Annotated in this window: 53 protein-coding genes (2 of these 53 only partly in view); 41 read left to right on the top strand and 12 right to left on the bottom strand. The window is 72.1% G+C overall.

The window, feature by feature from the left end:
- The 14 genes from QFZ64_RS09650 to QFZ64_RS09585 form a co-directional block, all read left to right on the top strand.
- A protein-coding gene (locus QFZ64_RS09650) for a penicillin-binding protein 2 (protein WP_307064396.1) crosses the window boundary here: on the top strand, positions 1–1,468 show its 3' portion. It extends 518 nt beyond the left edge of the window; the window shows 1,468 of its 1,986 coding nt (coding positions 519–1,986); its start codon lies off the left edge, out of view; its stop codon occupies positions 1,466–1,468.
- 287 nt (positions 1,469–1,755) lie between these two features.
- Positions 1,756–3,276: a UDP-N-acetylmuramoyl-L-alanyl-D-glutamate--2,6-diaminopimelate ligase gene (locus tag QFZ64_RS09645; RefSeq protein ID WP_307071632.1), complete on the top strand. Its 1,521-nt coding sequence runs from the start codon at positions 1,756–1,758 to the stop codon at positions 3,274–3,276.
- 4 nt (positions 3,277–3,280) lie between these two features.
- Positions 3,281–4,696, top strand: a complete 1,416-nt coding sequence (gene murF / locus QFZ64_RS09640) for a UDP-N-acetylmuramoyl-tripeptide--D-alanyl-D-alanine ligase (protein WP_307064394.1) — start codon at positions 3,281–3,283, stop codon at positions 4,694–4,696.
- Positions 4,696–5,787, top strand: a complete 1,092-nt coding sequence (gene mraY / locus QFZ64_RS09635; protein ID WP_307071631.1) for a phospho-N-acetylmuramoyl-pentapeptide-transferase — start codon at positions 4,696–4,698, stop codon at positions 5,785–5,787. Before murF ends, mraY begins: the two co-directional genes overlap by 1 nt.
- Positions 5,769–7,253 carry a UDP-N-acetylmuramoyl-L-alanine--D-glutamate ligase gene (gene murD / locus QFZ64_RS09630; RefSeq protein WP_373430574.1) on the top strand — a complete coding sequence of 495 codons (1,485 nt, stop codon included), beginning with the start codon at positions 5,769–5,771 and terminating at the stop codon, positions 7,251–7,253. The genes mraY and murD overlap by 19 nt, the downstream gene beginning before the upstream one ends.
- Positions 7,254–7,356: 103 nt before the next feature.
- A complete protein-coding gene (gene ftsW / locus QFZ64_RS09625) occupies positions 7,357–8,703 on the top strand; it encodes a putative lipid II flippase FtsW (RefSeq protein WP_307064390.1) in 1,347 nt (448 codons plus the stop codon).
- A 6-nt stretch (positions 8,704–8,709) separates the two neighbouring features.
- Positions 8,710–9,798, top strand: a complete 1,089-nt coding sequence (murG, locus tag QFZ64_RS09620; protein WP_307064389.1) for an undecaprenyldiphospho-muramoylpentapeptide beta-N-acetylglucosaminyltransferase — start codon at positions 8,710–8,712, stop codon at positions 9,796–9,798.
- A 25-nt stretch (positions 9,799–9,823) separates the two neighbouring features.
- Positions 9,824–10,687: a cell division protein FtsQ/DivIB gene (locus tag QFZ64_RS09615; protein WP_307064387.1), complete on the top strand. Its 864-nt coding sequence runs from the start codon at positions 9,824–9,826 to the stop codon at positions 10,685–10,687.
- Positions 10,688–10,974: 287 nt separating this feature from the next.
- Positions 10,975–12,168 (top strand): cell division protein FtsZ, encoded by a 1,194-nt coding sequence (gene ftsZ, locus QFZ64_RS09610; protein ID WP_307064384.1) that lies wholly within the window; start codon positions 10,975–10,977, stop codon positions 12,166–12,168.
- Positions 12,165–12,905 (top strand): peptidoglycan editing factor PgeF, encoded by a 741-nt coding sequence (pgeF, locus tag QFZ64_RS09605; RefSeq protein WP_307064382.1) that lies wholly within the window; start codon positions 12,165–12,167, stop codon positions 12,903–12,905. Before ftsZ ends, pgeF begins: the two co-directional genes overlap by 4 nt.
- 6 nt (positions 12,906–12,911) lie before the next feature.
- Positions 12,912–13,631, top strand: a complete 720-nt coding sequence (locus QFZ64_RS09600; protein ID WP_307064380.1) for a YggS family pyridoxal phosphate-dependent enzyme — start codon at positions 12,912–12,914, stop codon at positions 13,629–13,631.
- A gap of 130 nt (positions 13,632–13,761) precedes the next feature.
- Positions 13,762–14,394: a cell division protein SepF gene (locus QFZ64_RS09595; protein WP_307064378.1), complete on the top strand. Its 633-nt coding sequence runs from the start codon at positions 13,762–13,764 to the stop codon at positions 14,392–14,394.
- 60 nt (positions 14,395–14,454) lie between these two features.
- Entirely contained in the window at positions 14,455–14,745 is a 291-nt protein-coding gene (locus QFZ64_RS09590; protein ID WP_307064376.1) for a YggT family protein, read from the top strand.
- Between the two features lie 52 nt (positions 14,746–14,797).
- Entirely contained in the window at positions 14,798–16,063 is a 1,266-nt protein-coding gene (locus tag QFZ64_RS09585) for a DivIVA domain-containing protein (protein ID WP_307064373.1), read from the top strand.
- A 354-nt stretch (positions 16,064–16,417) separates the two neighbouring features.
- Here the strand turns inward: QFZ64_RS09585 and ileS are convergent, their stop codons facing one another.
- Entirely contained in the window at positions 16,418–19,561 is a 3,144-nt protein-coding gene (ileS, locus tag QFZ64_RS09580; RefSeq protein ID WP_307064371.1) for an isoleucine--tRNA ligase, read from the bottom strand.
- 679 nt (positions 19,562–20,240) lie between these two features.
- Between ileS and QFZ64_RS09575 the strand changes: the two genes are divergently transcribed.
- The 5 genes from QFZ64_RS09575 (at position 20,241) to QFZ64_RS09555 (ending at position 24,763) form a co-directional block, all read left to right on the top strand.
- Positions 20,241–20,723 (top strand): TraR/DksA family transcriptional regulator, encoded by a 483-nt coding sequence (locus tag QFZ64_RS09575; protein WP_307064368.1) that lies wholly within the window; start codon positions 20,241–20,243, stop codon positions 20,721–20,723.
- A 78-nt stretch (positions 20,724–20,801) separates the two neighbouring features.
- Positions 20,802–21,548, top strand: a complete 747-nt coding sequence (lspA, locus tag QFZ64_RS09570) for a signal peptidase II (RefSeq protein WP_307064366.1) — start codon at positions 20,802–20,804, stop codon at positions 21,546–21,548.
- A 70-nt stretch (positions 21,549–21,618) separates the two neighbouring features.
- Positions 21,619–22,563, top strand: a complete 945-nt coding sequence (locus QFZ64_RS09565; protein WP_307064362.1) for an RluA family pseudouridine synthase — start codon at positions 21,619–21,621, stop codon at positions 22,561–22,563.
- Positions 22,560–23,048 (top strand): GNAT family N-acetyltransferase, encoded by a 489-nt coding sequence (locus tag QFZ64_RS09560; protein ID WP_307064361.1) that lies wholly within the window; start codon positions 22,560–22,562, stop codon positions 23,046–23,048. Before QFZ64_RS09565 ends, QFZ64_RS09560 begins: the two co-directional genes overlap by 4 nt.
- A 128-nt stretch (positions 23,049–23,176) precedes the next feature.
- Entirely contained in the window at positions 23,177–24,763 is a 1,587-nt protein-coding gene (locus tag QFZ64_RS09555) for a Na+/H+ antiporter (RefSeq protein WP_307064359.1), read from the top strand.
- 191 nt (positions 24,764–24,954) lie between these two features.
- On the opposite strand, the gene QFZ64_RS09550 is transcribed toward QFZ64_RS09555, so the two are convergent.
- A complete protein-coding gene (locus QFZ64_RS09550) occupies positions 24,955–26,136 on the bottom strand; it encodes a mechanosensitive ion channel family protein (RefSeq protein ID WP_307064357.1) in 1,182 nt (393 codons plus the stop codon).
- Positions 26,137–26,318: 182 nt separating this feature from the next.
- On the opposite strand from QFZ64_RS09550, the gene QFZ64_RS09545 reads away from it, so the two are divergent.
- Positions 26,319–26,897 carry a dienelactone hydrolase family protein gene (locus QFZ64_RS09545; RefSeq protein ID WP_307064355.1) on the top strand — a complete coding sequence of 193 codons (579 nt, stop codon included), beginning with the start codon at positions 26,319–26,321 and terminating at the stop codon, positions 26,895–26,897.
- A 25-nt stretch (positions 26,898–26,922) separates the two neighbouring features.
- Here the strand turns inward: QFZ64_RS09545 and QFZ64_RS09540 are convergent, their stop codons facing one another.
- From QFZ64_RS09540 to QFZ64_RS09525, 4 genes are all read right to left on the bottom strand, one after another.
- A complete protein-coding gene (locus tag QFZ64_RS09540) occupies positions 26,923–28,596 on the bottom strand; it encodes an alkaline phosphatase (protein WP_373430730.1) in 1,674 nt (557 codons plus the stop codon).
- Between the two features lie 302 nt (positions 28,597–28,898).
- Positions 28,899–29,723, bottom strand: a complete 825-nt coding sequence (locus QFZ64_RS09535; RefSeq protein ID WP_307064353.1) for a thioredoxin domain-containing protein — start codon at positions 29,721–29,723, stop codon at positions 28,899–28,901.
- A 104-nt stretch (positions 29,724–29,827) separates the two neighbouring features.
- Positions 29,828–30,547: a hypothetical protein gene (locus QFZ64_RS09530; RefSeq protein ID WP_307064351.1), complete on the bottom strand. Its 720-nt coding sequence runs from the start codon at positions 30,545–30,547 to the stop codon at positions 29,828–29,830.
- Between the two features lie 115 nt (positions 30,548–30,662).
- Entirely contained in the window at positions 30,663–32,006 is a 1,344-nt protein-coding gene (locus QFZ64_RS09525) for a DUF2252 domain-containing protein (RefSeq protein ID WP_307064349.1), read from the bottom strand.
- A gap of 318 nt (positions 32,007–32,324) precedes the next feature.
- Here QFZ64_RS09525 and dnaE point away from each other — a divergent pair, with 318 nt between their 5' ends.
- Positions 32,325–35,861 carry a DNA polymerase III subunit alpha gene (dnaE, locus tag QFZ64_RS09520; RefSeq protein WP_307064347.1) on the top strand — a complete coding sequence of 1,179 codons (3,537 nt, stop codon included), beginning with the start codon at positions 32,325–32,327 and terminating at the stop codon, positions 35,859–35,861.
- Between the two features lie 171 nt (positions 35,862–36,032).
- On the opposite strand, the gene QFZ64_RS09515 is transcribed toward dnaE, so the two are convergent.
- A complete protein-coding gene (locus QFZ64_RS09515; RefSeq protein ID WP_307064345.1) occupies positions 36,033–36,227 on the bottom strand; it encodes a hypothetical protein in 195 nt (64 codons plus the stop codon).
- 222 nt (positions 36,228–36,449) lie between these two features.
- Between QFZ64_RS09515 and QFZ64_RS09510 the strand changes: the two genes are divergently transcribed.
- The 4 genes from QFZ64_RS09510 to QFZ64_RS09495 all read left to right on the top strand — a co-directional run bounded on the left by QFZ64_RS09510 (position 36,450) and on the right by QFZ64_RS09495 (position 40,679).
- The gene (locus tag QFZ64_RS09510; protein WP_307064344.1) at positions 36,450–37,661 is read left to right on the top strand and encodes an NYN domain-containing protein; all 1,212 of its coding nucleotides are present in this window, start codon (positions 36,450–36,452) and stop codon (positions 37,659–37,661) included.
- A gap of 233 nt (positions 37,662–37,894) precedes the next feature.
- Positions 37,895–38,908: an ABC transporter ATP-binding protein gene (locus QFZ64_RS09505; protein ID WP_307064342.1), complete on the top strand. Its 1,014-nt coding sequence runs from the start codon at positions 37,895–37,897 to the stop codon at positions 38,906–38,908.
- A 125-nt stretch (positions 38,909–39,033) separates the two neighbouring features.
- Complete coding sequence (locus QFZ64_RS09500) at positions 39,034–39,879, top strand: ABC transporter permease (RefSeq protein WP_307064339.1); 846 nt, start codon at positions 39,034–39,036, stop codon at positions 39,877–39,879.
- 59 nt (positions 39,880–39,938) lie between these two features.
- On the top strand, positions 39,939–40,679 hold the full coding sequence (locus QFZ64_RS09495) for an AAA family ATPase (protein WP_307064337.1): 741 nt from the start codon (positions 39,939–39,941) through the stop codon (positions 40,677–40,679).
- Positions 40,680–40,793: 114 nt separating this feature from the next.
- Here QFZ64_RS09495 and ybaK read toward each other — a convergent pair whose 3' ends face one another.
- From ybaK to QFZ64_RS09475, 4 genes are all read right to left on the bottom strand, one after another.
- A complete protein-coding gene (ybaK, locus tag QFZ64_RS09490) occupies positions 40,794–41,297 on the bottom strand; it encodes a Cys-tRNA(Pro) deacylase (protein ID WP_307064335.1) in 504 nt (167 codons plus the stop codon).
- A 43-nt stretch (positions 41,298–41,340) separates the two neighbouring features.
- Positions 41,341–42,081, bottom strand: a complete 741-nt coding sequence (locus QFZ64_RS09485) for an LON peptidase substrate-binding domain-containing protein (protein ID WP_307064334.1) — start codon at positions 42,079–42,081, stop codon at positions 41,341–41,343.
- Positions 42,082–42,092: 11 nt separating this feature from the next.
- On the bottom strand, positions 42,093–43,280 hold the full coding sequence (locus QFZ64_RS09480) for a hypothetical protein (RefSeq protein ID WP_373430573.1): 1,188 nt from the start codon (positions 43,278–43,280) through the stop codon (positions 42,093–42,095).
- Positions 43,281–43,787: 507 nt separating this feature from the next.
- Complete coding sequence (locus QFZ64_RS09475) at positions 43,788–45,371, bottom strand: oxidoreductase (RefSeq protein ID WP_307064329.1); 1,584 nt, start codon at positions 45,369–45,371, stop codon at positions 43,788–43,790.
- A gap of 206 nt (positions 45,372–45,577) precedes the next feature.
- On the opposite strand from QFZ64_RS09475, the gene hisD reads away from it, so the two are divergent.
- The 8 genes from hisD to hisF are packed head-to-tail and all read left to right on the top strand — an operon-like array spanning position 45,578 to position 51,366.
- Positions 45,578–46,903 (top strand): histidinol dehydrogenase, encoded by a 1,326-nt coding sequence (gene hisD, locus QFZ64_RS09470; RefSeq protein ID WP_307064326.1) that lies wholly within the window; start codon positions 45,578–45,580, stop codon positions 46,901–46,903.
- Positions 46,900–48,060, top strand: coding sequence for a histidinol-phosphate transaminase (locus QFZ64_RS09465; protein WP_307064325.1), 1,161 nt, complete (start codon positions 46,900–46,902; stop codon positions 48,058–48,060). The genes hisD and QFZ64_RS09465 overlap by 4 nt, the downstream gene beginning before the upstream one ends.
- Positions 48,057–48,650, top strand: coding sequence for an imidazoleglycerol-phosphate dehydratase HisB (hisB, locus tag QFZ64_RS09460; RefSeq protein WP_307064322.1), 594 nt, complete (start codon positions 48,057–48,059; stop codon positions 48,648–48,650). Before QFZ64_RS09465 ends, hisB begins: the two co-directional genes overlap by 4 nt.
- A complete protein-coding gene (locus QFZ64_RS09455; RefSeq protein ID WP_307064320.1) occupies positions 48,647–48,811 on the top strand; it encodes a hypothetical protein in 165 nt (54 codons plus the stop codon). The genes hisB and QFZ64_RS09455 overlap by 4 nt, the downstream gene beginning before the upstream one ends.
- A complete protein-coding gene (gene hisH / locus QFZ64_RS09450; RefSeq protein ID WP_307064318.1) occupies positions 48,808–49,482 on the top strand; it encodes an imidazole glycerol phosphate synthase subunit HisH in 675 nt (224 codons plus the stop codon). The genes QFZ64_RS09455 and hisH overlap by 4 nt, the downstream gene beginning before the upstream one ends.
- A gap of 5 nt (positions 49,483–49,487) precedes the next feature.
- A complete protein-coding gene (priA, locus tag QFZ64_RS09445) occupies positions 49,488–50,213 on the top strand; it encodes a bifunctional 1-(5-phosphoribosyl)-5-((5-phosphoribosylamino)methylideneamino)imidazole-4-carboxamide isomerase/phosphoribosylanthranilate isomerase PriA (RefSeq protein WP_307064316.1) in 726 nt (241 codons plus the stop codon).
- Positions 50,210–50,614 carry a RidA family protein gene (locus tag QFZ64_RS09440; RefSeq protein WP_307064315.1) on the top strand — a complete coding sequence of 135 codons (405 nt, stop codon included), beginning with the start codon at positions 50,210–50,212 and terminating at the stop codon, positions 50,612–50,614. Before priA ends, QFZ64_RS09440 begins: the two co-directional genes overlap by 4 nt.
- Positions 50,611–51,366: an imidazole glycerol phosphate synthase subunit HisF gene (gene hisF, locus QFZ64_RS09435; RefSeq protein ID WP_307064313.1), complete on the top strand. Its 756-nt coding sequence runs from the start codon at positions 50,611–50,613 to the stop codon at positions 51,364–51,366. The genes QFZ64_RS09440 and hisF overlap by 4 nt, the downstream gene beginning before the upstream one ends.
- A gap of 27 nt (positions 51,367–51,393) precedes the next feature.
- On the opposite strand, the gene QFZ64_RS09430 is transcribed toward hisF, so the two are convergent.
- Positions 51,394–52,029: a TIGR03085 family metal-binding protein gene (locus QFZ64_RS09430; protein ID WP_307064311.1), complete on the bottom strand. Its 636-nt coding sequence runs from the start codon at positions 52,027–52,029 to the stop codon at positions 51,394–51,396.
- Between the two features lie 270 nt (positions 52,030–52,299).
- On the opposite strand from QFZ64_RS09430, the gene hisI reads away from it, so the two are divergent.
- From hisI to trpB, 8 genes are all read left to right on the top strand, one after another.
- Positions 52,300–52,779: a phosphoribosyl-AMP cyclohydrolase gene (gene hisI / locus QFZ64_RS09425; RefSeq protein ID WP_373430572.1), complete on the top strand. Its 480-nt coding sequence runs from the start codon at positions 52,300–52,302 to the stop codon at positions 52,777–52,779.
- Between the two features lie 11 nt (positions 52,780–52,790).
- Entirely contained in the window at positions 52,791–54,308 is a 1,518-nt protein-coding gene (locus QFZ64_RS09420) for an anthranilate synthase component I (protein WP_307064309.1), read from the top strand.
- A 60-nt stretch (positions 54,309–54,368) separates the two neighbouring features.
- Entirely contained in the window at positions 54,369–55,007 is a 639-nt protein-coding gene (locus tag QFZ64_RS09415) for a TIGR02234 family membrane protein (RefSeq protein WP_307064307.1), read from the top strand.
- A 108-nt stretch (positions 55,008–55,115) separates the two neighbouring features.
- Complete coding sequence (locus QFZ64_RS09410) at positions 55,116–55,340, top strand: HGxxPAAW family protein (protein WP_307064304.1); 225 nt, start codon at positions 55,116–55,118, stop codon at positions 55,338–55,340.
- A 149-nt stretch (positions 55,341–55,489) separates the two neighbouring features.
- The gene (locus QFZ64_RS09405; protein ID WP_307064302.1) at positions 55,490–55,900 is read left to right on the top strand and encodes a DUF2752 domain-containing protein; all 411 of its coding nucleotides are present in this window, start codon (positions 55,490–55,492) and stop codon (positions 55,898–55,900) included.
- A gap of 103 nt (positions 55,901–56,003) precedes the next feature.
- Positions 56,004–56,813, top strand: a complete 810-nt coding sequence (gene trpC / locus QFZ64_RS09400) for an indole-3-glycerol phosphate synthase TrpC (protein WP_307064300.1) — start codon at positions 56,004–56,006, stop codon at positions 56,811–56,813.
- 118 nt (positions 56,814–56,931) lie between these two features.
- Positions 56,932–57,159, top strand: a complete 228-nt coding sequence (trpM, locus tag QFZ64_RS35320) for a tryptophan biosynthesis modulator TrpM (RefSeq protein ID WP_373430571.1) — start codon at positions 56,932–56,934, stop codon at positions 57,157–57,159.
- Positions 57,160–57,418: 259 nt separating this feature from the next.
- Positions 57,419–57,671, top strand: partial view of a tryptophan synthase subunit beta gene (trpB, locus tag QFZ64_RS09395; RefSeq protein ID WP_307064298.1) — the 5' portion only. The gene runs 1,031 nt beyond the window's last position; only the first 253 of its 1,284 coding nucleotides appear in the window; the start codon lies at positions 57,419–57,421; the stop codon falls past the right edge of the window.

The raw sequence follows: 57,671 nt of genomic DNA, 5'->3' as shown, positions 1-57,671 counted from the left end.
GAAGCTGCGCAGGAACACCCGGTACGTGCTCCTCGCCCCCCGGCAGACCCCCGAGGTGTGGAAGCAGATCCAGGACCTGCGGGCCACGCTCGCGCAGAAGGCGCAGTCCGACAGCGGTGTCGTCGACGTCCTGGCCGGCGTCCTGCACGACCCCAGCAGCAAGCGGGTCTACCCGGGCGGCGACCTCGCCGCCGGGATACTGGGCTGGGTCAATGCCGCGGGCGAGGGCGGCGGCGGCATCGAACAGATGCTGGACAAGCGGCTCTCCGGCAAGGACGGCAAGATCCGCTACACCCAGTCCGGCGGCCGTCTGGTGCCCACCGCGAGCTCCACCGAGACGCCCGCCGTGCCCGGCAGCGACGTCGAGCTCACCATCGACCGCGACATCCAGTTCGCGGCCCAGAACGCCATCAGCGAGCAGGTGAAGAAGTCCAAGGCCGACCGCGGCTACGTGATCGTCCAGGACACCCGCAGCGGACAGATCCTCGCCATGGCCGACGCCCCCGGCTTCGACCCCGGCGACCTCTCCCACGCCGACCCGGCGGCCCTGGGCAACGCGGCCGTCCAGGACGTCTACGAACCCGGCTCCACCGCCAAGGTGATGTCGATGGCGGCGGTCCTGGAGGAGAACGCGGCCACCCCGACCACCCATGTCGTCGTGCCCAACCGGCTGCACCGCGGCGACCGGCTGTTCTCGGACGACGTCGACCACGACACCTGGTACCTGACGCTCAACGGCGTGCTCGCCAAGTCCAGCAACATCGGCACCATCCTGGCCACCGGCCAGCTCGGCAAGACCCAGCCGCAGGCCAACCAGGTCCTCTACTCGTACCTGCGCAAGTTCGGCATCGGCAGGGCCACCGGGCTCGACCTGCCCGGCGAGACCAGGGGCATCCTCGCGCCCGCCGACAAGTGGTCCACCTCGCAGCAGTACACGATCCCTTTCGGCCAGGGTTTCTCCCTCAACGCCGTCCAGGCGGCGTCCATCTACTCCACCATCGCCAACGGCGGCGTCCGCGTCGAACCCACCCTCGTCCGCGGCACGAAGGGCGCCGACGGGCAGTTCACGCCCGCCGACCGGCCGGAACGCAGCCGGGTGGTGAGCACGAAGACCGCGAAGGCCCTCGCCCGGATGCTGGAGTCGGTGGTCGACGACGAGCAGGGCACCGGACTCAAGGCGCGCATTCCGGGGTACCGGGTGGCGGGGAAGACGGGTACGGCCAACCGCGTGGATCCGGCCACCGGCAGGTACCACGGCTACACCTCGTCCTTCGCCGGTTTCGCCCCCGCGGACAAGCCCCGGATCACCGTCTACTGCGCGATCCAGAACGCCACCGAGGGCAGCTACTTCGGCGGCCAGATCTGCGGGCCGATCTACAAGCAGGTGATGGAGTTCGCCCTGAAGACCCTCCAGGTCCCGCCCACCGGCGCGGCCCCCGCCAACCTGCCCGTCGACTTCAAGCCGTGATCCCCGCCATGAGTCCCACAGTGATCCCCACCGTGGTCCCCACCCGGTGAAGGGCCCGGCCGCGACCGCCCGACGGCCGCGCCGGGACCCTCGCAGACCGCCGTACGCGGACCCCCGCCGTACACCCCGCAAGACCGATCAGGAACCTGCCCGTGACGACGATCACTCCCGGCTCCGGGAACCAAGGAACGCCCCGCACTCCGCTTCGCCCCGGGCCCGGGGCGCCCGGTACGCTCACCGCCGTGCCACACGCCGATCACTCCCAAACCACCCAGAAGGGCGCATCCGTGACCTATCCCGGGCCGCCCCGACCGGAGCACGTGTCCGCCACACCCCTCGCGGAACTGGCCGGTCAACTGGGTGCCGCCGCCCCGGAGGCCGCCGCCGAGGTCACGGGCATCACCCACGACTCGCGCGCCGTCCGCCCCGGGGACCTGTACGCCGCCCTGCCCGGCGCCCGCCTGCACGGCGCCGACTTCGTCACCCAGGCGGCCGGCCTGGGCGCAGCCGCCGTGCTGACCGACCCGAGTGGCGCCGAACGCGCCGCCGCCACCGGACTGCCGGTGCTCGTCGCCCCGGACCCGCGCGCCCGGATGGGTGAGCTGGCGGCGACGATCTACGGCCGGCCGGGCCGCGACCTGCTGCAGATCGGCATCACCGGCACCTCCGGCAAGACCACCACCGCCTACCTCGTCGAGGGCGGGCTGCGCACGGCGAGGTCCACCGGACTGATCGGCACGGTCGAGACGCGCATCGGCGACGAGCGCATCAAGTCCGAGCGCACCACCCCCGAGGCCACGGACCTCCAGGCCCTGTTCGCGGTCATGCGGGAGCGCGGCGTCGAGGCGGTCGCCATGGAGGTCTCCAGCCACGCGCTGGTCCTCGGCCGGGTCGACGGCTGCGTCTTCGACGTCGCCGTGTTCACCAACCTCAGCCCGGAGCACATGGAGTTCCACTCCGGGATGGAGGACTACTTCCAGGCCAAGGCGCAGCTCTTCACCCCGGCCCGCAGCCGGCTCGGTGTGGTCAACACCGACGACGAGTACGGCCGCAGGCTCGCCGAGCAGGCCACGGTGCCCGTGGTGACGTACTCCGCCGAGGGCCACCCGGACGCCGACTGGCGCGCCGAGGACGTCCATGTCGGCCCGCTGGACTCCACGTTCACCGTGCACGGCCCGGACGGCGTCCGGCTCACCGCCCGCTCGCCGCTGGCCGGCCCGTTCAACGTGGCCAACACCCTCGCCGCGATCGTCGCGCTGGCCGCCGCCGGGCTCGACCCGCAGCGGGCCGCCGACGGCGTCGCCGCCGTGCCCGGTGTACCCGGCCGCCTGGAGCGCGTCGACGCCGGACAGTCCTACCTCGCCGTCGTCGACTACGCGCACAAGACGGACGCCGTCGAGTCGGTCCTCAAGGCGCTGCGCAAGGTCACCAAGGGGCGGCTGCACATCGTCCTCGGCTGCGGCGGCGACCGGGACATGACCAAACGCGGCCCGATGGGCGCGGCCGCGGCCCGGCTCGCCGACACGGCCGTCCTCACCTCCGACAACCCCCGCTCCGAGGACCCCCTCGCCATCCTCGCCGCCATGCTCCAGGGCGCCGCCTCGGTGCCCGCGCACGAGCGGGGCGAGGTGCAGGTCTTCGAGGACCGGGCCGCCGCGATCACCGCCGTCGTCGCCCGGGCGCACCCCGGCGACACCGTGCTGGTCGCCGGCAAGGGCCACGAGCAGGGCCAGGACATCGCCGGGGTGGTGCGTCCCTTCGACGACCGCCAGGTGCTCCGCGAAGCTATCCAGCAGACCCAGGGATGAACTTGTGATCGCCCTCTCCCTCGCCGAGATCGCAGAAGTCGTCGGCGGGCAGACGTATGACATACCGGATCCGTCGGTCATGGTCACCGGACCCGTCGTCCGGGACTCCCGTGAGGTGGTGCCCGGCAGCCTGTTCGTCGCCTTCGTCGGCGAACGCGCGGACGGCCACGACTACGCGCGAGCCGTCGTCGAGGCCGGTGCGGCGGCCGTACTGGGCTCCCGGCCCGTAGGCGTGCCAGCGATCGTCGTGGACGACGTCCAGCGGGCGCTGGGCGCCCTCGCCCGGCACGTCGTCGAGCGGCTCGGCGCCACCCTCGTCGCCCTCACCGGCTCGGCCGGCAAGACCAGCACCAAGGACCTCATCGCCCAGGTGCTGCGCACCAAGGCGCCCACGGTGTTCACGCCCGGCTCGCTCAACAACGAGATCGGGCTGCCGCTCACCGCGCTCTCCGCCACCGCCGAGACCAGGTACCTGGTCCTGGAGATGGGGGCCCGCGGCATCGGTCACATCCGCTACCTCGCCGAGCTGACCCCGCCGCGGATCGGTCTCGTCCTGAACGTCGGCTCCGCCCACATCGGCGAGTTCGGCGGACGCGAGCAGATCGCACAGGCGAAGGGCGAACTCGTCGAGAGCCTCCCGTCGGCCGAGGAGGGCGGCGTCGCCGTCCTCAACGCCGACGACCCCTACGTGTTGGCCATGGCCGCCCGCACCACGGCACGGGTACTGCTGTTCGGGGAGAGCGACGAAGCGGACGTACGCGCCGAGAACGTGACGCTCACGGCCGCCGGACAGCCCTCGTTCAGGCTTCACACACCCTCCGGGTGCAGCGATGTGACGATGCGCCTGTACGGTGAGCACCACGTGTCGAACGCGCTCGCCGCGGCCGCCGTCGCCCATGAGCTGGACATGTCCGCGAAAGAGATCGCCACCGCGCTCTCCGAGGCGGGCTCCCTCTCCCGCTGGCGCATGGAGGTCACCGAGCGCCCTGACGGCGTGACCATCGTCAACGACGCCTACAACGCGAACCCCGAGTCCATGAAGGCCGCGCTGCGCGCGCTGGCGGCCATGGGACGAGGGCGGCGGACCTGGGCGGTGCTCGGCAGGATGGCCGAGCTCGGGGACGAGGCGCTCGCCGAGCACGACGCGGTCGGGCGGCTGGCCGTCCGGCTCAATGTCGGCAAGCTCGTCGCGGTCGGGGGCAGGGAAGCGTCCTGGCTGCAACTGGGCGCATACAACGAGGGTTCGTGGGGTGAGGAGTCGGTGCACGTGTCCGACGCACAGGCGGCTGTCGACCTGTTGCGCAGCGAGTTGCGCCCGGGGGACGTCGTGCTCGTGAAGGCGTCCCGGTCGGTCGGGCTGGAGAGCGTGGCCCAGGCGCTGCTCGAGAACGGTGCCGAGGGTGAGGTCGCAGCCCGATGATGAAGCAGATCCTGTTCGCGGGAGTCATTGGTCTGTTCCTGACTCTGGTCGGCACTCCGCTGCTGATCAAGCTGCTGGCCCGCAAGGGCTACGGCCAGTACATCCGCGACGACGGCCCGCGCGAGCACGCCAGCAAGCGCGGTACGCCGACGATGGGCGGCATCGCCTTCATCTTCGCCACGATCGTCGCGTACTTCCTGGCCAAGGTGATCACGAGCTACCTGGACCCGGACGCCGACGCCTCGCCGACCTTCTCCGGCCTGCTGGTGCTCGGCCTGATGGCGGGGATGGGCCTGGTCGGGTTCCTGGACGACTACATCAAGATCGTCAAACGGCGCTCGCTCGGCCTGCGGGCCAAGGCCAAGATGGCCGGACAGCTCATCGTCGGCATCGCCTTCGCGGTGCTCGCCCTGCAGTACCCCAACCTGCAGGGGCAGACGCCGGCCTCCACCAAGATCTCCTTCGTGCAGGACTTCGGCTGGACCATCGGCCCCGTGCTGTTCGTCGTCTGGGCGCTGTTCATGATCCTGGCGATGTCCAACGGCGTGAACCTGACGGACGGTCTGGACGGTCTGGCCACCGGCGCCTCGGTGATGGTGTTCGGCGCCTACACGTTCGTCGGCGTCTGGCAGTTCCAGGAGTCGTGCGCCAACGCCGCGACCCTGATGAACCCGCAGGCCTGCTACGAGGTCCGCGACCCGCTCGACCTCGCCGTCATCGCCTCCGCGCTGATGGGCGCCTGCCTCGGCTTCCTGTGGTGGAACACCTCGCCCGCCAAGATCTTCATGGGTGACACCGGTTCGCTGGCACTCGGCGGCGCGCTCGCCGGCCTCGCGATCTGCTCCCGCACCGAGCTGCTCATCGCGCTGCTCGGCGGTCTGTTCGTGCTCATCACGATGTCGGTCGTCATCCAGGTCGGCTCGTTCCGCATGACCGGCCGACGGGTCTTCCGGATGGCGCCGCTGCAGCACCACTTCGAACTCAAGGGGTGGTCCGAAGTCCTTGTGGTGGTCCGCTTCTGGATCATCCAGGGCATCTGCGTGGTCGTCGGACTCGGCCTCTTCTACGCGGGATGGGCGGCCGCCAAGTGACCTCCGACGGGACCCAGGGGGCCGCCGCGGCCCACGAGTTCGCGGGGACGCGCATCACGGTCGCCGGCCTCGGCGTGAGCGGCGTCAGTGCCGCCCGCGCCCTGGCCGGCCTCGGCGCCCGGGTCACCGTCGTGGACGGCGGCGACTCCGCGGCGCAGCGCGAGAAGGCCGAGGCCCTCGCGGCCGACGGCGTCACGGTCCGCCTCGGCGACGCCGAGACGCTGCCCGAGGGCACCGGACTCGTCGTGACCTCACCGGGCTGGAAGCCCTCCTCGCCGCTGTTCGCGGCGGCCGCCGCGGCCGGTGTCGACGTCGTCGGCGACGTCGAGATCGCCTGGCGGCTGCGCGGCCGGGGCGGGGCGAGCGCGGCCCCCTGGCTCGCCGTCACCGGCACCAACGGCAAGACGACCACCACGCAGATGCTCGCCTCGATCCTGCGGGCCGCCGGACTGCGCACCGCCGCCGTCGGCAACATCGGCACCCCGATCGTCGACGTCGTCCTGGCGGGCACGGACGAGACGGGCGAGCCCTACGACGTCCTCGCCGTGGAACTCTCCAGCTACCAGCTCCACTGGGCGCCCTCGCTGCGCGTGCACAGCGCCGTCGTGCTCAACCTCGCCCCCGACCACCTCGACTGGCACGGCTCCATGGAGGCTTACGCCGCCGACAAGGGCCGTATTTACGAAGGCAATCAGGTCGCCTGCGTCTACAACGTCGCCGACAAGGCCACCGAGGACCTGGTGCGCGAGGCCGACGTCGAGGAGGGCTGCCGCGCCGTCGGCTTCACCCTCGGCGCCCCGGGCCCCTCCCAACTCGGCGTCGTGGACGGCCTCCTGGTGGACCGTGCCTTCGTCCAGGACCGGCAGAAGAACGCGCAGGAACTCGCCGAGGTCGCCGACGTGCGCCCCCCGGCCCCGCACAACATCGCCAACGCCCTTGCCGCGGCGGCCCTCGCCCGCGCCTACGGGGTGCGGCCGGGGGCCGTACGGGACGGGCTGCGCGCGTTCACCCCGGACGCGCACCGCATCGCGCACGTCGCCGACGTGGACGGCGTGGCCTACGTCGACGACTCCAAGGCCACCAACACCCATGCCACGCAGGCCTCGTTGGCGGCGTTCGAGTCCATCGTGTGGATCGCCGGCGGGCTCGCCAAGGGCGCGACCTTCGACGAACTGGTCGCCGGGGCGGCCGGCCGGCTGCGCGGCGCCGTGCTGATCGGCGCCGACCGCGCGCTGATCCGCGAGGCGCTGGCGCGACACGCCCCGGAAGTACCCGTGGTCGACCTCGACCGGACAGACACTGGGGCGATGCGCGCGGCGGTCCTTCAGGCGCGCACGCTCGCGCGACCGGGCGACACGGTGCTCCTGGCGCCGGCCTGTGCGTCCATGGACATGTTCACCAACTACAACAGGCGCGGGGACGCGTTCGCGGAGGCCGTCCGCGAACTCGGCTCCGCGGACGGCTGATCCGGGCCTGCCGTTGCCGGCGGTGCCGGGATGGGAGGACGCGTGGAGACGATGTGGTCCGAGCACCGGGGGACTTCCGCGACGGGCCCGGCGGGTGCCGCTGATGCCCAGTAGCCGCACCGCGCCCCGCCCGCCCGGCAGGAGACCCCCCGCCTCCGCCGTCCGGCCCCCCGCCGACACGGCACTGCACCGTCTGCACGCGCGGGCGCGCAAGGCCTGGGACCGGCCGCTGACCGCGTACTACCTGATCCTCGGCAGCAGTCTGCTGATCACCGGGCTCGGTCTGGTGATGGTCTACTCGGCCTCCCAGATCACCGCGCTGCAGATGTCGCTGTCGGGGTCGTACTTCTTCCGCAAACAGTTCCTGGCCGCCGTGATCGGCACGGGGCTGCTGTTCGCGGCCTCCCGGATGCCGGTGCGGCTGCACCGCGCGCTGGCCTACCCGATCCTGGCCAGCTCGGTCTTCCTGATGATGCTCGTGCAGGTTCCGGGGATAGGGGTCGCGGTCAACGGCAACCAGAACTGGATCTCGCTGGGCGGCTCCTTCCAGATCCAGCCCAGCGAGTTCGGCAAGCTCGCGCTGGTGCTGTGGGGCGCCGACCTGCTCGCCCGCAAACAGGACAAGCGGCTGCTGACCCAGTGGAAGCACATGCTGGTGCCGCTGGTCCCGGCGGCCGGACTGCTGCTCGGACTGATCATGCTCGGCGGCGACATGGGCACCGCGATCATCCTCACCGCGATCCTGTTCGGCCTGCTCTGGCTGGCCGGTGCGCCGACCCGGATGTTCGCCGGGGTGCTCGGCATCGCCGCCCTCATCGGCACCGTCCTGATCAGGACCAGTCCCAACCGCATGGCCCGGCTCGGCTGCCTGGGCGCCACCGACCCCGGCCCCGACGACTCCTGCTGGCAGGCGGTGCACGGCATCTACGCGCTCGCCTCGGGCGGGTTCTTCGGTTCCGGGCTCGGCGCGAGTGTGGAGAAATGGGGCGAACTGCCAGAAGCCCACACCGACTTCATCTTCGCCATCACCGGTGAGGAACTGGGCCTGGCGGGCACACTGTCGGTGCTCGCCCTGTTCGCGGCTCTAGGCTATGCGGGTATCCGCGTGGCCGGACGCACGGAGGACCCCTTCGTGAGGTATGCCGCGGGAGGCGTGACCACCTGGATCACCGCGCAGGCGGTGATCAACGTCGGTGCGGTGCTCGGTCTGCTGCCGATCGCCGGTGTCCCGCTCCCGTTGTTCTCCTACGGAGGGTCCGCCCTGCTGCCGACCATGTTCGCCATCGGGTTGCTGATCGCCTTCGCGCGCGAGGACCCCGCTGCGCGGGCGGCCCTCGCCATGCGGCAACCTCGCTTTGGTAGAAAGCGGGCCGGAGGCCCTCGGGCCGCCAGGAGATGGAACACGATGCGACGGCGTGCCCCTCGGGCGCGTACGTCCGGAGAGCGGTGAATTTCGGTGCATGTCGTCCTCGCCGGTGGAGGGACCGCCGGCCACATCGAGCCCGCGCTCGCCCTCGCGGACGCCCTGCGCAGGCAGGACCCGACCGTGGGGATCACGGCCCTGGGCACGGAACGCGGACTCGAGACACGTCTCGTTCCCGAACGTGGCTACGAACTCGCGCTGATCCCCGCCGTCCCCCTGCCGCGCAAACCCACCCCTGAGCTGATCACGGTCCCGGGCCGGCTGCGCGGCACGATCAAGGCGGCCGAGCAGATCCTGGAGCGCACCAAGGCCGACGCCGTGGCCGGCTTCGGCGGTTACGTGGCGCTGCCCGCCTACCTGGCCGCCAAGCGGCTCGGTGTGCCCATCGTCATCCACGAGGCCAACGCCCGTCCGGGGCTGGCCAACAAGATCGGTTCGCGGTACGCGGCCCAGGTCGCCGTCTCCACCCCGGACAGCAAGCTGCGCGGCGCCCGGTACATCGGCATCCCGCTGCGCCGCACCATCGCCACCCTGGACCGGGCCGCCGTACGCCCCGAGGCCCGGGCCGCGTTCGGGCTCGACCCCAACCTGCCCACGCTGCTGGTCTCCGGCGGCTCGCAGGGCGCCCGGCGGCTCAACGAGGTCGTCCAGCAGGTGGCCCCCTGGCTCCAGCAGGCCGGCATCCAGATCCTGCACGCCGTCGGCCCGAAGAACGAACTGCCGCACGTGCAGCAGATGCCGGGGATGCCCCCCTACATCCCGGTAAGTTACCTGGACCGGATGGACCTCGCGTACGCCGCGGCCGACATGATGCTCTGCCGCGCGGGCGCGATGACCGTCGCCGAACTCTCCGCCGTCGGGCTGCCGGCCGCCTACGTCCCGCTGCCCATCGGCAACGGCGAACAGCGGCTGAACGCCCAGCCGCTGGTCAAGGCCGGCGGCGGCCTGCTGGTCGACGACGCGGACCTGACCCCCGACTGGGTCCGGGACACCGTCCTGCCCGTGCTCGCCAACCCGCACCGGCTGTACGAGATGTCGCGCGCGGCCGGTGAGTTCGGCCGCCGGGACGCCGACGAGCTGCTCGTCGGCATGGTGTACGAGGCGATCGCCTCGCGCCGTTAGCACCGTATGACGAAAGGGCAGGAGCGTGGCCGGACCCACCACCGCCGAACGCGGCGAACGGCACCAGCCGAAGAAGTCCGGCCCGCCCCGGCCGCCCCTGCGGCGGCGGCTGCCCCGCCGCCGCACCCTCGTCCTCCTCACACCGGTCGTGCTGGTTCTCGGCACCGGTCTCCTCTGGCTCCTCTACGGTTCCCCGTGGCTGCGCGCCGAGCGGGTCTCCGTCTCCGGCACCCGGGTGCTCACCCCGGAGCAGGTGCGCGCGACGGCCCGCGTGCCGCTCGGCGACGCGCTGCTGTCGGTCGACACGGACGCGATCGAGGCGCGGCTGCGCGCGGAATTGCCCCGTATCGACACCGTCGACGTGTCCCGCGCCTGGCCGCACGGAATCACGCTGAAAGTCACGGAGCGTGTCCCGGTTCTCGTGATCGGGAATACGGGCGCGACGGGGGCGACGGGCGCGACGGGGACGACGGAAAAGGGGGACGGCGAAAGCGGTAAAGATGATAAAGCGAGAAAATATGTCGAAGTGGACAAAAAGGGCGTCCGCTTCGCCACTGTCTCCCGCGTTCCCCGTGGCACGCCCCGGCTGGAATTGACCGTGGCCCGCGGCGCCTCCGCCCGCCGCTTCGGCACCGCGCGGCTGACGCGCGCGGCGGTGGACGTGGCAGGCGACCTCCCGGCCGAGGTGGCCCGCGCCACCCGCACCGTCAAGGTCCGTTCCTATGACTCCGTCACGCTGGAGTTGGGCGGCGGCCGCACCGTGCTGTGGGGCAGCGCCGAACAGGGCCGCGTGAAGGCCCGCACCCTCACCGCGCTCATGAAAGCGGCGCCGCGCGCGCGGCACTTCGACGTGAGCGTCCCCACCGCCCCGGCGTCATCGGCGAGTTGACGCACATCCGCGCAGGCCAGCACCCTGGTTGGGCAGCGCTACGGCTGATCACATAGGGTGAAAAGAAAAACGGGAGGTTCGGCGTGTTCGTTGAACGCGCGCCACTTGTCGACTTAGTGTCCTGTTCAGAAGACTTCAAGGAACAGACATACTGGTAACCCTAAACTTCAGCGTTAGGGTTCGGGTCGGCGTTCGGACCGTCCCATTCGGCATCAGTCGTCGGATCGCGGAGCCGGCAGTGCTCCGGCGATGCGACGACACGTAACTCGAGGCGAGAGGCCTTCGACGTGGCAGCACCGCAGAACTACCTCGCAGTCATCAAAGTCATCGGTGTCGGCGGCGGTGGTGTCAATGCCATCAACCGGATGATCGAGGTCGGTCTCAAGGGCGTCGAGTTCATCGCCATCAACACCGACGCGCAGGCGCTGTTGATGAGCGACGCCGACGTCAAACTCGATGTCGGCCGCGAACTCACCCGCGGACTCGGCGCCGGAGCCAACCCGGCCGTCGGCCGCAAGGCCGCGGAGGACCACCGCGAGGAGATCGAGGAGGTCCTCAAGGGGGCCGACATGGTCTTCGTGACAGCCGGTGAGGGCGGCGGCACCGGCACCGGCGGCGCGCCCGTCGTGGCCAACATCGCCCGCACGCTCGGCGCCCTCACCATCGGCGTGGTCACCCGGCCGTTCACCTTCGAGGGCCGGCGCCGCGCCAATCAGGCGGAGGACGGCATCGCCGAACTCCGCGAAGAGGTCGACACCCTCATCGTCATCCCCAACGACCGCCTGCTGTCCATCTCGGACCGCCAGGTCTCGGTCCTGGACGCCTTCAAGTCGGCCGACCAGGTCCTGCTCTCCGGTGTCCAGGGCATCACCGACCTCATCACCACCCCCGGCCTGATCAACCTCGACTTCGCCGACGTCAAGTCGGTCATGTCGGAGGCCGGTTCGGCGCTCATGGGCATCGGCTCCGCCCGCGGCGACGACCGCGCGGTGGCCGCGGCCGAGATGGCCATCTCCTCGCCGCTGCTCGAAGCGTCCATCGACGGCGCCCGGGGCGTGCTGCTCTCCATCTCCGGCGGCTCCGACCTCGGCCTGTTCGAGATCAACGAGGCCGCCCAGCTCGTCAGCGAGGCCGCCCACCCCGAGGCCAACATCATCTTCGGCGCCGTCATCGACGACGCGCTCGGCGACGAGGTGCGGGTCACCGTCATCGCCGCCGGGTTCGACGGCGGTCAGCCGCCGTCCAAGCGGGACACCGTCCTCGGCTCCTCCTCGGCCAAGCGCGAGGAGCCCGCCCCGGTGCGGCAGGCGGAGAGCCGCCCGTCCTTCGGCTCGCTCGGCAGCGTCACGCCCAAGGAGGCCGCGCCGGAGCCCGCCCCGGAGCCGGTGCACGACCTGCCGGCCGGCCCGCCGGTCCCGCCGTCGCGGACCTACTCGGACAGCGCCGCCGAGGAACTGGACGTTCCGGACTTCCTCAAGTGATAGGTCCCCTCGACGCTCCCGACCCGAGTGGCGCCCACTTCGCCTTCACCGACCGGTGGGGCGGGGTGAGCGCCGCTCCGTACGAGGAGCTCAACCTCGGCGGCGCCGTCGGTGACGACCCCGACGCCGTACGCGCCAACCGCGAACTGGCCGCGAAGTCCCTGGGGATCGACCCCGGCGCCGTCGTCTGGATGAACCAGGTCCACGGCGCCGACGTCGCCGTCGTCGACGGCCCCTGGGACAGCGGCACCGCCGAACTCCCCGCCGTCGACGCGCTCGTGACCACGCGCCGCGGCCTCGCCCTCGCCGTCCTCACCGCCGACTGCGTGCCCGTCCTGCTCGCCGACCCCGTCGCCGGGGTCGCCGCCGCCGCGCACGCCGGTCGGCCCGGCATGGTGGCGGGCGTCGTCCCCGCCGCCGTACGCGCCATGACGGCACTCGGCGCCGAACCTTCCCGGATCACCGCCCGCACCGGCCCCGCCGTCTGCGGCCGCTGCTACGAGGTGCCCGAGGCCATGCGCGCCGAGGTCGCCGCCGTCGAGCCCGCGGCGCACTCCGAGACGAGTTGGGGTACGCCGGCGCTCGACGTGGCCGCCGGGGTGCACGCCCAGCTCGAACGACTCGGCGTACGCGACCGTACGCGCTCCACGGTGTGCACCCGGGAGTCGCGGGACCACTACTCCTACCGCCGCGACCGCACCACGGGGCGGCTCGCCGGCTATGTCTGGCTGGACTGAAGGAACATGACCGACCGCAGGGCTCAACTGGCAGCGAACCTGGCACAGGTTCAGGAGCGCATCGCCGCCGCGTGCGCGGCCGCGGGGCGTGCGCGGGAGGAGGTGACCCTGATCGTGGTCACCAAGACCTACCCCGCGAGCGACGTGCGCCTCCTGGCCGAACTCGGCGTGCGGCACGTCGCCGAGAACCGGGACCAGGACGCGGCCCCCAAGGCCGCCGCATGTTCGGATCTGCCGCTCACCTGGCACTTCGTGGGTCAGTTGCAGACCAACAAGGTGCGTTCGGTGCTCGGTTACGCCTCACTCGTACAGTCCGTCGACCGCGCCCGGCTTGTCACGGCACTCTCCCGGGAGGCCGCGCGGACCGGCCGCGAGGTGGGCTGCCTGCTCCAGGTCGCGCTGGACGCGGGGGAGAGCGGACGGGGCGAACGCGGCGGCGTCGGACCCGACGGCATCGGGGAGTTGGCCGCCCTGGTGGACGAGGCCCCGGGGCTGCGGCTCGACGGACTGATGACCGTCGCGCCGCTCACCGGGGAGTACGCGGGACGTCAACAGGCGGCGTTCGAGCGGTTGATGGATTTGTCGACCGTACTGCGCGAGACACATCCTGCTGCGAACATGGTCTCCGCGGGGATGAGTACGGACCTCGAACAGGCCGTGGCGGCCGGAGCGACACATGTACGCGTCGGCACTGCGGTACTCGGAGTCCGCCCCGGGCTCGGGTAACGTCGCCAGGAAGTCGGACCACAGCAGAAAATATGGTCATTACCGCTGGTAGGCGGGCGTAACGACCTCGTGGATCGCGGGCACTTGGCAAGTCGTCAGTGGATCCACCACAGAGCGGAGGACTCGGAGCATGGCCGGCGCGATGCGCAAGATGGCGGTCTACCTCGGCCTCGTGGAGGACGATGGGTACGACGGCAGGGGTTTCGACCCCGACGACGACTTCGAACCGGAACTCGACCCGGAGCCCGAACGTGAGCGCCGTCGGCACGAGCCGTCACACCAGTCACTTCAGTCGCAACGGGACGAATCGGTACGATCCGTACAGTCGCCCGCGCCGCGCGACCCGCTGCCCCATGCCGCTCCGCTTCCCGCGGAATCCGGACGTCCGGCACGCATCGCGCCCGTGGCATCCATCACACAAGAACGCGCCAGCCTGGAGAAGAACGCACCGGTGATCATGCCCAAGGTCGTGTCGGAACGAGAGCCGTACCGCATCACGACACTGCACCCGCGGACCTACAACGAAGCCCGTACCATCGGGGAACACTTCCGTGAGGGCACCCCGGTGATCATGAACTTGACCGAGATGGACGACACGGACGCGAAGCGACTTGTCGACTTTGCGGCCGGTCTGGTGTTCGGTCTTCACGGCAGCATCGAGCGGGTGACGCAGAAGGTCTTCCTGTTGTCTCCTGCTAACGTCGATGTCACGGCGGAGGACAAGGCCCGCATCGCAGAGGGCGGGTTCTTCAACCAGAGCTGAGAAGCAAGGCCCGGCAGGACCAGGAATGACGCAGGAGCAGGGGAGAGGGACGCACGGATCATGGACGTGGTGGTGCAGGTCGTCTACGTCGTGCTGATGTGCTTCCTTGTGGTGCTCATCTTCCGGTTGGTCATGGACTACGTCTTCCAGTTCGCCCGCTCATGGCAACCCGGCAGGGCGATGGTGGTCGTCCTCGAGGCGACCTACACTGTCACCGATCCACCGCTGAAGCTCTTGCGGCGGTTCATCCCGCCGCTGCGTCTCGGGGGCGTGGCGCTCGACCTGTCCTTCTTCGTACTGATGATCATCGTCTACATCCTGATCTCCCTCGTGGGTGGTGCACTGGGATGAGCGTGGACGACATGGGCCTGCCGACTGCCGACGACAACGTTGAGGTGAAGAAATGCCGTTGACCCCCGAGGACGTGCGGAACAAGCAGTTCACGACCGTCCGCCTCCGAGAAGGCTATGACGAGGACGAGGTCGATGCCTTCCTCGACGAGGTCGAAGCCGAGCTGACCCGGCTGCTGCGCGAGAACGAGGACCTGCGCGCCAAGCTGGCCGCGGCCACGCGCGCCGCCGCGCAGAACCAGCAGAACATGCGCAAGCCCCCGGAGGGTCAGGACGGACCGCCGCACCAGGGCGGCCCTCACCAGCAGCAGGGCGGGCCCCACCAGGGTGGACCGCACCAGCAGGGCGGTCCCCACCAGCAGGGGCACCCGCAGCAGGGACACCCCCAGCAGGGGCACCCGCAGCAGCAGCACCCGCAGCAGGGCATGCGAGGTCCCGGCGCTCCGGTACCCGCCGGCATATCGGGCCCGCCGCAGCAGCAGATGGGTGGCCCCATGGGTGGTCCGCCCCAGCTGCCGAGCGGTGCCCCGCAGCTGCCCGCCGGCCCCGGTGGCGGGCAGGGCGGCCCGCAGGGTCCCGGCCCGATGGGTCAGGGCCCCGGTCCCATGGGCCAGGGACCGATGGGCGGCCAGCCGCCCATGCAGCAGATGGGTGGCCCCATGGGCGGTCCGATGGGTGGCCCGATGGGCGGTCCCATGGGCGGCCCCGGTCAGGGCCCCGGTGGCGACAGCGCGGCCCGTGTCCTCTCGCTGGCCCAGCAGACCGCCGACCAGGCGATCGCCGAGGCCCGCTCCGAGGCCAACAAGATCGTCGGCGAGGCGCGTTCGCGTGCCGAGGGTCTGGAGCGGGACGCCCGTGCCAAGGCCGACGCCCTGGAGCGGGACGCGCAGGAGAAGCACCGCGTCGCGATGGGCTCTCTGGAGTCCGCCCGCGCCACGCTGGAGCGCAAGGTCGAGGACCTGCGCGGCTTCGAGCGCGAGTACCGCACGCGGCTGAAGTCCTACCTGGAGTCGCAGCTGCGTCAGCTCGAGACCCAGGCCGACGACTCGCTGGCTCCGCCCCGTACCCCGGCCACGGCCTCCCTGCCGTCGCCGTCGGCGCCGTCCATGGCTCCGGCGGGCGCGAGCGCCCCGTCCTACGGCGGCAACCAGTCGATGGGTGGGCCGCAGGGGCCCTCGGGGCCGTCCTACGGCGGGCAGCAGCAGATGACGCCGGCGATGACGCAGCCGATGGCGCCGGTGCGGCCGCAGGGCCCGTCTCCGATGGGTCAGGCCCCCTCGCCGATGCGCGGATTCCTGATCGACGAGGACGACAACTGAGCGCGGTGTAGTCACGCGGCGAGCCGTCGGCAGGCTCGAAAGGCGGTCCCGGAGGGTTCCCCTCCAGGGCCGCCTTCGCGTTGTGCGGAAGGGGGTCTGCGGTGGGGGAAGCGGGGCCGGCGGACCGCTTGGTTCGCCCCCGCCGCCCCTTCCCGTTCCCGTCCCCCGGGGCTCCGCCCCCGGACCTCCAAAAGATCGCGCAGTTCCCCGCACCCCTGACAGGGGCGCGGGGAACTGCGCGAGAAGCCCCGTCCACCCGCATGTCCGGGGTCAAAGGGGCAGCGCCCCTGAAGGGACGGGAGGGGCAGGGGCGGCGGGGGCGGGGGCGGGGAAAAAGGCCCCGCCCCCGGAGGGTCACGCCTTGCGGAGGCGGAACGTGAGGGTGAGGGACTCCTCCGTGAACGGGGCGCCGAACGACCCGTCGCCCTCCCCACGCACGAACTCCGTCGCCAGCACCTCGTCCGCGATCAACCCGGAGTGCTCCGACAGCGCCGCCACCACCCCCGGCTCCACCGCGTCCCACCGCAGCACGATCCGGTCCGCCACGTCCAGCCCGCTGTTCTTCCGCGCCTCCTGGATCAGCCGGATCGCGTCCCGTGCGAGCCCGGCCCGGCGCAGCTCCTCGGTGATCTCCAGGTCCAGCGCGACCGTCGCCCCGGAGTCCGAGGCCACCGACCACCCCTCGCGCGGGGTCTCCGTGATGATCACCTCGTCCGGCGCCAGGGAGATCCTCTCGCCGTCGACCTCCACCGACGCCGTGCCCTCGCGCAGCGCCAGCGACAGCGTCGCCGCGTCCGTCCCCGCGACCGCCCGGGCCACGTCCTGCACCCGCTTGCCGAACCGCTTGCCCAGCGCCCGGAAGTTGGCCTTGGCCGTGGTGTCCACCAGCGACCCGCCGACCTCGCTCAGCGACGCCAGCGACTCGACGTTGAGCTCCTCCGTGATCTGCGCGTGCAGCTCGCGGTCGAGGGACTCGAAGCCGTTCGCCGCGATCAGCGCCCGTCGCAGCGGCTGCCGGGTCTTGACGCCCGACTCCGCGCGCGTGGCCCGGCCCAGTTCGACCAGCCGCCGCACCAGCACCATCTGCTGCGACAGCTCCGGGTCGATCGCGGTCAGGTCCGCCTCCGGCCAGGAGGACAGGTGGACGGACTCGGGCGCGTCCGGCGTCACCGGCACGACCAGGTCCTGCCACACCCGCTCGGTGAGGAACGGGGTCAGCGGGGCCATCAGCTTCGTCACCGTCTCGACGACCTCGTGCAGCGTGCGCAGCGCCGCCTTGTCGCCCTGCCAGAACCGGCGCCGGGAGCGGCGCACGTACCAGTTCGACAGGTCGTCGACGAACGCGGAGAGCAGCTTGCCGGCGCGCTGGGTGTCGTACGCCTCCAAGGACTGGGTCACCTGGTCGGTGAGCGCGTGCAGCTCGCTCAGCAGCCAGCGGTCGAGCAGCGGCCGGCCGGCCGGGGCGGGGTCCGCCGCACTCGGCGCCCAGCCGGACGTACGGGCGTACAGGGCCTGGAAGGCGACCGTGTTCCAGTAGGTCAGCAGCGTCTTGCGGACGACCTCCTGGAGGTTGCCGTGACCGACCCGGCGGGCCGCCCAGGGGGAGCCGCCGGCCGCCATGAACCAGCGGACCGCGTCGGCGCCGTGCTGCTCCATGAGCGGGATCGGCTGCAGGATGTTGCCCAGGTGCTTGGACATCTTGCGGCCGTCCTCGGCCAGGATGTGGCCCAGGCAGACGACGTTCTCGTACGGCGACTTGTCGAACACCAGGGTGCCGACGGCCATCAGCGTGTAGAACCAGCCGCGGGTCTGGTCGATCGCCTCGGAGATGAACTGTGCCGGGTACCGGCTCTCGAACAGCTCCTTGTTCTTGTACGGGTAGCCCCACTGCGCGAACGGCATCGAGCCCGAGTCGTACCAGGCGTCGATGACCTCGGGCACGCGGGTCGCCGTCTGTCCGCAGCCGTCCTGGGGGCAGGCGAAGGTGACGTCGTCGATGTACGGGCGGTGCGGGTCGAGCCCGGACTGGTCGGTGCCGGTCAGCTCGGTGAGCTCCGCGCGGGAGCCGATCACCGTGAGGTGGTCCTCCGCGCAGCGCCAGATGGGCAGCGGGGTGCCCCAGTAGCGGTTGCGGGACAGCGCCCAGTCGATGTTGTTGTTGAGCCAGTCGCCGTACCGGCCGTGCTTGACCCGCTCCGGGAACCAGTTGGTCTTCTCGTTCTCCTGAAGGAGCCGGTCCTTGGCGGCGGTGGTGCGGATGTACCAGGACGGCTGGGCGTAGTAGAGCAGCGCGGTGTGGCAGCGCCAGCAGTGCGGGTAGCTGTGCTCGTACGGCAGGTGCCGGAAGAGCAGGCCGCGCTCCTTGAGGTCCTCGGTGAGCTTTTCGTCGGCCTTCTTGAAGAAGACGCCGCCGACCAGCGGGACGTCCTCCTCGAACGTGCCGTCGGGGCGCACCGGGTTGACGACGGGCAGCCCGTAGGCCCGGCACACCTTGAGGTCGTCCTCGCCGAAGGCGGGGGACTGGTGGACCAGACCCGTACCGTCCTCGGTCGTCACGTACTCCGCGTTGACGACGTAGTGCGCGGGCTCGGTGAACTCCACCAGCTCGAAGGGGCGCTGATACGTCCAGCGCTCCATCTCGGCGCCCGTGAAGGACTGTCCGGTGAGCTCCCAGCCCTCGCCGAGCGCCTTGCCCACCAGGGGCTCGGCGACGACCAGCTTCTCCTCGCCGTCGGTGGCGACGACGTAGGTGACACCGGGGTGGGCGGCGACGGCCGTGTTGGACACCAGGGTCCAGGGCGTCGTCGTCCACACCAGGAGCGCGGCCTCGCCGGCCAGCGGGCCGGAGGTGAGCGGGAAACGGACGTAGACGGACGGGTCGACGACCGTCTCGTAGCCCTGGGCGAGCTCGTGGTCGGACAGGCCTGTGCCGCAGCGCGGGCACCAGGGGGCGACGCGGTGGTCCTGGACGAGCAGGCCCTTGTCGTAGATCTCCTTCAGCGACCACCAGACCGACTCGATGTACTCGGGGTCCATCGTGCGGTAGGGGTCGTCGAGGTCGGTCCAGTACCCCATGCGGGTCGTGAGCTCTTCGAAGGCGTCGGTGTGGCGGGTCACCGACTCGCGGCACCTGGCGTTGAACTCGGCGATGCCGTACGCCTCGATGTCCTGCTTGCCGGTGAAGCCGAGCTCCTTCTCGACCGCCAGCTCGACGGGGAGGCCGTGGCAGTCCCAGCCGGCCTTGCGCCCCACGTGGTAGCCGCGCATGGTGCGGAAGCGGGGGAAGACGTCCTTGAAGACGCGGGCCTCGATGTGGTGGGCGCCCGGCATGCCGTTGGCGGTGGGCGGGCCTTCGTAGAACACCCATTCGGGGCGGCCCGCGGACTGTTCCAGGCTCTTGGCGAAGATCTTCTGCTCGCGCCAGAAGTCGAGCACCGCGTGCTCGAGCGCGGGCAGGTCGACCTGGGCGGGCACCTGGCGGTACGTCGGCGCTGTCATCAGCGTGATTCCTCCAACGGACTTGCTGCCTTCCGTCGGAGGGACGAGAGCCACTCGTGCGTACGCCGTGTGCGGCGGGCTCCCGCGGTACCACCCTCCTTGGCCCGCCGGTGCACCCTGCGCCCCGGTGGGCCCCCTCATTGGGGTCGCGATGCCGGGTCTACTCGCCGTCGCCGGTCCCGGTGACGGGGCCCGCTGCGGGTTTCTTCCGGCGGCTCCGGGGTGATCTTCGCGTCGCGCTCACCCCCGGGCTCCCACCGTCCCCGGGTCGCTCTGGGCTGCGTACGCCGCTACTCGTCCCCATCCACGCTTCTCGCTGCGCCCAGTGTACGGCGCCGCACCGACAGCGGCCGACCGGATTACGGGACGGTCCGGGCCCGCGCTCACCGGCCGCGCGGGGTGACCCGAACGGCACCGGAGCGGCGTCCTGATTCCGCGGCGGGGCGCCGGGCGGATTACCCGGCCAGGAGCTGGGCACAACGCTTTCATGCTCGCCGCCCGGCGCCCGCAGGGCGGATCTCACCGGCATGCCCCGTTGCCGGGGGTCACAAGTCGATTTATCGTCCCAGCACGATTCGTGAGCCGGCCGGACCACTCCCGGGAACAGGTGTGGTCATGACGGCGAAGCACCCGGCACCACACGACCCGAACCACCCCGCGACGCAGACGGGAGCCCACGGTGGTTGCTAAGAAGACTCCTGGCACGGCCACGGCGGCGAAGGACCCCACCGCCGTGCCCAAGGCGCGGCTCGCCGCGGCGGAACCCGGTGAACTCGCGGTACGCCCGGGCGAGGACCCCTGGACACCCGACGAGGTCGCGGAGGCCCGGGTCGAACTGCAGTCCGAGCTGATGCGGCTGCGCACCGAACTCGACTCCTCCGGACGGGCGCTCGCCGGCCTGATGCGCGACTCGGGGGACGGCGCCGGCGACGACCAGGCCGACACCGGCACCAAGAACATCACGCGCGAGCACGAGCTGGCCCTCGCCGCCAACGCGCGCGAGATGCTGGAACAGACCGAGCGCGCCCTCGACCGCCTCGACGCGGGCACCTACGGCCTCTGCGAGAACTGCGGCGACCCCATCGGGAAGGCCCGCATGCAGGCCTTCCCGCGGGCCACACTGTGCGTGGAGTGCAAACAGAAGCAGGAACGCCGTTTCTGAGGTCCGCCTGGACGCCGGGCGCGAGGGCGACGTGTCGTACTCTCGTCCTCAGTCAGGTACCTAGGTTGAGGGATTCACGTGGCAGAGGCGGAGCGCATCATCGGTACGCCGGACATCCCGGAGGCGGCGGGGACCGGGCCCGAGGAGGCCCGTGACCGGGCCGCCGCGCGTCCCGCCCCGCCGTCCGCCGACGCACGGCCGGCCGAGGACGCCACGCGGCCGGTCGGCGACGTCATGCGGACGGACGGCTCCACACAGGCGGAGAGCGGCTCCACGCGGGCCGGTGCCCCCGCCGACGCCGAGGGCGAGCCCGGCGGGGCCGCTGCCGCGGCACCCCGGGGCCGGCGGCGGATCGCCGTGCTGTTCTCCGTGGCCGCGTTCGCCTACGCCCTCGACCTGGTCAGCAAGCTCGTCGTGGTGGCCCGGCTGGAGCACCACGCCCCCGTGCGCCTCATCGGGGACTGGCTCCAGCTGGAGGCGATCCGCAACGCGGGCGCCGCCTTCAGCTTCGGCGAGGCGTACACCGTGATCTTCACGGTGATCGCGGCCGCCGTGATCGTGGTGATCGCCCGCCTCGCCCGCAAGCTCTACAGCGTGCCCTGGGCGATCGCCCTCGGGCTGCTGCTCGGCGGCGCGCTGGGCAACCTCACCGACCGCGTGTTCCGCGCGCCCGGCGTCTTCAAAGGCGCGGTCGTCGACTTCATCTCCCCCAAGCACTTCGCCGTCTTCAACCTGGCGGACTCGGCGATCGTGTGCGGCGGCATCCTGATCGTGCTGCTGTCGTTCCGCGGCCTCGACCCGGACGGCACCGTCCACAAGGACTGAGGGCCGCCGTTTCCCGGAGTTTTCCACAGGCTCGTGCGGGGGCGTCCGGCCCGTCCGGCATACTCGACGGGTGAGTACCCTTCCCGAGATCCGCACCCTGCCCGTGCCCGACGGCCTGGAGGGCGAGCGCGTAGACGCCGCCATTTCCCGCATGTTCGGCTTCTCCCGTACGAAGGCGGCCGAGCTCGCCTCGACGGGCAAGGTGCATGTCGACGGCTCGGCCGTCGGCAAGTCGGAGCGGGTCCACGGCGGCGCCTGGCTCGAGGTCGAGATGCCGCAGCCCGCCGCGCCGGTGCGGGTCGTCGCCGAGCCGGTCGAGGGCATGGAGATCGTGTACGACGACGAGGACGTGGTCGTCGTCGTCAAGCCGGTCGGCGTCGCCGCGCACCCGAGCCCCGGCTGGACCGGTACGACCGTGATCGGCGGCCTGGCCGCCGCCGGGTACCGCGTCTCCACCTCCGGCGCCGCCGAGCGCCAGGGCATCGTGCACCGCCTGGACGTGGGCACGTCGGGCCTGATGGTGGTGGCCAAGTCCGAGCGGGCGTACACCTCCCTCAAGCGCCAGTTCAAGGAGCGCACGGTCGACAAGCGCTACCACACCCTCGTCCAGGGCCACCCCGACCCGACCAGCGGCACGATCGACGCCCCCATCGGCCGCCACCCGCAGCACGACTACAAGTGGGCGGTCACCGCGGAGGGCAAGCCCTCCGTGACGCACTACGACCTGATCGAGGCGTTCCGCGCCGCCTCCCTGCTCGACGTGAAGCTGGAGACCGGGCGCACCCACCAGATCCGCGTCCACATGGCCGCCCACCGCCACCCCTGCGTCGGCGACCTCACCTACGGCGCCGATCCGACGCTCGCCAAGCGGCTGGGGCTGACCCGTCAGTGGCTGCACGCCGTCCGCCTCGGCTTCGAGCACCCCGGGGACGGTGAGTGGGTGGAGTTCAGCAGCGACTACCCCGAGGACCTGCGGCAGGCCCTGGACAAGGTGCGTGAGGAGACCTACGCATGAGCACGCCGACCACCGGCGAGCAGCCGTACGAGGTGCGCGTCGCCGAGGACCCCGCCGACCGTGAGGCCTGCTTCGCGGTGCGCAAGGAGGTCTTCGTCGTCGAGCAGGGCGTGCCGCAGGACATCGAGTACGACGTCCACGACGCCGGCGCGGTCCACGTACTGGCGTTGCGCCGGGCGGACGGTGCCCCGCTCGGCACCGGCCGGCTGCTGTACGGCGAGGCGGCCGCGGCCAGGAACGGCGGCGAGCCGTCGGTGGGCTCGCTCGGCCGGCTCGCGGTGGTCGAGGAGGCGCGTGGCCTCGGAGTCGGCGCGGCACTCGTGCGCCGCATGGAGGCCGTCGCCCGGGAGCGCGGCCTGACCGCCGTCGATCTTCACGCGCAGACCCACGCGCTGGGTTTTTACGAGCGGCTGGGGTACGAGGCGTACGGGCCGGAGTTCCCGGACGCCGGAATACCCCACCGGGCGATGCGGCGCCCCGTCTGAGACGGGCGGGGCGGCGGCGCGACGGGGGACGGCCGGCGGAGTGTGCCGGTGCGGCCCCCGCCGGGGGCGGCGTGGCAGTCTGGATCCCCGGCCCCTCTTGATCGTCCCAGACCCCGGGAGCGCCGACCGTGGATCAGCTGGCCCTGTTGTTCGTGCTGTTGGTCGGGGCCGTGGTCAGCGTCCCGGTGGGGGACCGGTTGAAACTGCCCTCGCCGGTGCTGATGACGCTGCTCGGACTCGTGCTGGCGCTGCCCGACTTCGTCCCCAACGTCGACATCCCGCCCGACCTGATCCTGCCCGCCCTGCTGCCGCCGCTGCTGTACGCGGCGGTCCGGCGCACCTCCTGGCGGCAGTTCACGGCCAACAAGCGGCCCATCTTCCTACTGGCCGTGGCCCTGGTGTTCGTCACCATGATCGCGGTCGCCGCGGTGGCGGGCGCCGTCGTCCCGGGGCTGCCGGTCGCCGCCGCCGTCGCGCTCGGCGCGCTGGTCGCGCCGCCCGACCCGATCGCCGCCACCGCCGTCGCCGGACAGCTCGGGCTGCCCCGCCGCCTCGTCTCCATCCTGGAGGGCGAGGGCCTGTTCAACGACGTCACCGCGATCACGCTCTACCACGTGGCCATCGCCGCCGCCGTCAGCGGCTCGTTCTCGCTGCCCGGCGCCCTGCTCGAACTGCTGCTCTCCGCGGTCGTGGCCATCACGGTCGGCGCGGCCCTGGGCTGGGTGTCCAACAAGATGATGGACGTGCTCGACGACGCCACGCTGCAGATCGGACTCACCCTGCTGGTGCCGTTCGCGTCCTACGTCCTGGCCGAGGAGCTGCACGGCTCGGGGGTGCTGGCGGTGCTCACCACCGCGCTGTTCCTCGCGGAGTACGGCACCGACCCGGACGACGTGCTGACCCGGCTCGCCGGGCACCACTTCTGGGAGGTCGTGGACACCCTGGTCACGGGCGTGGCCTTCGGGCTGATCGGTCTGGAGCTGCACCACGCCATCGGGACGGCCGCGGGGCGCTGGGGCGAGATGCTCGGCTGGGCCGGGGCGGTCGTCGGCGTCGTGATCCTCGTCCGCCTGCTGTGGCTGCTGCCGGCCACCTGGCTGACCCAGCGGCTGCACAACAGACGTGACCAGGAGGAGGACATCCCGACCAGCTGGCGGGAGACCATCGTGATGTGGTGGTCGGGGATGAGAGGGGTGGCCTCGGTCGCGCTGGCGCTGGCCGTCCCGCTGGAGATGGACGACGGCTCGCCCTTCCCCGACCGGGACGAGATCGTCTTCATCGCCTTCGCGGTCATCGTGGCCACGCTCGTCCTGCAGGGGCTGACCCTGCCCTGGCTGGTGCGGCTGCTGGGGGTCCGGGCCGACACCGAGCGGGAGAAGGAGTTCGAGAAGGAACTCGCCGTCCGCGCGGCCCGGGCTGCCAAGAAGCGCCTCGTGGAGATCGAACGGGAGGAGGATCTGCCCGAGGATCTGTTCGAGCAGATGCAGCGCCGGGCCTTCGACCTCGGGGTGCGGATCACCCCCTATGTGGTGGAGGACGAGCGGATGCAGGCGCACGAGAAGCGGGTGCGACGGATGAAGCGGATCCGGCGGATCCAGGGCGAGATGCTGAGCGCCGCCCGGCACGAGATCCTCGCGGCCCGCGGCGAACCGGGCGCGGACCCCGAAGTCGTCGACCGCGTCCTGCGCCACCTGGACGTGCGCAGCCTGCGCTGACCGGGACCGCGTTGACCGGCCCCCGACCGCCAGGCTCCGGTCCTTTGGCCCCCGGGGGTGCGGGCACGGCACGGTGGTGTTCGGTCCTGCCCGGGGGCCGGCGGGGCCTGGTCCGAGCCCGGGGGAACCGAGCCGCGCTCAGCCCTGCGGAGGGCCGGCGGGGCTCGGTCCTGTCGGGGGACCGGCGGGGCTCAGTTCTTGTCGGGGGACCGGTCGGACGTGACCCAGCCCGCCCCGTCCGGCTGCCTGGACCTGGTGCCGCCGGAGCGCCCGCGCTTCGCCTCGTCCGAGGGGGCGGGCCGGGCGCCGGGCACGGAGAAGCGGCCGTCGAGATGGTGCGGCGGCCGCACCGCCTCCGCCGTGTTGACCCGCGGCAGCGCGTACGGATGGTGCTCGCTCAGCCAGCGGATCATCTCCTCGCGGACGGTGACCCGTACCGTCCAGATGTCGTCCGCGTCCTTGGCCGTCACCAGCGCCCGCACCTCCATGGTGTTGGGCGTGGTGTCGGTGACCACCAGGCCGTAGGCGCGCCCGTCCCACGCCGGGCAGTGCCGCAGGATGTCCCGCAGCCGCTCGCGCATCGCCTCCACGGGCGCGCTGTGGTCGACGTGGAAGTAGACCGTGCCGGTCATCTGCACGCCACCGCGCGACCAGTTCTCGAACGGCTTGGAGGTGAAGTACGACACCGGCATGGTGATCCGGCGCTCGTCCCAGGTCCGCACCGTCAGGAACGTCAGCGTGATCTCGTCGACGGTGCCCCACTCGCCGTCCACCACCACGGTGTCGCCGATGCGCACCATGTCGCCGAAGGCGATCTGCAGCCCGGCGAACATGTTGCTGAGGGTGGACTGCGCGGCGACACCGGCGACGATGCCGACAATGCCCGCGGAGGCCAGGATCGAGGCGCCGGCCGCCCGCATCGCGGGGAACGTCAGGAGCATCGCGGCGACCGCGACCACCCCGACGACCGCCGAGACGACCCGCATGATCAGCGTGACCTGGGTCCGCACCCGGCGTACCCGCGCCGGGTCGCGGTGGGCGCGGGCGTACCGGCTGTACGACGTCTCGACGACCGCCGCCGCGATCCGGATCACCAGCCAGGCGGCGGAGCCGATCAGCACCAGGGTCAGGGTCCGGCCGATGCCCACGTGATGGTGTTCGAGGAGCTTCGCCTCGTCGTAGGAGCCTCTCAGCACGGCCGAGCACAGCACGAGCTGGTAGGGGATGCGGCCGCGGCGCAGCAGACCCCACAGCGGGGTCTCGTGGTGCCGCTGGTCGGCCTGGCGCAGCAGACGGTCGCAGGCCCACCCGAGGAACAGGGTGAGCACGACCGCGCCGCCGACGACGATCAGTGGGCGGAGTACGTTCTCCATGCCTGTGAACGTAACCGGCGTGGACGACCATGAACATGTGTCGTCCCGGCGATCCCGGGTACCGCCCCGCCCCCGGCCGCCCCCGCGTGAGCGACCTCACGCTCTCCGGCACCCGGGTCCGGGGGTGCCGGGGCGGGCCCGGCGGTCGGTGACTGTCAGTGGCGGCTGGCACCATGGGGCGCATGGACATCATGCTCTTCCACTCGACGTACGGACTGCGGCCCGCCGTCCACTCCGCCGCCGACCGGCTGCGCGCCGCCGGACACCAGGTCTGGACCCCGGACCTCTTCGACGGCCGTACGTTCGACTCGGTCGAGGAGAGCCAGGCCTACCGGGAGGAGCTCGGCAAGGAGGGGCTGCTGAAGCGGGCGGTGCTGGCCGCCGCCCCGTACTCCGAGCGCGGCCTGGTCTACGCGGGCCTCTCGCTGGGCGCCGCGACCGCCCAGACCCTTGCCCTCGGCGACGCCAAGGCGCGCGGGCTGCTGCTCCTGCACGGCACGTCGGACCTCGCGCCGAACGCCGCGGTGGACGACCTTCCGGTGCAGTTGCACGTGGCCGAGCCCGACCCGTTCGAGCCGGACGACTGGCTGAGCGCCTGGTACCTGCAGATGCGCCGGGCGGGCGCCGACGTCGAGGTGTACAGATACGCGGGCGCCGGCCACCTCTACACCGACCCCGGCCTCCCCGACTACGACGAGGAGGCCGCCGAGGCCACCTGGCGGGTGGCGCTCGGTTTCCTCGGGGCGCTCGAGCCCTCCTGAGGCGACCACTCGTACCCGCGCGGACTCACACCGGATCGTGGGCCCGCTCCACCTGCTGCGTGCCGCTGCGGGTGCGGTACGACCGGGCCCAGGAGGAGGACGCGGCCGGGTCCCGGCGGTCGGACACGACGTAGAAGTCCATCTGCGCCCGCTCGCGGTCGAGGTCGAGCACCCCGTAGCCGTGCCGGTCGGTGTCGACCCAGCGGACGTGCTTGTTGGCGGCCCGGATCAGTGGGGCGGCCATCGCCGAGACGGTGCCCTCGGGCGCCTTGACGAAGTCGTCGAGGTTGTCGGAGGTGATCGAGGTGACCACGAACTCGGTGGCGGCGGAACCGGACCGAGGGTACGTACTGGCCTCGTACGGCACGTCGTTGGCCCAGGCCATGTGGATGTCGCCGGTGAGGAAGACGGTGTTGCGGATGCCGTGGTCCCGCAGGTGCGTGAGGAGTTCGCGCCGGTCCTGCGTGTAGCCGTCCCACTGGTCGGTGTTGAGGGCGAGCCCCTCCTTGGGCTTTCCGAACAGCTGGGCCAGGGGCCGCAACAGGGCGGCGGAGAGGGAGCCCACGGCGAACGGCGCGATCATCACCGAGTTCCCGACCAGGTGCCAGGTGGTGTCGGACGTCGTCAGCCCGGCCTTGAGCCAGTCGAGCTGGGCGCGCCCGGTGAGCGTACGGCCGGGGTCGTCGACCGATCCGCTGCCGGTGGCCGCCTGTTCGGAGCGGAAGGAGCGCAGGTCGAGCAGGGACAGGTCGGCCAGTGTGCCGAAGCGCAGCCGCCGGTAGGTGGTGCCCTCGGTCGCGGGCCGGACCGGCATCCACTCGAAGTACGCCTGTTTCGCGGCGGCCTGGCGGTCCGTCCAGGCGCCCTCGGCGGCCTCGCTGTGGTTGCCCGCGCCGCCGGACCAGGCGTTGTCGGCGAACTCGTGGTCGTCCCAGATCGCGACGACCGGCGCGGTGTGGTGCAGGGCCTGCAGATCGGGGTCGGTCTTGTAGGTGCCGTGGCGCACGCGGTAGTCGGCGAGCGTGACGATCTCGTGCGCCGGGGCGTGCGGGCGCACGACGGTGCCGCGGTGGGCGTACTGGCCGGTGGGGAACTCGTAGATGTAGTCGCCGAGATGCAGCCAGGCGTCCAGGTCGCCGCGGGCGGCAAGATGACGGTAGGCGGAGAAATGCCCGGCCTCCCAGTTGGCGCAGGCGACCACGCCCAGGCGCAGACGGCCGACGGGGGCGTCGGCGGCCGGGGCGGTGCGGGTGCGGGCGACGGGGGACTCGGCGGTTCCCGCGGTGAAGCGGAACCAGTAGTCGGTGGCCGGCCGCAGTCCGCGCACGTCCGCCTTGACGGTGTGGTCGCGGGCTGCGGTCGCGGTGGTGGACCCCTTGGCGACGATCTCGGTGAACGCCCGGTCGGCGGCGACGACCCAGCCGACCCGGACGTCCGGGCCCAGCCCGGAGCCGGGCATCGCTTCGGGGGTGGGGGTCACCCGGGTCCACAGCAGGATGCCGTCGGGAAGGGGGTCCCCGGAGGCCACGCCGTGCAGGAAGGCCGTGGTTCCGGGCGCGGCCCGGGCGGGCAGGGCGGCGGCCAGCGGTCCGACGAGCCCCGCGGTCGCGGCGGCCGCCTTGACGACCGTCCGGCGCAGCGGGGCGAGCGCGTCCGCGAGCCGGGAGGTCTCCTCGGGGGAGGTGGAGGGCGCGGGTATGGAGGGCGTCGGCGTGGACGGTGCGGGCGCGGCGGCGGGGGTGCGGGTGTTGTCGGACGATCCGTGTCGGCTGGGAGTCACGGACGATCAGGCTAGTGACTGCCACCGGCCGCCGGGGGACGAACTCGCACAAGCCCGCCCGCTGTCGGCCTTCGGCGCCGGAAGTCGGCACCTCGGGGCAGTCGGGAACACCGGCGCCGCGCGGCTGTCGGGAAGGAACGCCGAAGCCGCGCGGCTGTCGGGAAGGAACACCGGCGCCGCGCGGCTGTCGGAGGAACGTCGACGCCGCGCGGCCACCTGCGTCAGGACGCGAGCGCCTTGCCGAGCGCGGTGTTGTAGTCCGCCGTCGTCATCGGGGCGTTCTTGCCGTCGCCGCCGGTGACGATCTTGCCGTCCATCATCAGCGTCGGGGTGCCCTGGAAGCCGTACTTCTTGCCGTCGGCGTCGAACTTGTCGCTCATGACCAGGGCCCACTTGTCGTAGGTGCCCTTCTTCACGGCGTTCTGGAAGGTCTTGTTGCCCTTCAGCTCCTTCACCGTGTCCGCGACCTTGATCAGGTAGTCGTCCTTCGCGAACTTGTCCTCGGTCTCCTCGGGGTGGTACTTGGTCGAGTAGAGCGCGCTCTTGTAGTCGAGGAAGGCCTCGGGACTGACGTTCAGCGCGGCGCCCAGCGCGCTGAGGGCGTTCTTGGAGCCCTCTCCCGGGATGTTGTTGTCGATGAACGTGGCACCGACGTACTGGATCTTGTACTTGCCGCTGTCGACGTCCTTGTGGACCGTCGAGCCGACGGACTGTTCGAACTGGGCGCAGACGGGGCAGCGCGGGTCCTCGTACATGGTGAGGGTCTTCTTCGCGCTGTCCTTGCCGACGACGACGGTCGTGCCGTTCTTGCCGGTGGTGTGGGCGGGCTGGACGAGCTTCTGGTCCCGGACCGCCTCCCAGCCGTCTGGCTTGTTGGCCTGCACGACCGCGTAACTGATGCCGCCGGCTATCGCGAGGACCGCGACGATGGAGCCGGCCACGATGACCTGCCGCTTGGTCTTGTCGCGCTTGGCCTGGCGCTCGCGCTCCTGGCGCAGCCGCTCGCGGGCCGCCGACTTCGCCGCCGGGCTGTTTCGCTTGCTCATGTGGGTGATCTCCGTGGGAACGCGCGCACCGGTCGGGTGCGCGGGATGCTTCGGGGTGGGGGCCGTGCTCGGGTGCCGTCCCGCCTCGTGCGAGGGCGCGTGCCTCAGACGAGGGCGAACGCGCACGCGGGTGCGAGTGCGGAGGCGGGAACGGTGGCGTGCGGCGGGCCCCGAAGGCCCAGGGAGTGCGCGAAGAGCCGGGTGCGCGGGGCGGGGGCCGCCGGGGGCGCGGGAAGCACGGAGTGGCTCGCCGTGCGACGTCGTATCGTGACCGCGGCGACCGCCAGCAGCAGCGGCCGGAAGGAGGCCGCGGCGGCCGCCCGCAGCAGCTGGGCCAGGGCCCGCTCGCCGCGGCGCAGCCAGGCCGCCGCGAGCAGCCCCACGCTCACGTGGGCGGCGAGCAGCAGCCAGGCGGTGACCGGGTCGGCGAGCAGGGCGGAGACCCGGGCGGCGCCGGAACCGGTCATGTGGGTGAGCGGGCTGCCCACCTCGCCGCCGCGGCACAGCACGTCCCAGCCGACCGAGCGCAGCGGACCGGTGACGGGGCCGCCCGCGGGGCCGTAGCAGGTGTGCTGGCCGGTGGTGAAGACCGTGTCGGCGCCCAGTTCCAGCGGGACCAGCAGCGCCGCGATCCGTCCGAAGCCGCGCTCGCGGCCGGCCAGGAGATAGGCGACGGCGAACACGGCGGCGGCGGTCGCCGTCACCGTGCCCGTCGGCAGCGGGACCCCGGACAGCAGCACGTGCGACGCGGTGCCCAGCGTCACGACGAGCGCCGTGAACACCGCCGCGCGTACGGCTCTGAGGTGGGTCGCTGATATGTCCATCGCGCTGGAGAGTGTCCCATGCGCTCCGGTAAGCGGCCCCTAAAGGGGAGCTGTGCGTTACCGGAGCGTTGTGGTGGGCGGAAGCCGGCCGAGGTGGCCGGTCGGGGGGTGGAGGTCAGAGGCCGGGGATGCGGCCGTTGCGGAACAGGTCGACGAAGATCTGGTGATCGGCACGCGCGCGTGCGCCGTAGCTGTGCGCGAAGTCCACCAGGAGGCCGGCGAAGCCCGCGCCGTCGTCGGCGTAGGCGGCGATCGCGGCGTCGATGGCGCGCTCGGTGGAGAACGGCACCAGGGACTCGCCGGACTGGTCGTCCGCCGCCGCGTGCATCGTGGCGGTGGCCCGGCCCAGGTCGGCGACGACGCCGGCGATCTCCTCCGGGTCGTCGATGTCGCCCCAGTCCAGGTCCACGGCGTAGGGCGAGATCTCGGCGACGAGCTGCCCGGCGCCGTCCAGTTCCGTCCAGCCCAGCCAGGGGTCGGCGTGCGCCTGGAGGGCGCGCTGGGAGATCACCGTGCGGTGGCCCTCGTGCTGGAAGTAGTCGCGGATCGCCCGGTCCGTGATGTGCCGGGAGACGGCCGGGATCTGGGCCTGCTTGATGTAGATGACGACGTCGTTCTCCAGGGCGTCGCTGTTGCCCTCCAGGAGGATGTTGTACGAGGGCAGGCCGGCCGAGCCGATGCCGATGCCGCGCCGGCCCACGACGTCCTTCACACGGTAGGAGTCCGGGCGGGTCAGGGAGGACTCCGGCAGCGTCTCCAGATAGCCGTCGAAGGCGGCCAGCACCTTGTAGCGGGTGGCGGCGTCCAGTTCGATGGAGCCGCCGTCGGGCGCGAAGCGGCGTTCGAAGTCGCGGATCTCCGTCATCGAGTCCAGCAGGCCGAAGCGGGTCAGCGAGCGGGCGTCGCGCAGCGCGTCGAGCAGCGGGCCCTGGGCGGTGTCCAGGGTGAACGGCGGCACCTCGTCGTCCTTGGCGCCGGTGGCCAGGGCGTGGATCCGCTCCCGGTAGGCGCCCGCGTAGATCCTGACCAGCTCGGAGATCTGCTCGTCGCTGAGCGCCTTGGCGTAGCCGATCAGGGCGACCGAGGCCGCCAGCCGCTTGAGGTCCCAGAGGAACGGGCCGACGTACGCCTCGTCGAAGTCGTTCACATTGAAGATCAGCCGGCCGTTGGCGTCCATGTACGTGCCGAAGTTCTCCGCGTGCAGGTCGCCGTGGATCCACACCCGGGAGGTGCGCTCGTCCAGGTACGGGCCCGTGAGGTCGCCGTCGCCCGCCGCGTCCAGGTCGTGGTAGAAGAGGCACGCCGTGCCCCGGTAGAAGGCGAACGCGGAGGCCGCCATCTTGCGGAACTTCACGCGGAACGCGGCCGGGTCGGCGGCCAGGAGCCGGCCGAAGGCGGTGTCGAAGACGGCGAGGATCTCCTCGCCGCGGTGCTCGGCGGTGAGCTGCGGGACCGACATCGCTGGGTGCCTCCAGGTGCAGGGTGATGCGTGACGGATGTGACGGGAGCGACGTCCGCCGGGCCGGACGACGGGCGGTGGCCCCGCCGGTCCGTCCAACGCGCGGCGGCCGGCGGAAGTGCCCGCGCCCCGGGTGCCCGGACGACACGCGCGGGCCTGCCGTGCCCCGCACGCGCGGGGCCGCGGACTTCGGTGCCTCCCCCGCACGAAGGTACGCGGAGGGGGCCCGCCGGTGTCAGTGCCGGGGCATAGACTTCCGAGCTGACCCCCGGACTGTCCGCCAGCCCGCCACCCAGCGTTTCCCCCTGGAGGCCGAACGTGTCGAAGCCGTTCACGCACCTGCACGTCCACACCCAGTACTCGATGCTGGACGGTGCCGCGCGGCTGAAGGACATGTTCGACGCGTGCAACGAGATGGGCATGACGCACATCGCCATGTCCGACCACGGCAACCTGCACGGGGCGTACGACTTCTTCCACTCCGCCAAGAAGGCGGGCGTCACGCCGATCATCGGCATCGAGGCGTACGTCGCCCCCGAGTCCCGGCGCAACAAGCGCAAGATCCGCTGGGGCCAGCCGCACCAGAAGCGGGACGACGTGTCCGGTTCGGGTGGTTACACCCACAAGACGATCTGGGCGGCGAACGCCACCGGACTGCACAACCTCTTCCGGCTCTCCTCCGACGCCTACGCCGAGGGCTGGTTGCAGAAGTGGCCCCGCATGGACAAGGAGACCATCTCCCAGTGGTCCGAGGGGCTGATCGCCTCCACCGGCTGCCCCTCGGGCGAACTGCAGACCAGGCTCCGCCTAGGGCAGTTCGACGAGGCGCTGAAGTCGGCCGCCGAGTACCAGGACATCTTCGGCAAGGACCGCTACTTCCTGGAGCTGATGGACCACGGCATCGACATCGAGCACCGGGTCCGCGACGGCCTGCTGGAGATCGGCAGGAAGCTCGGCATCCCGCCGCTGGTCACCAACGACTCGCACTACACGTACGCGCACGAGGCGAGCGCCCACGACGCCCTGCTGTGCATCCAGACCGGCAAGAACCTCTCCGACCCCGACCGCTTCAAGTTCGACGGCACCGGCTACTACCTGAAGTCCGCGGACGAGATGTACGCCATCGACTCCTCGGACGCCTGGCAGGAGGGCTGCCGCAACACGCTCCTGGTGGCCGAGCAGGTCGACACCACGGGCATGTTCGAAAAGCGCGACCTGATGCCCAAGTTCGACATCCCCGAGGGCTACACCGAGGTCACCTGGTTCAAGGAGGAGGTGCGCCGCGGCATGGAGCGCCGCTTCCCCGGCGGCATCCCCGAGGACCGCCAGAAGCAGGTCGAGTACGAGATGGACGTCATCATCCAGATGGGGTTCCCGGGCTACTTCCTCGTGGTCGCCGACTTCATCATGTGGGCCAAGAACAACGGCATCGCGGTGGGCCCCGGCCGAGGCTCCGCGGCCGGCTCGATCGTCGCCTACGCCATGGGCATCACCGACCTCGACCCGATCCCGCACGGCCTGATCTTCGAGCGCTTCCTCAACCCCGAGCGCGTCTCCATGCCCGACGTCGACATCGACTTCGACGAGCGCAGGCGCGTCGAGGTCATCAGGTACGTCACCGAGAAGTACGGCGCCGACAAGGTCGCCATGATCGGCACCTACGGCAAGATCAAGGCCAAGAACGCCATCAAGGACTCCGCGCGCGTGCTGGGCTACCCGTACGCGATGGGCGACCGCGTCACCAAGGCGATGCCCGCCGACGTCCTCGGCAAGGGCATCGACCTCAACGGCATCACCGACCCCTCGCACCCGCGCTACAGCGAGGCCGGCGAGGTCCGCGCGATGTACGAGAACGAACCGGACGTGAAGAAGGTCATCGACACCGCCAAGGGCGTCGAGGGACTGGTCCGGCAGATGGGCGTGCACGCGGCCGGCGTGATCATGTCCAGCGAGACCATCACCGAGCACGTGCCCGTCTGGGTCCGGCACACCGACGGCGTGACCATCACACAGTGGGACTACCCGAGCTGCGAGTCGCTCGGCCTGCTGAAGATGGACTTCCTCGGCCTGCGCAACCTGACGATCATGGACGACGCCGTCAAGATGGTGAAGTCCAACAAGGGCCTCGACATCGACCTGCTGTCGCTGCCGCTGGACGACCCCAAGACCTTCGAACTGCTCCAGCGCGGCGACACCCTCGGCGTCTTCCAGTTCGACGGCGGCCCCATGCGCTCACTGCTGCGCCTGATGAAGCCCGACAACTTCGAGGACATCTCCGCCGTCTCCGCGCTGTACCGGCCCGGCCCCATGGGCATGGACTCGCACACCAACTACGCGCTGCGCAAGAACGGCCTGCAGGAGATCACCCCGATCCACCCCGAGCTGGAGGCCCCGCTCAAGGAGGTCCTGGACGTCACCTACGGCCTGATCGTCTATCAGGAGCAGGTGCAGAAGGCCGCCCAGATCATCGCCGGCTACTCGCTCGGCGAGGCCGACATCCTGCGCCGCGTCATGGGCAAGAAGAAGGCCGACGAGCTGGCGAAGAACTTCACCATCTTCCAGGCGGGCGCCAAGAAGAACGGCTACAGCGACGAGGCGATCCAGGCCCTGTGGGACGTCCTGGTCCCCTTCGCCGGCTACGCCTTCAACAAGGCGCACTCCGCCGCGTACGGCCTGGTCTCGTACTGGACCGCCTACCTCAAGGCCAACTATCCGGCCGAGTACATGGCCGGACTGCTCACCTCGGTCAAGGACGACAAGGACAAGTCGGCCGTCTACCTCAACGAGTGCCGTCGCATGGGCATCAAGGTGCTCCCGCCCAACGTCAACGAGTCGGAGTCGAACTTCGCAGCCCAGGGTGACGACGTCATCCTCTTCGGCCTGTCCGCGGTACGCAACGTCGGCACCAACGTGGTCGATTCGATCATCAGGTCCCGCAAGGCGAAGGGAAAGTTCGCCTCCTTCCCGGACTACCTGGACAAGGTCGAGGCCGTCGTCTGCAACAAGCGGACCACGGAATCGCTCATCAAGGCGGGCGCCTTCGACTCCATGGGGCACACCCGCAAGGGGCTCACCGCCCAGTACGAGCCGATGATCGACAACGTGGTCGCGGTCAAGCGCAAGGAGGCCGAGGGCCAGTTCGACCTCTTCGGCGGCATGGGCGACGGCGACACGACCGAGCCGGGCTTCGGACTCGACGTGGAGTTCTCGCCCGACGAGTGGGACAAGACGTATCTGCTCGCCCAGGAGCGGGAGATGCTCGGCCTCTACGTCTCCGACCACCCGCTCTTCGGTCTGGAGCACGTGCTGTCCGACAAGGCCGACGCGGGCATCGCCCAGCTCACCGGCGGTGACTTCGGGGACGGCGCGGTCGTCACCATCGGCGGCATCATCTCCGGACTGCAGCGCAAGATGACCAAGCAGGGCAACGCCTGGGCGATCGCCACCGTCGAGGATCTCGCCGGCTCGCTGGAGTGCATGTTCTTCCCGGCGACGTACCAGCTCGTGTCGACACAACTGGTCGAGGACGCCGTGGTGTTCGTCAAGGGCCGGCTCGACAAGCGGGAGGACGTGCCGCGGCTGGTCGCGATGGAGCTCCAGGTGCCCGATCTGTCCAACGCGGGCGCCAACGCGCCTGTGGTGCTCACCATCCCTGCCACCAGGGTCACTCCGCCCATGGTCAGCCGCCTCGGCGAGATCCTCAGTCACCACAGGGGCGACAGCGAGGTGCGGATCAAGCTCCAGGGGCCCCGCAAGACCACGGTCCTCCGGCTCGACCGACACCGGGTGAAGCCGGACCCCGCGCTCTTCGGCGACCTCAAGGTGCTGCTCGGCCCGTCCTGCCTGGCGGGTTGACGGACCGGGGCGCGGTACGGGGTCGAGGGACCGGGGCCCGGGTCCGGGTTGAGGGGCCGGGGTGAACGCCCGGTGGAGATCCGGGTGGGCACCGGACCGTAGATCGGCGCGCACAGATGCACGCGAGGGGCGCATCCCGCACGGGATGCGCCCCTCTTGGTACGCCCGGCCTCAGTTGTGACCGAAGCTCTTCCGCTGCTTGCGGCCGGCCTGGGCCGGGCCCGCATCCGCCGGGGCTATCGAGGCGGCCTGCGCCTCCCGTTCGGGCCGGTGCGCCTGTTCCTGGGCGTGCTCGCCCTGGGCGGAGCGGTTCTGCGGACCGTTGTTCTTCTGCTGCTTACGGTTCTGGTTCTTGTTCTTGGCCATGGTGATTCGCCTCCTGAAAGGGATCTGGGGGCCAGGGACGGGATCAGACTCACACAGGCACACAAAGAACGCATTCCGGACAATTACCGTGTGTGACAAGGTGGCTGGCGGCACACCCGCCCGTGCGCCACGCCGAAGATCGAGTTCGGACCGTTAACCCCGTTGCCGTCGGGCAGACTCGAAGGAAGCCCGAAGCAAACCTCCCGGAAAGAGGTGGACCGCGTGGACCGCTGCATCGTCCTGGTGGACGCCGGATACCTGCTCGGGGCCGCCGCCAGCCTCCTCGCCGGTGAACCCTCCCGCTCCCGCATCACCGTCGACCACGCCGCCCTCATCCAGGGCCTGCGCGAACGCGCCGAGTCCGACACCCGGCAGCCCCTGCTGCGCATCTACTGGTTCGACGGCGCCCCCGACCGCGTACCGCAGCCCGAGCACCGCCGGCTGCGCGTGATGCCCCGGGTCACGGTCCGGCTCGGCGCCCTGACCCGCAGCGACGGGCGGTGGGCACAGAAGGGCGTCGACGCCGCCATGCACGCCGAACTGACCGAACTCGCCCGCAACAGGGCCTGCTCAGACGTGGTCCTGGTCACCGGGGACGGCGATCTGCTGCCGGGCATGATGGCCGCCAAGGAACACGGCGTCGCCGTCCACCTGTGGGCGGTGCAGGCCGCCGACGGCGACTACAACCAGTCCGAGGACCTGGTCGCCGAGGCCGACGAACGCCGGGTACTGGACCGCGTCTGGATCACCCGGGCCGTCCGCGCCAAGGAGTACGGCGGCGCCTGCGCGCCCCCGCACCTGCCCCGGCCGGAGATCGCCGCGATCCTCTCCGCCCCACTGCCGGAGTCCTCGCTCTCCGCCGGGCCCGAACGCCGGGCCGAGCAGCCGCGGCACGAGTCGGCGGCCGAGCCGCGCAACGGCTCGACGGAACGCGGCCCCGCCCACAAGGGCGTCCCCACCCCGAAGGACCTGGCCGCGCTGCGTGCCCCCGGCCCGCAGCCGACGTCCCCGCCGTCCTCGGCGACGCTGCGGTGGTCCTCCGACAAGGGCTGGGTCGACCGGCCCGGAGGGGAGTCCGCGGAAGCCGCCTCGCTGCCGACGCTCGCGCAGCTCACCAGCGCGGAACAGCGCTGGGCCGACCGCGAGGAGGACATCACCGCGGTCGGCGGCGACCCTCTGGAGGTCGGACAGGTGTTCGCCCGCCGGTGGGCGGAGCGCCTGACCGACCAGATCCACCTCCAGAAGATCTCCGGCATGTACCCCCGGGTGCCCCACCGCATCGACGGCGAACTGCTGCGCTACGCGGCACGCTTCGGCCTGCTCGCCCACAAGGACGACCAGATCGACGAGCAGGACCGCTACGCGATCCGAGCGGGCTTCTGGCGCGAGATCGACGCCAGAACAGCAACGGAACGAGTCCCGGCGGGGGAGTAAGCGCCTCGCAGGGGCCGGGCGCCTCACACAGGGGCGCGGGGCCGTGTCGATCCGCGGCTACCCCGCCGCGCGGGCGCGGCCGGCCCCCACCGGCGGTCGGCCGACGACGAACCCCGGGGTCCGAAGGACGGAGCCCTCCGAGGAGGGGAAGGGTGAGGGCGGCGGGGGCGAGAACCCCCTCCGGGCCCACCCGGACGAGGGTTTGTCGGCGATACCCCGTAGTCTCGTCCTTTGTGAATACGCGCACCGCACCGTCGACCTGGCAACAGGGCGACGTCGTACGCGTACGCGGGCTGACCAAGGTCTACCCCGCGCTCCGCGCCCGCCGCGGTACCGCCGCCACCCCCGAGATCCGCGCCACCGACGATGTCCGCCTCGACGTCCGCCGCGGCGAGATCTTCGGCCTGCTCGGCCCCAACGGCGCCGGCAAGTCCACCCTCGTCCGCCAGCTCACCGGCCTCATGCGCCCCGACCGCGGCAGCGTCGAGATCCTCGGCCACGACCTCGTGCGCCACCCCGAGCGCGCCTCCCGCATCCTCGCCTACCTCGGCCAGGAGTCCACCGCGCTGGACGAACTGACCGTCTCGCTCGCCGTCGAGACGACCGGCCGGCTGCGCGGACTCGACCTGCGCCGGGCCCGCGCGGAACGGGACGCCGTCCTGGAGGAACTCGGGCTCGTCCCGCTGGCCGCCCGCCCCCTGAACAAGCTGTCCGGCGGCCAGCGCCGCCTCGCCTGCTTCGCCGCCGCCCTGGTCGGCGAGCGGCCGCTGCTGGTGCTGGACGAGCCCACCACCGGCATGGACCCGGTCGCCCGGCGCGCCGTGTGGGCCGCCGTCGACCGGCGCCGCGCGGAACGCGGCACCACCGTGCTTCTGGTCACCCACAACGTCCTCGAGGCGGAGACCGTGCTCGACCGGGTCGCCGTCCTGCACCGCGGCCGCGTCGTCGCCTGCGACACTCCCGCCGGGCTCAAGGCCGAGGTGGCCGGCGAGGTCCGCGTGGACCTCGTCTGGCGCGACCGCCCGCCGCTGGACGTGCCCGAGGTCGCCGCCCTGCACGACAGAGTCGCCGAGTCCGGGCGCCGCTGGACGCTGCGGCTCGCCCCCGAGGAGGCCCGGGCCGTCGTCGCCACGGTCACCGGCGGCGCCGCCTTCGCCGCCCTGGACGACTTCACCCTCGCCACGCCCAGCCTGGAGGACGTCTACCTCGCCCTCGGCGGGGACACCAAGGGACTGGTGAAGGCGTGAGGCGGGCCGGTGCGGCGGCGAGCACGGAAGACGCCGCATCCGTACGGTCCCTACGGATACGGTCCGGCGGTCGTTCCGCACGGTCCGTACGGAACGACCGCCCGAGCGAGAAGGAGCAGCGCGTCGTGAGTGCCGTACCCGCCGGGACCCTGCCCGCCGTCCCCCGGGCGGCGTCGGACACCGACCCGGACGCCGTCCCGGACACGGCCACGGAGGCGGCCGTCCTCGGGCCGCGGGCCCGCCTGTGGCCCGCGCTCGCCGCCGTGTACAGGGCGCAGCTCTCCCGCGCCCGGGTCGCCCGCATCCCGCTGCTGTTCGTGGCGACGTTCCAGTCGATCGGCATCATGATCCTCATGCGCGGGGTCGTGGACGACGACGCCGGGGCACGCGCGGTGGTCGCCGGGTCCTCGGTCCTCGTCGTCGCCTTCGTGGCGCTCAACCTGCTGGCCCAGTACTTCGGGCGGCTGCGGGCCGACGGCGGCCTCGACCACTACGCCACCCTTCCGGTGCCGCCCGCCGCCGTGGTGCTGGGCGCGGCGGGCGCGTACGCCTCCTTCACGGTGCCGGGCACGGTGGTCACCGCCGTCTCCGGCTGCCTGCTGTTCGGCCTGCCGCTCGGCCACCTGTGGATCCTGGCCGCGGTGATCCCGCTGTCAGGGGCCGCGCTGTCCGGGCTCGGCGCCGCCCTGGGGCTGCTCGCCCCGCGCCCCGAACTCGCCACCCTGCTCGGGCAGCTCGGCATGTCGGGGGCGCTCCTTCTCGGCGTGCTCCCGGCCGGCCGGCTGCCGGAAGTGGTCCGCCTCGCGCGCGACCTGCTGCCGTCCACGTACGGTGTGGAGGCGTTCGCGCGGACGTTCGGGGGACACCCGGACTGGACGCACGTCCTCGGCGACCTCGCCGTATGCGCGGGCGTCGGGCTCGCCTCGCTGGCCGTGGCGACCTGGGCGTACCGGCGCGCGGCCGTCCGGTGACGCGACCGACCGAGCCGTCCGGTGACGCGACCGACCGATTCGACTGGCACGATGACAGGGTGACCGCTCCGTTGACTCCTCCGCCCCCGCAGGAACCGTCCCGCCGTGACCAGGCCGGACAGCAGGCCCCCGCCCCGTCGGCCGCGTCCACACCGTCCGCCCCGGCGGCGCCGGGGGCCGCGTACGAAGGGTGGCGGAGCCCCGACGGCGCGGCCGTGCCCGGCGCCGTCGACCCGGGCTGGTCGGCGTACGGACAGGACGGACCCGGAATGAAGACCGAAGTGCGGGAGGCGGTCGTCGTCGCGCTGGGCGTGGCGGTGACGGGGGCGCTGCTCGGGGTCCTGTGGTGGTGGCTGGCGCCGCACGTGCCGTTGGTCGGTGACGTGGTCGGCAAGAACTGGGTCGTCTACCTCAAGGACAGTGAGGGCGAGCAGGCGATCGGGGTGGACGGGACGTTCGCGCTGCTCGCGCTGGCGTTCGGGGCGGTGACCGCGCTGGTGACGTTCCTGGCGCGGCGGCGGGGCGGTGTGCCGCTGGTGGTGGGGCTCGCCGTGGGCGGGCTGCTGGGGTCCCTGCTCGCGTGGCGGCTGGGGATCTGGCTGGGGCCCTCGCAGGACGTGGTCGCTCACGCGAAGAGCGTCGGCAAGGGTGTGACGTTCTCCGCGCCCCTGAAACTGGGCGCGAAGGGGGCGCTCCTCGCGTGGTCGCTGGGCGCGCTGGTGGTCCATCTGGGCCTCACGGCACTGTTCGGCCCGAGGGACCCGGAACCGACACCGCTGCCGCTGCCGCCGGTGGACTGACGGGGGCGGGGGAGCGCGACAGGGGCCCCTCGGCCGGTGGCCCCCGGCCGGGGCGCGGTCACGCTGGCCGCGCTCCCGTGTACCGCCTCCACGTGCTTACGTACTCACGTGCCTCTACGCGCCCCGCGCGATCGGTGCGACGACCGCCTCCGTCAGGGACGCCAGGTCGCCCGGGGCGAGCTCCACCTCAAGACCTCGCCGGCCCGCCGACACGCACACCGTGTCGTGGGCGGACGCGGACGCGTCCAGGACCGTCCGCAGCCTTTTGCGCTGGCCCAGCGGCGAGATGCCGCCCCGCACGTACCCCGTCGTCCGTTCCGCCAGCGTCGGGTCTGCCATCGCCGCGCGCTTGCCGCCCACCGCCGTCGCCAGTGCCTTGAGGTCGAGCGAGCCCGCCACCGGGACCACACCGACCACCAGTGCGCCGTCCACGTCGGCCACCAGCGTCTTGAAGACCCGGTCCGGGGAGACGCCCATCGCCTCGGCCGCCTCCTCGCCGTACGACGGGTGGGAGGGGTCGTGTTCGTAGGAGTGGACCGTGTACGTCACCCCCGCGGCTGTCAGCGCCACCGTCGCCGGTGTTCCGCCCGGCTGCTGCTTCTTCGCCTTCTTCGCCATCCCGACCCTCGTGTCGCCGTGTGCCGTGTCCGTCGCGCCGGGGTCAGTTGAGGCTCTGCGGTCCCCGCGTCAGCTCCGCCGCCGGCAAGGACGGCAGGTTACGGATGATCGCGGTCTCCGCGCGAAGGAGTTTCAGTTCGTCCCGCAGCCGCGAGGCGATGTCCGGGGCCTGGAGCAGCCGCTGCTTCGCCGGGGTGTCCAGCATCGCCGCCGCCGCGACCAGGTACGACACCACGGACGGCTCGTCCGGCAGTTCCCCGCCCGCCGACAGCGATCCCTCCCGCGCCCCGGCCAGCCGCTTCTGGTACGCGCGGAACGCGCGCAGCACGCCCTCCGCCAGGGTCCCGGCGCCGTCGCCCGGTTCCTCCTCGAGCTCCTCCAGCTCGGCCGTCAGGAAGGCGCCAGAGGTGTCCACCGAGAGCAGCCGGACCCGGGTGGTGCCGGTGGCGAGCACCTCGAACGTGCCGTCCGGCCGCTCCCGGATGGTCGCCGCCTCCGCGACGCATCCCACCGTGTGCAGCGCCTTGACGGGATCGTCCCCGAAGCCCGCCGCGGGCCCCAGGTCGGGCACGGCGGTCGGATCGGGCAGGCCTGGCGCGCTGGGCGCGACCTCGTGGCCGTCGCGGACGGCGACGACGGCGAAACGGCGCGGTTCCTCCTCGGGGGTCTTCAGCAGTTCGCGCATCATGGCGCGATAACGCTCCTCGAAGATGTTCAGCGGCAGCACGAGCCCCGGGAAAAGCACCGAGTTCAACGGGAAGAGCGGAAGCCGGACGGTGGTCACGACGGGACAGCCTAATGGTCGTGCGGCCGGGACCGGCCGGTGCGGTCACCCGGCGGGCACGGATCGGTCGCGCCGGGTGGGCGCGTGGGGCGCGGACCGCCCGCGTACGGCGGCCGGCCGGACGCCACCCTGAGCCGCGCACCGGTCCGTACGTGCAGGAACCGGGCGAGCGGGTCCTCGTCCTCGCGGTCCCAGGGGAAGGAGGTGGCGTACGGCCCGATCAGGCGGAGCTGCTCCAGGGCGTCCTCCCAGCGGTGCAGGCGGACCAGCACGTGGACCAGGAGGTTGCGCACCTCCGCCGGCCAGGGGTCGGCGGGCGCGTACCCCGTGGAGAGCGCGACCGCCCGGTCCGCCGCCGCGTCCAGCCGCCCCCGCGCCACGGCGGGACCGCCCCGTGCGGCGAGGTAGGCGTGGGCGGCCCGGACCGGCAGCGCCTGCACCAGGGATCCGGGGAGCGCGTCCTGCGCGGCCCGTTCGGCGAAGTCGAAGCACTCCCGGTGGCACTCGGAGCGGGAGGCGCCCCCGGCGCCGCAGGCGCCCGAGAGGTACCGCAGGGCCGCCACATGGCATCCGTAGTGGTGCGGGGAGCGGCGCACCGCCTCGACCCACAGCCGTTCGAACTCGGCGTGTCCGGCGCGGGCGCCCCGGGCATGGTCCAGGGCGATGCGCCAGGGCACGGGGTCGCCGCCGCCGTCCGCGGTGACCGCCGTGAGGAGCGGAGTCGCCCGGCGCAACAGTTCGGCACGGGCCGGGGAGGCCCAGTCGCGGTCCACCGCGAGCTGGGCCCCGACCAGCAGGGCGTCGGGGGAGTCGGGAGCGGCGGCGCACCAGGCGTCGAACCACTCGCCGCGCGAGCGGGCGAACAGCGCGAGCCGCCGGACGTAGCCGTCGCGGTCCTCCCAGGCGGCGGCCTCACGGGTGCCGGCGAGCAGCGCGGCCGCCGGGCCGTACTCGCCGCGTCCGGCCGCGGCGAGCACGGGGGAGAGACGGTCGTCGGGCGCGTCGAGCAGCACCTCGTCGTCCGGAACGAGCCCGTCCGGCAGGAGCCCGTCCAGGACCAGCCCGTCATGGCGGAGCCCGCTCTGGACGGGTTCGTTCGGGACGAACCCGTGCGGGACCGGTCCGGCGGGTCGCGGGGCATTCCGGGACGGCCGGGCGTTACGGAGCAGGGCGCGCAAGCGGAGCATGGTGCCGACCATTGAAAACACGCAGGTCGGAAACGCGCCAGAGGTGCGGACGAAACCCGGATTGGTTGTACGGGAAGAGGTCAAGGCGCGGTAAAAGGTGAGCGTTTCTCATCTCACCTGTCGCACAGTCGTACGCCCGCCCCATGACGGCCGGGCCGGGCCCGCCGGGCGGCCGGCCCGATCGCGGAGCAGCCTTGTCGGGATGCCGCCCCGGTCCGGTTCTGCCCCGCAGGATGTGGGCCCGGTAGCCGATCGGCCCCGAGTGAGGATGTCCCGAAGACGGTCGCTCCTGTGCAGGGACATACGGCTCGCGGTCGGCCCCGCGCGGGGAGGCCAGGCGGTCGGCCCCATGCGGGCCCCGTCGGCGGTCGGCCCCGTCGCCGGCCTCGTCCGCGGGGAGCCCTTCCGCCAGGAGCCCCTCCGCGAAGATCCCCTCCGCGGGTATGCCTTCCGCGGAGACCCCCGCGGGGACCCCTGCGCGGGGGATCCCCCCGCGCGGGGGATCCCCCCGCGCAGGGGTCAGCTCCGCCGCAATGTCCGTGTCGCGCCCGCCGCCACCGTCGTCGCCAGGACCCAGCCGAGCATGATCACCGCGGCCGCCAGCCACTGCCAGCCGCCGCGCAACTGCCACTGGCCGACCTGGCCGAAATCGATCACCGGCAGCAGCAGATCCAGCGCGAACAGTGGGGCGTTCCAGTGCGGATGCCGCTCGGGATCGGCCGGCGGCGGATCGTTCTGCGCGAACGCCAGCGACGCGGCCGCCCACAGCACCGCCATCCACACCGCCGCCCGCCCCGGCCGGTACCCGTAGGCCACCGTCCAGTCCTGCGCGTATCCCCACAGTTTCGCGGCGAGCGGCAACGTCTCGCGGCGACGGCGCTGCTTGGCGAGCAGCACCTCCCGCGCGTCCTCGTCCTCCCCGGAACCGCGCAGCACCGCCGCGAGCCGCTCGTAGGGTTCCGGGTCGTACTCGGCGGTCGCCGCGGTCACCCACTCCACCCGCCGGGGCAGCGGGAAGGCGTCCTGCGGCACCAGGTTCTCGTAGGCGAAGCCGCCCATGTGCAGCCGGCCGGGGCCGGGCCAGCTCGTCGTGCGGTCGACGAGGTTGCCGATCCGGGCGCCCGACAGCACCACCCGCCCGCGCTCCGGCCGCTCCCCGAGGAACCGCAGCTCCGGCGTCTGTACCCGGCGCAGCGACAGCTCCTGGTCCTCCCGGAAGAGGAACCGGGCGCCCTCCAGGTCGACGGAGTCCCCGAACCGCCCGTCGTCCAGCCGGATCCCGCCCCGTGCCTCGAAGCGCTGCACCAGCGTGCCGCGGGCCGGCGTGGTGCCGCTGGTGAGCACCGGGTTGCCGAGCCCGGCAGGGCTCAGGTAGAGCGTACGTTCGACGCTGAGCTGGGGGGCGTTCAGCGCGTTCCGGGTGGTCGAACTGGTCAGCCGGGCGCCCCGCAGGCTGAGCGACACGCCGATCTGGGCGCTGCGCAGGCTCAGTTCGCCCTCCGTGCGGAGCATCTCGCCCTGCAGATCCTGCCCGACCGAGATGCCGTCCGCGATGATCGCCCGGCCGGTGCGGTCCGGGCCCACGATCGCCTGATTGAGCAGCAGATCGGTGCCTATGCGGGCGTCGGTGAGCCGGATGCCGCCGGGGACGCGGCAGCGCGGCAGGTGCAGATCGCCCTCGGTGTGCACCCGCGCCGCCTCCAGCCGGGGCACCGCGCAGTCCAGCAGCCGCACCGTCGTGAAACGCGCCTCCGGCAGCCGCACCTCCTGCTCGAAGCGGCAGCCCGTCATCTCGACATAGGGATCGACCGTGCCGCCCGCGAGGTCGAGGGGGTCGGTGATCCGCACACCGGTCAGCTTGAGCGAGGAGACCCGCCCGGCCAGCGCGGGCGGACCGTCCAGCAGCAGCCAGCAGACCACCAGGGCGCGGACCGTACGCTCGGGGCCCCAGGGGGCGCCGCCGTGCGGATCGTCCACGCCCGCGTCGCCGCTGCGCAGGTCGTAGACGGTGCCGGCGCGGAACGCCTGCCACATGCCGGCCTCGACGGTGGTCAGTCCGCCGGGAACATCTGTCGTGGCGCGCAGGCTGTCACTCTCGGTCACGGCGCGCCCGTCCTCCCCGTCACGGTGCCCCCTTCCTGCCTCACAGGTGGCGTTACTCGCGGGTTGGTACAACCGGTGATGCCCACTGCGTCACGGGTTGAACACTCAAAGTGAGCACGAACTTCTCCCTCCGCCTTCCGTGCGTGACGTATCAGCCACTGATACGGACGGACGGTCACCGCCCGCGGTCTGAGAGAATTGACCGCGTGATCTCCCGAATCGATCTGCGCGGCGACGCCCTCCCGGAGGGACCCGCCCTGCGCGACCTGCTGCCCCGAGCCGACTTCGACGTCGCGGCGGCCCTGGAGAAGGTGCGCCCGATCTGCGAGGCCGTCCATCATCGGGGCGACGCGGCGCTGATCGACTTCGCCGAGAAGTTCGACGGCGTCCGGCTGGAGTCCGTCCGCGTCCCGGCCGAGGCCCTCAAGGAGGCGCTGGAGCGGCTCGACCCGGCGGTCCGCGCGGCCCTGGAGGAGTCGATCCGCCGCGCCCGCGCGGTCCACCGCGCGCAGCGCCGTACCGATCACACCACCCGGGTCGTCCCCGGCGGCACGGTCACCGAGAAGTGGGTTCCGGTCGACCGCGTCGGGCTGTACGCGCCCGGCGGCCGCTCGGTCTACCCGTCCTCCGTGGTGATGAACGTGGTGCCCGCCCAGGAGGCCGGCGTCGAGTCGATCGCGCTCGCCTCCCCTGCCCAGGCCGACTTCGACGGCCTGCCGCACCCCACGATCCTCGCCGCCTGCGCCCTGCTCGGCGTGGACGAGGTGTACGCGGCCGGCGGCGCCACCGCCGTCGCGATGTTCGCCTACGGCACCGAGTCCTGCCCGCCCGCCACCATGGTCACCGGCCCCGGCAACATCTGGGTCGCCGCCGCCAAGCGGTTCTTCACCGGCCGCATCGGTATCGATGCCGAGGCCGGCCCGACCGAGATCGCGATTCTCGCCGATGCCACGGCCGACCCGGTGCACGTCGCCTCCGACCTGATCAGCCAGGCCGAGCACGACCCGCTGGCCGCCGCCGTCCTCGTCACCGACTCCCCGGAGCTGGCCGACGCGGTCGAGCGCGAGCTGGCGCCCCAGGTCGCCGCCACCAAGCACGTCGAGGACCGCATCGTGCCCGCCCTCAAGGGCCGCCAGTCAGCGATCGTGCTGGTCGACGGCGTCGAGCAGGGCTTGCGGGTGGTGGACGCCTACGGTGCCGAGCACCTGGAGATCCAGACCGCCGACGCGGCCGCCGTCGCCGACCGCGTCCGTAACGCCGGCGCGATCTTCGTCGGCCCCTGGGCGCCGGTCTCGCTGGGCGACTACGCGGCCGGCTCCAACCACGTCCTGCCCACCGGCGGCTGCGCCTGCCACTCCTCGGGGCTCTCCGTCCAGTCCTTCCTGCGCGGCATCCACGTCGTGGACTACACGCGCGACGCGCTCGCCGAGGTCGCCCACCACGTGGTGACGCTCGCCGAGGCGGAGGACCTGCCGGCGCACGGCGCCGCGGTCAAGGCACGGTTCGACTGGAAGGTACCCGACAGCAAGTGAGCACGTTCGGCATCGACGACCTCCCCGTACGGGACGAACTGCGCGGCAAGTCCCCCTACGGCGCGCCGCAGCTCGACGTCCCCGTACGGCTGAACACCAACGAGAACCCGTACCCGCTGCCCGAACCGCTCGTCGAGCGGATCGCCGAACGGGTGCGCGAGGCCGCCCGCGCCCTCAACCGCTACCCCGACCGGGACGCGGTCGAGCTGCGCACCCGCCTCGCCGAGTACCTGACGAAGACCGGCGGGCACCCCGTCGGCCCGGAGAACGTGTGGGCCGCCAACGGCTCCAACGAGGTCATCCAGCAACTGCTGCAGACCTTCGGCGGGCCCGGCCGCACCGCGATCGGCTTCGAGCCGTCGTACTCGATGCACTCGCTCATCGCGCGCGGCACCGGCACCGGCTGGATCTCCGGTCCGCGCCGGGACGACTTCAGCCTCGACGTCGCCGCCGCCGAGCGGGCGATCGCGGAGCACCGCCCCGACGTCGTTTTCATCACCAGCCCCAACAACCCCACCGGCACCGCGGTCCCGCCCGATGCCGTCCTCGCGCTGTTCGAGGCGGCCCAGGCGGCGAAGCCGTCCCTGGTCGTCCTCGACGAGGCGTACATCGAATTCAGTCACGGAGACTCGCTGCTGCCGCTGCTGGAGGGCCGGCCGAATCTGGTCGTCTCCCGCACGATGTCCAAGGCGTTCGGCGCGGCGGGGCTGCGCCTGGGCTACCTCGCCGCGCACCCGGCCGTCGTGGACGCCGTCCAGCTCGTACGGCTGCCGTACCACCTCTCGGCCGTCAACCAGGCGACCGCCCTGGCCGCGCTGGAGTTCTCCGACACGCTGCTCGGCTATGTCGAACAGCTCAAGACCGAACGGGACCGGCTCGTCGCCGAACTGCGCTCACTCGGATACGAGGTGACGGCGTCCGACGCCAACTTCGTCCAGTTCGGCCGGTTCGCCGACGCCCACGAGGCGTGGCGGAAGATCCTCGACCGGGGCGTCCTGGTCCGGGACAACGGCGTGCCGGGGTGGCTGCGGGTGACCGCCGGAACCCCGGCGGAGAACGACGCGTTCCTCGAAGCGGCACGCGCACTCAAGAAAGACCTCGGGGACCTCACCGACCCCACGGACCTCAACGACCAACGACAGGAGCGGGGCGCATGAGCCGCGTCGGGCGCGTGGAGCGCACCACCAAGGAGACCGCGGTCGTCGTGGAGATCGATCTCGACGGCACCGGCAAGGTCGACGTGTCGACGGGCGTCGGCTTCTACGACCACATGCTCGACCAGCTCGGCCGGCACGGTCTGTTCGACCTGACCGTGAAGACCGAGGGCGACCTGCACATCGATTCCCACCACACCATCGAGGACACCGCCCTCGCGCTGGGCGCCGCCTTCAGGCAGGCCCTCGGCGACAAGGTGGGCATCTACCGCTTCGGCAACTGCACGGTCCCGCTCGACGAGTCCCTCGCCCAGGTCACCGTCGACCTCTCCGGCCGCCCCTACCTGGTGCACACCGAGCCGGAGAACATGGCGCCGATGATCGGCGAGTACGACACGACGATGACCCGGCACATCCTGGAGTCCTTCGTCGCCCAGGCGCAGATCGCGCTGCACGTCCACGTGCCCTACGGGCGCAACGCGCACCACATCGTCGAATGCCAGTTCAAGGCGCTCGCCCGCGCCCTGCGCTACGCGTCCGAACGCGACCCGCGCGCGGCCGGAATCCTGCCTTCCACGAAGGGTGCGCTGTGAACGGCGGATCTACCGCGCTCATCGTCCTCGGGCTCTTCCTGATCGGCGGGATCGTCTCCTTCGTCCGGCAGAAGATGCCCACGAGTCTGATCGTGCTGCTCTCCGTCGGCGCGGCCATGTGCATCGTCGCGGGCGTGGTGCGGCTGGAGGTGTGGAATTGACGACTCCGAGCACCCTGAGCACCCCGGGCGTTTCGGGCACCAAGAAGGTCGTCGTCTTCGACTACGGCTTCGGCAACGTCCGTTCCGCCGAGCGCGCCCTCGCGCGGGCCGGCGCGGACGTCGAGATCACCCGTGACTACGACCGGGCCATGAACGCCGACGGCCTGCTCGTCCCCGGCGTCGGCGCCTTCGCCGCCTGCATGGCGGGCCTCAAGCAGGCCCGCGGCGACTGGATCATCGGCCGCCGGCTGGCCGGCGGCCGCCCCGTCATGGGCATCTGTGTCGGCATGCAGATCCTCTTCGCCCGCGGCATCGAACACGGTGTCCAGAGCGAGGGGATGGACGAGTGGCCCGGCTCCGTCGAGCCCCTCAAGGCGGACGTCGTCCCCCACATGGGCTGGAACACCGTCGAGGCACCTGCCGACTCCGAGCTCTTCGCCGGACTCGACGCCGACGCGCGCTTCTACTTCGTGCACTCCTACGCCGTCCACGACTGGTCCCTCGAGACCGCGAACCCGGCCCTGCGCGCCCCGAAGGTCACCTGGTCCACGCACGGCGAGCGGTTCGTCGCCGCCGTCGAGAACGGCGCCCTGTGCGCCACCCAGTTCCACCCCGAGAAGTCCGGCGACGCCGGAGCCCAGCTCCTCACCAACTGGATCGGAACCCTGTAGACACCATGGCCACGCTCGAACTCCTCCCCGCCGTCGACGTCCGCGACGGCCAGGCCGTCCGCCTGGTCCACGGCGAGTCCGGCACCGAGACTTCCTACGGCTCCCCCCTGGAGGCCGCCCTCGCCTGGCAGCGCTCCGGCGCCGAGTGGCTGCACCTGGTCGACCTGGACGCCGCGTTCGGCACCGGCGACAACCGGGTGCTGATCGCCGAGGTCGCGAAGGCCATGGACATCAAGGTCGAGCTGTCCGGCGGCATCCGCGACGACGACACCCTCGCCGCCGCCCTCGCCACCGGCTGCACCCGCGTCAACCTCGGCACCGCCGCCCTGGAGACCCCCGAGTGGGTCGCCAAGGTCATCGCCGAGCACGGCGACAGGATCGCCGTCGGTCTCGACGTGCGCGGCACCACCCTGCGCGGCCGCGGCTGGACCCGCGACGGCGGCGACCTCTACGAGACGCTGGCCCGCCTCGACAAGGAGGGCTGCGCCCGCTACGTCGTCACCGACATCGCCAAGGACGGCACCCTCCAGGGCCCCAACCTGGAGCTGCTGAGGAACGTCTGCGCGGCCACCGACCGCCCGGTGGTGGCCTCGGGCGGCGTCTCCTCCCTGGACGACCTGCGCGCCCTGGCCTCCCTCGTCCCGCTCGGTGTCGAGGGCGCCATCGTCGGGAAGGCCCTGTACGCGAAGGCGTTCACCCTGGAAGAGGCCCTGGAGGTTGTGTCGTCATGACGTCCGACGCCGTACGGCGCGTGCACAGCGGGAGCACCTGGGAGGAGTCCTTCGGTTTCGCACGGGCCGTCGCGGCGGGCGACCGCGTCCTGGTGGGCGGCACGACGGCGTTCCGGGACGGCGTCCTGCACGGTGAGGGCGACCCCTACGAGCAGGCCAGGGCGGCCTTCGCCGGCGCCCTGGAGGCGATCGCCGAGCTGGGCCTCGGCCCCGACTCGGTGATCCGCACCCGGGTCTACCTCACCCATCCGCGGGACGTGGAAGCGGTGGGCCGGGCGCACAAGGAACTGTTCGACACGGTGCGGCCGGTCGCCACCCTGCTGGTCGTGGACGGATTCTTCGACTCGCGTGTGCTGGTCGAAGTCGAACTGGAAGCATTCAGAGGAGCCGTGGATTCATGACCCTGGCGGTCCGAGTCATCCCCTGCCTGGACGTGGACAACGGCCGGGTCGTCAAGGGCGTCAACTTCCAGAACCTCCGCGACGCGGGCGACCCCGTCGAGATGGCCAAGGTGTACGACACCGAGGGCGCCGACGAACTGACGTTCCTGGACATCACCGCCTCCTCCGGCGACCGCGAGACCACCTACGACGTGGTCCGCCGCACCGCCGAACAGGTGTTCATCCCGCTCACCGTGGGCGGCGGCGTACGTACGCCCGAGGACGTGGACAAGCTGCTGCGGGCGGGCGCGGACAAGGTGGGCGTCAACACCGCGGCCATCGCCCGCCCCGAACTGATCCGCGAGATCGCCGAGCGCTTCGGCCGCCAGGTGCTGGTCCTCTCCGTCGACGCCCGCCGCACCGCGACCGGCTCCTTCGAGGTCACCACCCACGGCGGCCGCCGCGGCACCGGCATCGACGCCGTCGAGTGGGCCCACCGGGCCGCCGACCTCGGCGCCGGGGAGATCCTGCTCAACTCCATGGACGCGGACGGCACCAAGGACGGCTACGACCTGGAGATGATCCGGGCCGTCCGGGGGCACGTCACGGTCCCGGTGATCGCCTCCGGCGGCGCCGGCGCCCTGCCGCACTTCCCGCCGGCGGTCGAGGCCGGCGCGGACGCGGTGCTCGCGGCCTCCGTGTTCCACTTCGGCGACCTGCGCATCGGTGAGGTCAAGCGGGAACTGCGGGAGGCGGGCCATCCCGTGCGGTAGCCCACCGCTCCCGGCCCGGGGGCCGCGTCAGTTGCCGAGCCGCTTGGTGCCCCGGGCCTTGGCGACCGCGTCCATGTCGCCGTCCAGTTCCACCCGGGCCGCGCTCTGTCGGCCGTGCGCGAACATCAGCAGCTCCGCGGGCTCCCCGGTGACGGTGACCACCGGGGCGCCGCGGTGAGCGACCGCGGTCTGGCCGTCCGGGCGCCGCAGTACCAGGCCCGTCGGGGCGCCGCGGCCCAGCATCCGCGCCATCCGCTCCAGACGCGACCACAGGGTGTCCTGGAAGACCGCGTCCAGCTCACGGGGCGTCCAGTCGGGCTGTGCCCGGCGCACGTCCTCGGTGTGGACGTAGAACTCGACGGTGTTGGACGCCTCGTCGATCTGCTTCAGCGAGAAGGGCGAGAAGCGCGGCGGGCCCGTCCGGATGAGCTGGATCAATTCCTCGTACGGCTTGGCCCGCATCTCGTCCATCACCCGCTCCAGCCGCGGGGCGAGCTGCTTGATCAGAATCCCGCCGGCCGCGTCCGGGCGCCGCTCACGCACGATGAGGTGCGCGGCCAGGTCCCGCGTCGTCCACCCCTCGCACAGGGTGGGCGCGTCGGGCCCCGACGCCTCCAGCAGATCGGCGAGCAGAAGTCGTTCACGCTTCGCATGGGTCGACATACGCTCAGCTTACGACCGAGGCGGCCGTAAGCGGCGCGGAGGTGTCGATCTGCGGCTCCGCCGCGCGGACGCGACGAGCCCCACCCCACCCGCACCTGCCCGCCCACCCGGGACCGCCTCCCCTCGGGGGCGCGAGGACGGAGTCCCCGTGGGGGAAGGTCGGGAAGGGCAGGGGCGACGGGGGGCGAAAAAGTACGAAGGTACGACCGTAGGGTCCGCCCTGTGGACAACCGAAAAGCCCGCATCGCCGCGCGCGGCACAATGACACCCATGACCAGCCGCACGCCCGCACCTGCACCCCCACCTCCCAGCTCCCTCCCTCCCGACCTCGCCGCCCGCCTCAAACGCACCCCCGACGGCCTCCTCCCCGCCATCGCCCAGCAGTACGACACCGGCGAGGTCCTCATGCTCGGCTGGATGGACGACGAGGCCCTGCACCGCACCCTCACCACCGGCCGCTGCACCTACTGGTCCCGCAGCCGCCAGGAGTACTGGGTCAAGGGCGACACCTCCGGCCACGTCCAGCACGTCAAGTCCGTCGCCCTGGACTGCGACGCCGACACCGTGCTGGTCAAGGTCGACCAGGTCGGCGCCGCCTGCCACACCGGCGCCCGCACCTGCTTCGACGCGGACGTCCTGCCGGTACGGGACACCGCCGCACCCGCCGCGTCCGGCCCCACCACCGCCACCGGATCCCCCAACACCCCCGCCCCGCCCGCCGATTCGGGCACCACCACCCCCGCTCAGTAGGGTCGATCGCCATGGACCTCGAGACCTTCCGCAAGCTGGCCACCGACCGCCGCGTCATCCCCGTCGGCCGCAAGCTCCTCGCCGACGGCGACACCCCGGTCGCGCTCTACCGCAAGCTCGCCGCCGAGCGCCCCGGCACCTTCCTGCTGGAGTCCGCGGAGAACGGCCGCGCGGCGTTCACCTGGTCCCGCTATTCCTTCGTCGGCGTCCGCAGCCAGGCCGCCCTCACCGAACGCGACGGCCACGCCCACTGGCTGGGCACCCCGCCGGTCGGGGTCCCGGCCGACGGCGACCCGCTCGCCGCGCTGCGCGCCACCGTCGAGGCCCTGCACACCCCCCGGGACCTCGCCGACGACCTGGGGCTGCCGCCCTTCACCGGCGGCATGGTCGGCTACCTGGGATACGACGTCGTGCGCCGCCTGGAGAAGGTCGGCCCCGGCGAGCGGGACGACCTGAAGCTCCCCGAGCTGACCATGCTGCTCACCTCCGACCTCGCCGTCCTCGACCACTGGGACGGCACGGTCCTGCTCATCGCCAACGCGATCAACCACAACGACCTGGACACCGGCGTCGACGAGGCCTACGCCGACGCCGTGGCCCGGCTGGACGCGATGGAGGCGGACCTGGCCCGGCCGGTCGCCCAGCCGCCCGCCGCGCTCCCGCCCTCCGAACTGCCCGAGTACACCGCGCGATGGGGCGGCCCCGACTTCCGACAGGCCGTCGAGGACATCAAGGAGCGCATCCGGGCCGGGGAGGCCTTCCAGGTAGTGCCCTCGCAGCGGTTCGAGACACCGTGCACGGCGAGCGCGCTCGACGTCTACCGGGTGCTCCGGGCGACCAACCCGTCGCCGTACATGTACCTGTTCCGCTTCGACGACTTCGACGTCGTCGGCTCGTCCCCCGAGGCCCTGGTCAAGGTCGAGGACGGACACGCGATGGTCCACCCCATCGCCGGCACCCGGCCGCGCGGCGCCGGCCCGCAGGAGGACCAGGCCCTCGCCGACGAACTGCTCGCCGACCCCAAGGAACGCGCCGAGCACCTCATGCTCGTCGACCTCGGCCGCAACGACCTGGGCCGGGTCTGTGAACCCGGCTCGGTCGAGGTGGTCGACTTCATGTCCGTCGAGCGGTACTCCCACGTCATGCACATCGTGTCCACGGTCACCGGCCGCGTCGCCGCCGACCGCACCGCGTTCGACGTGCTGACGGCGTGCTTCCCCGCGGGCACCCTCTCCGGCGCGCCCAAGCCCCGCGCCCTGCAGATCATCGACGAACTGGAACCGTCCCGGCGCGGCCTGTACGGCGGCTGCGTCGGCTATCTGGACTTCGCGGGCGACTCCGACACGGCCATCGCGATCCGTACCGCCCTGCTGCGGGACGGCACCGCGTACGTGCAGGCCGGCGCCGGGATCGTCGCGGACTCCGACCCCGTCGCCGAGGACACCGAATGCCGCAACAAGGCCGCCGCGGTACTCCGGGCCGTCCACACCGCCAACCGTCTGGAAGGAGCCGGAACACGCACACGGTGACCGAGGACACGCGGACTCACCGGAACCCCGGGTGACCCCTCGCCCGGTGTTCGGGTGATAGTGGAGTACGTGACTGCCCTACCTCATCCCTCCGCCGAGGAGCCCGCGTCGGCCCGGTCCGGCCGCCGCAGCCTCGCCACCGCCCTGCTGAGCGGGGCGCTCGGCGCCGCCGTGGCCCTGCTCTCCACCCGGCAGGGCTGGTCCTCCGGCACCGTCGTGGTGCCCGGAGGAACCCTCCCGCTGCATGTCAAGGGCAGCGATGTCACCGGCGTCCCCGCGGCCCTCGCCGTGGTCGGGCTCGCCGCGCTCGTCGCCGTCTTCGCAGTGCGCCGTACCGGCCGCTACCTGGTCTCCGCGCTGCTCGCGCTCTCCGGCGCCGGCACCATCGCGGCGGCACTGCTCGGCGTCGGCGACAGCTCCGCCCTCGACGAGCAGGCCGCCCAGACCTCCGGGGACACCTCCGCCACCGCGGCGGCGCTCACCCATACGGCCTGGCCGTACATCGCGGCCTTCGGCGGCGCGCTCCTGCTGCTCGCCGGACTGCTCGCGCTGCGCTACGGCCGGCTGTGGCCCGCGATGTCCGGCCGCTACGAACGCGACGGCACACCCCGGCCGCGTCGGACCCGTCCGGTCGACCCGGACCGCCCCGAGGACCTGTGGCGTGCGCTGGACCGGGGCGAGGACCCGACAGGGGCGTAGCGGGCCGCCCGGCGGACGACCCCCGGGCTCACGGCGTCCACGCCGGTGCGGAAGAATGGAACGCGGAGCGTTCGGCTCACCTACGCACACAGCAACGAGGAGCAAGTCATGGCGGGCAGCAGCCACGGTCACACCCCGGCCGCCTGGACCGGTGTCATCATCACCTTCATCGGGTTCTGCGTCGCGGGGGTGTTCATGGTCGCGGCTCAGCCGGCGGGTTTCTGGGCGGGCATGGCGCTCATCCTCCTGGGCGGAGTCGTCGGCGGGATCATGCGCATGATGGGCCTCGGCCAGCCGAAGCACACGCACCCGGCCCACGAGACCCACGCCTGAGCGAGTCCTACGGGTTCCTCTCGCCCCCGCCGCCCCCGCCCTTCCCGTCCCCGTGGGGCTCCGCCCCCCCCGGACCCCCTGAAAAGATCGCGCGGTTCCCCGCGCCCTGATCAGGGGCGCGGGGGCGGGAAACGTTCCGGCCGGGCAGAATGCCGGGGGTGAACGTTCAGCTCCGGGCGTCGGCCGTGCCCGCCGCGATCCTCGCGGTCGTCGCCACCGCCTTCGCCTACGTCGCCGCCGTCGACCCCAACGAGCCGGGCCACTACCCCGCCTGCCCCCTCCTCCGCGTCACCGGCCTGTACTGCCCGGGCTGCGGAGGCCTCCGCAGCGCCCACGCCCTCGCCCACGGCGACCTCGCCACCGCGCTCACCGACAACGTCCTCGCCGTCGCCGGCTTCCTGGCCTTCGCCGTGCTGTGGACCGTCTGGGTGGTCCGTTCTCTCACCGGGCGCCCCCCGCGCGTCGAACTCGGCGCGGTCCCGCTGTGGGCCGGCGGCGCGCTGCTGCTGGTCTTCACGGTGGTCCGGAACCTGCCCTCCGGCGGCTGGCTCCACCCTTGATCACGGGGACCGGCCCGGCCGGATGCGAGGACCACGGGTTCCTCCGGATACCATCACAAGGGCCATCGGCTCAGCATCAACCGGTAGGAAGGGGGCCGCTCGCGTGAGTGTGCTCGACGAGATCATCGACGGAGTCCGTGCCGACCTCGCGGAGCGGCAGGCGCGCGTCAGCCTCGACGAGCTGAAGGAGCGCGCGGCGAAGGCTCCTGCGGCCAAGGACGGGCTCGCCGCACTGCGCGGCGACGGTGTCAAGGTGATCTGCGAGGTCAAGCGATCCAGCCCGTCCAAGGGCGCGCTCGCCGCGATCGCCGACCCCGCCGGACTGGCTGCCGACTACGAGGCGGGCGGCGCGTCCGTCATCTCCGTCCTCACCGAGCAGCGCCGCTTCGGCGGTTCGCTCGCCGACCTGGAGGCGGTCCGGGCGCGCGTCGACATCCCGATCCTGCGCAAGGACTTCGTCGTCACGTCGTACCAGCTGTGGGAGGCCCGGGCCTATGGCGCCGACCTGGTGCTGCTGATCGTGGCCGCCCTGGAGCAGCCGGCCCTGGAATCGCTGATCGAGCGTGCCGTCTCCCTCGGTCTCACCCCGCTCGTCGAGGTGCACGACGAGGAGGAGGCCGAGCGGGCGGTCGACGCGGGCGCCCAGGTGATCGGCGTCAACGCGCGCAATCTCAAGACCCTCAGCGTCGACCGGGGCACCTTCGACCGGGTCGCCCCCGAGCTCCCCGAGAACGTCGTCAAGGTGGCCGAGTCGGGCGTGCGCGGCCCGCACGACCTGATCGCGTACGCCAACGCGGGCGCCGACGCGGTGCTGGTGGGCGAGTCCCTCGTCACCGGACGGGACCCGAAGACGGCGGTCTCCGACCTGGTCGCCGCCGGCGCGCACCCCGCGCTGCGGCACGGGCGCGGCTGACGTGATCCGGGTGCCGGTGCCCGTGGGCGCGCGACGGGCCGGGGCGCCCGTACCGCGCCCGGGGGCCCCGGCGCCGTGCGGTCACCCGGACGGCCGTACGCCGGTAGAGTTGGCCGCGATGTCTTCCTCGTACACCTCGGCGACCAGGGATCCCTATGCCCGCCTCGCCCGCGGATGCCGGCCGCGCGGCTGCCGGGCGCCCGCGCGGCGGGTGCACGGGCGCCGGGTGCGGTACGTCATCGGGGCCGAGCCGGGGCAGGTGAACGGGATGCGATGGCCCGTCACCCTGGTCACCCGCGGTGGGCCGAGCCGGACCGACGGAACCGTTCGCGTTTCCGTGCGGTAGTCGGCCGTCCGTCGGTTCGACGGGCCATGTGGTCCGGCTGCGGGCCGGTGGGGGCTGTCCGCGTCCACGCGGCCGAGTCGCGGAAGGACACGTCCCGCGCCCCTCTCAAGGGCCCGCCACGCCACGACGCGACCCCACTACGCGACCCCACATCCGCCCGACGACCCACGCGGCTCGAGCCGCGGGGTGACCGCGCGTACCCACCCGTACATCCCCGTCCGGAAACACGACCCCAGGGCCTGCGCCCACGAGGTATTCCATGTCCAGCGAGTTCTTCATCCCCGACCCGGAGGGTCACGTCCCGAGCGCCGCGGGCTACTTCGGCGCGTTCGGCGGCAAGTTCATCCCGGAGGCCCTCGTCGCCGCCGTGGACGAGGTCGCCGTCGAGTACGACAAGGCGAAGTCCGACCCCGAGTTCGCCCGCGAGCTCGACGCGCTGATGGCCGACTACACCGGCCGGCCCAGCGCCCTGACCGAGGTGCCCCGGTTCGCCGAGCACGCCGGGGGCGCCC

Source organism: Streptomyces sp. B3I8, assembly GCF_030816915.1.
Lineage (GTDB): Bacteria > Actinomycetota > Actinomycetes > Streptomycetales > Streptomycetaceae > Streptomyces.
The sequence above is the reverse complement of the archived record's forward strand: the minus strand, read 5'-3'. Positions and strand labels throughout refer to the sequence as shown.

Excerpts from the sequence above, each read along its gene's own strand:
- QFZ64_RS09550 (WP_307064357.1), bottom strand. The coding sequence starts at position 26,136 with ATGGAGAACGTACTCCGCCCACTGATCGTCGTCGGCGGCGCGGTCGTG.
- QFZ64_RS09410 (WP_307064304.1), top strand. The coding sequence starts at position 55,116 with ATGGCGGGCAGCAGCCACGGTCACACCCCGGCCGCCTGGACCGGTGTC.
- hisB (WP_307064322.1), top strand. The coding sequence starts at position 48,057 with ATGAGCCGCGTCGGGCGCGTGGAGCGCACCACCAAGGAGACCGCGGTC.
- QFZ64_RS09545 (WP_307064355.1), top strand. The coding sequence starts at position 26,319 with ATGGACATCATGCTCTTCCACTCGACGTACGGACTGCGGCCCGCCGTC.
- QFZ64_RS09440 (WP_307064315.1), top strand. The coding sequence starts at position 50,210 with ATGACGTCCGACGCCGTACGGCGCGTGCACAGCGGGAGCACCTGGGAG.
- QFZ64_RS09590 (WP_307064376.1), top strand. The coding sequence starts at position 14,455 with ATGGACGTGGTGGTGCAGGTCGTCTACGTCGTGCTGATGTGCTTCCTT.
- QFZ64_RS09595 (WP_307064378.1), top strand. The coding sequence starts at position 13,762 with ATGGCCGGCGCGATGCGCAAGATGGCGGTCTACCTCGGCCTCGTGGAG.
- QFZ64_RS09560 (WP_307064361.1), top strand. The coding sequence starts at position 22,560 with ATGAGCACGCCGACCACCGGCGAGCAGCCGTACGAGGTGCGCGTCGCC.
- QFZ64_RS09430 (WP_307064311.1), bottom strand. The coding sequence starts at position 52,029 with ATGTCGACCCATGCGAAGCGTGAACGACTTCTGCTCGCCGATCTGCTG.
- ftsW (WP_307064390.1), top strand. The coding sequence starts at position 7,357 with ATGCCCAGTAGCCGCACCGCGCCCCGCCCGCCCGGCAGGAGACCCCCC.
- QFZ64_RS09405 (WP_307064302.1), top strand. The coding sequence starts at position 55,490 with ATGCCGGGGGTGAACGTTCAGCTCCGGGCGTCGGCCGTGCCCGCCGCG.
- ileS (WP_307064371.1), bottom strand. The coding sequence starts at position 19,561 with ATGACAGCGCCGACGTACCGCCAGGTGCCCGCCCAGGTCGACCTGCCC.
- ybaK (WP_307064335.1), bottom strand. The coding sequence starts at position 41,297 with ATGGCGAAGAAGGCGAAGAAGCAGCAGCCGGGCGGAACACCGGCGACG.
- QFZ64_RS09600 (WP_307064380.1), top strand. The coding sequence starts at position 12,912 with ATGACCGACCGCAGGGCTCAACTGGCAGCGAACCTGGCACAGGTTCAG.
- QFZ64_RS09480 (WP_373430573.1), bottom strand. The coding sequence starts at position 43,280 with ATGGTCGGCACCATGCTCCGCTTGCGCGCCCTGCTCCGTAACGCCCGG.
- priA (WP_307064316.1), top strand. The coding sequence starts at position 49,488 with ATGGCCACGCTCGAACTCCTCCCCGCCGTCGACGTCCGCGACGGCCAG.
- mraY (WP_307071631.1), top strand. The coding sequence starts at position 4,696 with ATGAAGCAGATCCTGTTCGCGGGAGTCATTGGTCTGTTCCTGACTCTG.
- trpM (WP_373430571.1), top strand. The coding sequence starts at position 56,932 with ATGTCTTCCTCGTACACCTCGGCGACCAGGGATCCCTATGCCCGCCTC.
- QFZ64_RS09530 (WP_307064351.1), bottom strand. The coding sequence starts at position 30,547 with ATGGACATATCAGCGACCCACCTCAGAGCCGTACGCGCGGCGGTGTTC.
- hisF (WP_307064313.1), top strand. The coding sequence starts at position 50,611 with ATGACCCTGGCGGTCCGAGTCATCCCCTGCCTGGACGTGGACAACGGC.
- QFZ64_RS09515 (WP_307064345.1), bottom strand. The coding sequence starts at position 36,227 with ATGGCCAAGAACAAGAACCAGAACCGTAAGCAGCAGAAGAACAACGGT.
- QFZ64_RS09420 (WP_307064309.1), top strand. The coding sequence starts at position 52,791 with ATGGACCTCGAGACCTTCCGCAAGCTGGCCACCGACCGCCGCGTCATC.
- murD (WP_373430574.1), top strand. The coding sequence starts at position 5,769 with ATGGGCGGCCGCCAAGTGACCTCCGACGGGACCCAGGGGGCCGCCGCG.
- QFZ64_RS09535 (WP_307064353.1), bottom strand. The coding sequence starts at position 29,723 with ATGAGCAAGCGAAACAGCCCGGCGGCGAAGTCGGCGGCCCGCGAGCGG.
- QFZ64_RS09585 (WP_307064373.1), top strand. The coding sequence starts at position 14,798 with ATGCCGTTGACCCCCGAGGACGTGCGGAACAAGCAGTTCACGACCGTC.
- hisI (WP_373430572.1), top strand. The coding sequence starts at position 52,300 with ATGACCAGCCGCACGCCCGCACCTGCACCCCCACCTCCCAGCTCCCTC.
- QFZ64_RS09525 (WP_307064349.1), bottom strand. The coding sequence starts at position 32,006 with ATGTCGGTCCCGCAGCTCACCGCCGAGCACCGCGGCGAGGAGATCCTC.